This window comes from Thermodesulfobacteriota bacterium (assembly GCA_025062045.1).
GTDB lineage: Bacteria > Desulfobacterota > Syntrophorhabdia > Syntrophorhabdales > JANXAF01 > JANXAF01.
The window spans coordinates 56,224-113,894 of record JANXAF010000001.1; the positions used below are offsets into that span (position 1 = coordinate 56,224).

Annotated in this window: 46 protein-coding genes (2 of these 46 only partly in view); 29 read left to right on the forward strand and 17 right to left on the reverse strand. The window is 43.1% G+C overall.

Going from position 1 to position 57,671, the window contains the following annotated elements; translation table 11 throughout:
• Positions 1 to 459 carry the 5' end (the start) of an endonuclease Q family protein gene (locus tag NZ583_00330; GenBank protein MCS7280063.1) on the reverse strand. The gene continues 813 nt to the left of window position 1, outside the view, so the window shows 459 of its 1,272 coding nt (coding positions 1-459); it begins with the start codon at positions 457 to 459; the stop codon falls past the left edge of the window.
• Between the two features lie 81 nt (positions 460 to 540).
• Here NZ583_00330 and NZ583_00335 point away from each other — a divergent pair, with 81 nt between their 5' ends.
• Positions 541 to 1,596: a radical SAM protein gene (locus tag NZ583_00335; protein MCS7280064.1), complete on the forward strand. Its 1,056-nt coding sequence runs from the start codon at positions 541 to 543 to the stop codon at positions 1,594 to 1,596.
• A gap of 10 nt (positions 1,597 to 1,606) precedes the next feature.
• On the opposite strand, the gene lon is transcribed toward NZ583_00335, so the two are convergent.
• From lon to NZ583_00350, 3 genes are all read right to left on the reverse strand, one after another.
• Positions 1,607 to 3,955, reverse strand: a complete 2,349-nt coding sequence (gene lon / locus NZ583_00340; protein ID MCS7280065.1) for an endopeptidase La — start codon at positions 3,953 to 3,955, stop codon at positions 1,607 to 1,609.
• A gap of 9 nt (positions 3,956 to 3,964) precedes the next feature.
• Positions 3,965 to 5,875, reverse strand: a complete 1,911-nt coding sequence (gene dnaK / locus NZ583_00345; GenBank protein MCS7280066.1) for a molecular chaperone DnaK — start codon at positions 5,873 to 5,875, stop codon at positions 3,965 to 3,967.
• A gap of 101 nt (positions 5,876 to 5,976) precedes the next feature.
• Positions 5,977 to 6,864, reverse strand: coding sequence for a DMT family transporter (locus NZ583_00350; GenBank protein MCS7280067.1), 888 nt, complete (start codon positions 6,862 to 6,864; stop codon positions 5,977 to 5,979).
• A gap of 75 nt (positions 6,865 to 6,939) precedes the next feature.
• On the opposite strand from NZ583_00350, the gene NZ583_00355 reads away from it, so the two are divergent.
• From NZ583_00355 to NZ583_00370, 4 genes are read left to right on the forward strand one after another with little or no spacing between them, the layout of a single operon-like run.
• Entirely contained in the window at positions 6,940 to 8,133 is a 1,194-nt protein-coding gene (locus NZ583_00355) for an MFS transporter (protein MCS7280068.1), read from the forward strand.
• A 21-nt stretch (positions 8,134 to 8,154) separates the two neighbouring features.
• Complete coding sequence (locus tag NZ583_00360) at positions 8,155 to 8,904, forward strand: QueT transporter family protein (GenBank protein ID MCS7280069.1); 750 nt, start codon at positions 8,155 to 8,157, stop codon at positions 8,902 to 8,904.
• Positions 8,904 to 10,619 carry an energy-coupling factor transporter ATPase gene (locus tag NZ583_00365; GenBank protein MCS7280070.1) on the forward strand — a complete coding sequence of 572 codons (1,716 nt, stop codon included), beginning with the start codon at positions 8,904 to 8,906 and terminating at the stop codon, positions 10,617 to 10,619. The genes NZ583_00360 and NZ583_00365 overlap by 1 nt, the downstream gene beginning before the upstream one ends.
• Positions 10,576 to 11,370, forward strand: coding sequence for an energy-coupling factor transporter transmembrane protein EcfT (locus NZ583_00370; GenBank protein MCS7280071.1), 795 nt, complete (start codon positions 10,576 to 10,578; stop codon positions 11,368 to 11,370). Before NZ583_00365 ends, NZ583_00370 begins: the two co-directional genes overlap by 44 nt.
• Positions 11,371 to 11,377: 7 nt before the next feature.
• Here the strand turns inward: NZ583_00370 and NZ583_00375 are convergent, their stop codons facing one another.
• Together NZ583_00375 and gyrA are read right to left on the reverse strand one after the other, a co-directional pair.
• On the reverse strand, positions 11,378 to 12,379 hold the full coding sequence (locus NZ583_00375) for an NAD(P)-dependent glycerol-3-phosphate dehydrogenase (GenBank protein ID MCS7280072.1): 1,002 nt from the start codon (positions 12,377 to 12,379) through the stop codon (positions 11,378 to 11,380).
• A gap of 13 nt (positions 12,380 to 12,392) precedes the next feature.
• Positions 12,393 to 14,816, reverse strand: a complete 2,424-nt coding sequence (gyrA, locus tag NZ583_00380) for a DNA gyrase subunit A (protein MCS7280073.1) — start codon at positions 14,814 to 14,816, stop codon at positions 12,393 to 12,395.
• An 85-nt stretch (positions 14,817 to 14,901) separates the two neighbouring features.
• Here gyrA and NZ583_00385 point away from each other — a divergent pair, with 85 nt between their 5' ends.
• Both NZ583_00385 and truA read left to right on the forward strand, forming a co-directional pair.
• A complete protein-coding gene (locus NZ583_00385) occupies positions 14,902 to 15,108 on the forward strand; it encodes a hypothetical protein (protein MCS7280074.1) in 207 nt (68 codons plus the stop codon).
• The gene (gene truA / locus NZ583_00390; protein ID MCS7280075.1) at positions 15,105 to 15,884 is read left to right on the forward strand and encodes a tRNA pseudouridine(38-40) synthase TruA; all 780 of its coding nucleotides are present in this window, start codon (positions 15,105 to 15,107) and stop codon (positions 15,882 to 15,884) included. The genes NZ583_00385 and truA overlap by 4 nt, the downstream gene beginning before the upstream one ends.
• On the opposite strand, the gene NZ583_00395 is transcribed toward truA, so the two are convergent.
• Positions 15,863 to 16,969 carry a DUF362 domain-containing protein gene (locus tag NZ583_00395; protein MCS7280076.1) on the reverse strand — a complete coding sequence of 369 codons (1,107 nt, stop codon included), beginning with the start codon at positions 16,967 to 16,969 and terminating at the stop codon, positions 15,863 to 15,865. The genes truA and NZ583_00395 overlap by 22 nt on opposite strands.
• Positions 16,970 to 17,048: 79 nt before the next feature.
• On the opposite strand from NZ583_00395, the gene NZ583_00400 reads away from it, so the two are divergent.
• The gene (locus tag NZ583_00400) at positions 17,049 to 18,230 is read left to right on the forward strand and encodes an acyl-CoA dehydrogenase family protein (protein ID MCS7280077.1); all 1,182 of its coding nucleotides are present in this window, start codon (positions 17,049 to 17,051) and stop codon (positions 18,228 to 18,230) included.
• Here NZ583_00400 and NZ583_00405 read toward each other — a convergent pair.
• The 4 genes from NZ583_00405 to NZ583_00420 all read right to left on the reverse strand — a co-directional run bounded on the left by NZ583_00405 (position 18,217) and on the right by NZ583_00420 (position 21,545).
• Positions 18,217 to 19,590, reverse strand: a complete 1,374-nt coding sequence (locus NZ583_00405) for an HD domain-containing protein (GenBank protein ID MCS7280078.1) — start codon at positions 19,588 to 19,590, stop codon at positions 18,217 to 18,219. The genes NZ583_00400 and NZ583_00405 overlap by 14 nt on opposite strands.
• Positions 19,577 to 20,161: a hypothetical protein gene (locus NZ583_00410; protein ID MCS7280079.1), complete on the reverse strand. Its 585-nt coding sequence runs from the start codon at positions 20,159 to 20,161 to the stop codon at positions 19,577 to 19,579. The genes NZ583_00405 and NZ583_00410 overlap by 14 nt, the downstream gene beginning before the upstream one ends.
• 10 nt (positions 20,162 to 20,171) lie before the next feature.
• Entirely contained in the window at positions 20,172 to 20,429 is a 258-nt protein-coding gene (locus NZ583_00415) for an EF-Tu/IF-2/RF-3 family GTPase (GenBank protein MCS7280080.1), read from the reverse strand.
• A 75-nt stretch (positions 20,430 to 20,504) separates the two neighbouring features.
• A complete protein-coding gene (locus tag NZ583_00420) occupies positions 20,505 to 21,545 on the reverse strand; it encodes an NrpR regulatory domain-containing protein (protein MCS7280081.1) in 1,041 nt (346 codons plus the stop codon).
• 216 nt (positions 21,546 to 21,761) lie between these two features.
• Here NZ583_00420 and NZ583_00425 point away from each other — a divergent pair, with 216 nt between their 5' ends.
• The 8 genes from NZ583_00425 to rlmN all read left to right on the forward strand — a co-directional run bounded on the left by NZ583_00425 (position 21,762) and on the right by rlmN (position 35,966).
• On the forward strand, positions 21,762 to 23,417 hold the full coding sequence (locus NZ583_00425; GenBank protein ID MCS7280082.1) for an FMN-binding glutamate synthase family protein: 1,656 nt from the start codon (positions 21,762 to 21,764) through the stop codon (positions 23,415 to 23,417).
• A gap of 107 nt (positions 23,418 to 23,524) precedes the next feature.
• Positions 23,525 to 24,649 carry a glutamine-hydrolyzing carbamoyl-phosphate synthase small subunit gene (gene carA / locus NZ583_00430; GenBank protein MCS7280083.1) on the forward strand — a complete coding sequence of 375 codons (1,125 nt, stop codon included), beginning with the start codon at positions 23,525 to 23,527 and terminating at the stop codon, positions 24,647 to 24,649.
• Positions 24,633 to 27,836 (forward strand): carbamoyl-phosphate synthase large subunit, encoded by a 3,204-nt coding sequence (carB, locus tag NZ583_00435; protein ID MCS7280084.1) that lies wholly within the window; start codon positions 24,633 to 24,635, stop codon positions 27,834 to 27,836. Before carA ends, carB begins: the two co-directional genes overlap by 17 nt.
• Before the next feature lies 1 nt (position 27,837).
• On the forward strand, positions 27,838 to 29,700 hold the full coding sequence (gene mnmG, locus NZ583_00440) for a tRNA uridine-5-carboxymethylaminomethyl(34) synthesis enzyme MnmG (protein ID MCS7280085.1): 1,863 nt from the start codon (positions 27,838 to 27,840) through the stop codon (positions 29,698 to 29,700).
• A 137-nt stretch (positions 29,701 to 29,837) separates the two neighbouring features.
• Positions 29,838 to 30,821, forward strand: a complete 984-nt coding sequence (locus NZ583_00445; GenBank protein MCS7280086.1) for a TAXI family TRAP transporter solute-binding subunit — start codon at positions 29,838 to 29,840, stop codon at positions 30,819 to 30,821.
• A gap of 22 nt (positions 30,822 to 30,843) precedes the next feature.
• Entirely contained in the window at positions 30,844 to 32,751 is a 1,908-nt protein-coding gene (locus tag NZ583_00450) for a TRAP transporter permease (GenBank protein MCS7280087.1), read from the forward strand.
• A gap of 58 nt (positions 32,752 to 32,809) precedes the next feature.
• Positions 32,810 to 34,966 carry an ATP-dependent RecD-like DNA helicase gene (locus NZ583_00455; protein ID MCS7280088.1) on the forward strand — a complete coding sequence of 719 codons (2,157 nt, stop codon included), beginning with the start codon at positions 32,810 to 32,812 and terminating at the stop codon, positions 34,964 to 34,966.
• Positions 34,950 to 35,966, forward strand: a complete 1,017-nt coding sequence (rlmN, locus tag NZ583_00460) for a 23S rRNA (adenine(2503)-C(2))-methyltransferase RlmN (protein ID MCS7280089.1) — start codon at positions 34,950 to 34,952, stop codon at positions 35,964 to 35,966. Before NZ583_00455 ends, rlmN begins: the two co-directional genes overlap by 17 nt.
• Here rlmN and hflX read toward each other — a convergent pair.
• Both hflX and NZ583_00470 read right to left on the reverse strand, forming a co-directional pair.
• Positions 35,939 to 37,489: a GTPase HflX gene (gene hflX, locus NZ583_00465; GenBank protein MCS7280090.1), complete on the reverse strand. Its 1,551-nt coding sequence runs from the start codon at positions 37,487 to 37,489 to the stop codon at positions 35,939 to 35,941. The genes rlmN and hflX overlap by 28 nt on opposite strands.
• Before the next feature lie 129 nt (positions 37,490 to 37,618).
• On the reverse strand, positions 37,619 to 38,125 hold the full coding sequence (locus NZ583_00470; GenBank protein ID MCS7280091.1) for a transcriptional activator RfaH: 507 nt from the start codon (positions 38,123 to 38,125) through the stop codon (positions 37,619 to 37,621).
• Between the two features lie 97 nt (positions 38,126 to 38,222).
• On the opposite strand from NZ583_00470, the gene NZ583_00475 reads away from it, so the two are divergent.
• Positions 38,223 to 38,999 carry a sugar phosphate isomerase/epimerase gene (locus NZ583_00475; protein ID MCS7280092.1) on the forward strand — a complete coding sequence of 259 codons (777 nt, stop codon included), beginning with the start codon at positions 38,223 to 38,225 and terminating at the stop codon, positions 38,997 to 38,999.
• Complete coding sequence (locus NZ583_00480) at positions 38,996 to 41,977, forward strand: phosphoribosylformylglycinamidine synthase subunit PurS (protein ID MCS7280093.1); 2,982 nt, start codon at positions 38,996 to 38,998, stop codon at positions 41,975 to 41,977. Before NZ583_00475 ends, NZ583_00480 begins: the two co-directional genes overlap by 4 nt.
• A gap of 5 nt (positions 41,978 to 41,982) precedes the next feature.
• Here the strand turns inward: NZ583_00480 and NZ583_00485 are convergent, their stop codons facing one another.
• Entirely contained in the window at positions 41,983 to 42,756 is a 774-nt protein-coding gene (locus NZ583_00485; protein MCS7280094.1) for a 3',5'-cyclic-nucleotide phosphodiesterase, read from the reverse strand.
• Between the two features lie 87 nt (positions 42,757 to 42,843).
• Between NZ583_00485 and purF the strand changes: the two genes are divergently transcribed.
• The 5 genes from purF (at position 42,844) to NZ583_00510 (ending at position 50,348) form a co-directional block, all read left to right on the forward strand.
• A complete protein-coding gene (purF, locus tag NZ583_00490) occupies positions 42,844 to 44,289 on the forward strand; it encodes an amidophosphoribosyltransferase (protein ID MCS7280095.1) in 1,446 nt (481 codons plus the stop codon).
• 2 nt (positions 44,290 to 44,291) lie between these two features.
• Positions 44,292 to 45,755, forward strand: coding sequence for a transglycosylase SLT domain-containing protein (locus NZ583_00495; GenBank protein MCS7280096.1), 1,464 nt, complete (start codon positions 44,292 to 44,294; stop codon positions 45,753 to 45,755).
• A gap of 183 nt (positions 45,756 to 45,938) precedes the next feature.
• Positions 45,939 to 47,396 carry an FAD-binding oxidoreductase gene (locus NZ583_00500; GenBank protein ID MCS7280097.1) on the forward strand — a complete coding sequence of 486 codons (1,458 nt, stop codon included), beginning with the start codon at positions 45,939 to 45,941 and terminating at the stop codon, positions 47,394 to 47,396.
• A 10-nt stretch (positions 47,397 to 47,406) separates the two neighbouring features.
• Positions 47,407 to 48,720, forward strand: a complete 1,314-nt coding sequence (locus NZ583_00505; GenBank protein ID MCS7280098.1) for a (Fe-S)-binding protein — start codon at positions 47,407 to 47,409, stop codon at positions 48,718 to 48,720.
• Between the two features lie 11 nt (positions 48,721 to 48,731).
• On the forward strand, positions 48,732 to 50,348 hold the full coding sequence (locus NZ583_00510) for an FAD-binding oxidoreductase (GenBank protein MCS7280099.1): 1,617 nt from the start codon (positions 48,732 to 48,734) through the stop codon (positions 50,346 to 50,348).
• Between the two features lie 21 nt (positions 50,349 to 50,369).
• Here NZ583_00510 and NZ583_00515 read toward each other — a convergent pair whose 3' ends face one another.
• From NZ583_00515 to NZ583_00525, 3 genes are read right to left on the reverse strand one after another with little or no spacing between them, the layout of a single operon-like run.
• Entirely contained in the window at positions 50,370 to 51,701 is a 1,332-nt protein-coding gene (locus NZ583_00515) for a phenylacetate--CoA ligase family protein (protein ID MCS7280100.1), read from the reverse strand.
• Between the two features lie 15 nt (positions 51,702 to 51,716).
• A complete protein-coding gene (locus NZ583_00520) occupies positions 51,717 to 51,899 on the reverse strand; it encodes a hypothetical protein (protein ID MCS7280101.1) in 183 nt (60 codons plus the stop codon).
• Positions 51,892 to 52,671 carry an IclR family transcriptional regulator gene (locus NZ583_00525; GenBank protein ID MCS7280102.1) on the reverse strand — a complete coding sequence of 260 codons (780 nt, stop codon included), beginning with the start codon at positions 52,669 to 52,671 and terminating at the stop codon, positions 51,892 to 51,894. Before NZ583_00525 ends, NZ583_00520 begins: the two co-directional genes overlap by 8 nt.
• Before the next feature lie 86 nt (positions 52,672 to 52,757).
• On the opposite strand from NZ583_00525, the gene NZ583_00530 reads away from it, so the two are divergent.
• The 6 genes in view from NZ583_00530 to NZ583_00555 are tightly spaced (at most 36 nt apart) and all read left to right on the forward strand, a layout consistent with a single transcriptional unit that may run on beyond the window.
• Entirely contained in the window at positions 52,758 to 54,062 is a 1,305-nt protein-coding gene (locus tag NZ583_00530; protein MCS7280103.1) for a 4Fe-4S dicluster domain-containing protein, read from the forward strand.
• Positions 54,055 to 54,786 carry a heterodisulfide reductase-related iron-sulfur binding cluster gene (locus NZ583_00535; protein ID MCS7280104.1) on the forward strand — a complete coding sequence of 244 codons (732 nt, stop codon included), beginning with the start codon at positions 54,055 to 54,057 and terminating at the stop codon, positions 54,784 to 54,786. The genes NZ583_00530 and NZ583_00535 overlap by 8 nt, the downstream gene beginning before the upstream one ends.
• A 22-nt stretch (positions 54,787 to 54,808) precedes the next feature.
• Positions 54,809 to 55,066, forward strand: coding sequence for an IBR domain-containing protein (locus tag NZ583_00540; GenBank protein ID MCS7280105.1), 258 nt, complete (start codon positions 54,809 to 54,811; stop codon positions 55,064 to 55,066).
• 2 nt (positions 55,067 to 55,068) lie between these two features.
• Positions 55,069 to 57,012, forward strand: a complete 1,944-nt coding sequence (locus NZ583_00545) for an aldehyde ferredoxin oxidoreductase family protein (GenBank protein MCS7280106.1) — start codon at positions 55,069 to 55,071, stop codon at positions 57,010 to 57,012.
• A 14-nt stretch (positions 57,013 to 57,026) separates the two neighbouring features.
• On the forward strand, positions 57,027 to 57,533 hold the full coding sequence (locus NZ583_00550; GenBank protein ID MCS7280107.1) for a 4Fe-4S dicluster domain-containing protein: 507 nt from the start codon (positions 57,027 to 57,029) through the stop codon (positions 57,531 to 57,533).
• Between the two features lie 36 nt (positions 57,534 to 57,569).
• Positions 57,570 to 57,671: the beginning of a MoaD/ThiS family protein gene (locus NZ583_00555; GenBank protein ID MCS7280108.1), read on the forward strand. Its footprint extends 165 nt past the window's final position; 102 of the gene's 267 nt are visible here — the first part of the coding sequence; the start codon lies at positions 57,570 to 57,572; its stop codon lies off the right edge, out of view.

The window sequence follows — 57,671 nt, forward strand, 5'->3', positions numbered from 1 at the left end:
TTGACAGATGTCTGTTACAATCTTTAAAAGATCTTTTACATCCAATCCCAGAACAGGCCTTCCATCAACATCAAGGTTAGCCATTCTGGAAAGCGCGAGCTGGACTTTAAGCGCATGCTCTATCGTAGGTAAAAGAATGAGTGTATGGATCTTTCTCAGCTTGCCATTCTTTTTATAGATCGTGCTTATCTCACCTGAAACCATAAAATATGGCTCCGACTTTACCTTTGGAGGAACATCTTTTGGTCTAAAATCTTCTTTTAGGGTGTATAGGCCGTTTTGGGCTCTTTTTAGTTTAATTGTGAGCTCTTTAAGCCAGAGGGGGTGGGTAAAATCACCGGTTCCTATCACGTTTATACCCTTTATCTGAGCCCACATCCAAAGCTTTTCCGGTGTCATTTCCCTACTTGTGGCTCGAGAGTAACGAGAATGTACGTGCAAGTCCGCAAGAAATCTCATGGCGTGAGTATAACACATAAGTCAAAAACTTGAAATCCCAAAGTAAATGGCTATATTCAAATTAGGAATCATGGAGGGATTATGTACGAGCAAGGACCTATAAGGCCACCAAGTGAAGCAACGAGTCTCCTTGTGAGAGTCACAAGGAACTGTCCTTGGAATCAATGTATTTTTTGTCCCGCATACAAGGGTACCAAGTTTTCGAGAAGGACTGTTGAGGAAGTGAAAAGGGATATAGATGAAATGGCAGAAGAGTATGAACAGTTCTCTCGGGCCGTACTGACAGTCTTTCTTCAAGATGCAGATAGCCTCATCATAAAGACTGAAGATTTAATCGAAATACTCTCCCATATAAAGAAAAGATTCCCTACCGTACGAAGGATAACTTCGTACGCCCGGGCAACCACGCTCAGAAAAAAGAGCTTAGAGGAGCTTAGAATGCTAAGGGCGGCAGGACTAAACCGGATACATGTGGGGATGGAGAGTGGTTCAGAGGAAGTACTTAGGCTTGTAAAAAAGGGCATCACCAAAGAAGACATAATAGAGGGTGGCCTAAAGGCCAAAGATGCTGGGATGGAACTTTCAGAGTACATAATGCCTGGGCTTGGAGGTAAACTTTTAAGTGAGACACATGCAAAAGAGACTGCGGAAGTCCTAAATATCATTGAGCCCCATTTTATAAGGGTTAGAACTTTTGCAATCCACCCTCTCTCTCCTCTTGCAAGGATGGCCAAAGAAGGGACTTTTATCCCTTTAAACGACGAAGAGATAGTGAGGGAGATAAAACTTCTTTTGGAGAATTTAAAAGAGATGAGAAGTTACTTTTCTTCGGGGGACTTTAGCCTCAATCTACTTATGGAACTGGATGGTTATTTGGGCGAAAAGAAAAGAGAAATGCTTGACCTTATAGATAGGTACCTCTCTTTAGACGATACTAAAAAAAAGGTCTACTCCCTCATAAGGAGAGCTTTCCTTTTCAACTATCCACTCGATGTTTTGGAAAATGAGGAACTAGTATCGAAACTCTCAAAAGAGATTGAAAGGATCGAAAGCTCATGGAGTGAGGGATTCGACGAGTACATAAGGTACCTGATGAGCCATCAGCTTCCGCAACCTCAGAAAGCATCGTGGAACTGAAATAGACCCGTTACGTAAGGGATACCTGTATCGCCTCATCCATCTTCTCGATGAATACGAACTCCATATTCTCTTTCACGTTTTCCGGAACCTCTTCCAAGTCCTTCTCATTTAGTTTGGGTAAAATCACAGTCTTAATTCCTGCTCTTTTCGCTGCAAGGACCTTCTGCTTTATTCCGCCAACCGGAAGAACGAGCCCTCTCAAAGTTATCTCTCCAGTCATAGCCACATCATTCCTTACTGGTCTGTCGGAAAGAAGCGAGACCAATGCCACAAGCATAGTGATTCCCGCTGACGGACCATCTTTAGGGATAGCTCCCTGCGGAACATGTATGTGGATGTCATGCTTTTCGAAGAAATCTTCAGGGATATTGAATTCTTGGGATTTGCTCCTCACGTAGCTCAAGGCAGCCTGGGCAGACTCTTTCATAACATCACCTAAATGACCCGTAAGGCAGAGATTACCTTTCCCCCTCATCTTTGTTGCTTCCACAAAGATTATGTCCCCACCTGTTGGCGTCCAGGCAAGCCCTGTCGCAACTCCTGAATACTTTGTTCTTTCGGCCACTTCTGAGAAGTATTTTATGGGACCTAAAAACTGATGGATATTTTCCTCCGTAATTATCCTTTTTTCTGTCTTCCCTTCAGCCACGTCTTTTGCAACAGCTCTGCAAATTGTGGCTATTTCCCTTTCAAGATTTCTTACACCAGCCTCCCTCGTGTAGGATCTTATTATCGCCCTTATAGCGTCGTCTTCGAAATCGATGTAATCCGATGTAAGCCCGTGCTCGGCTATCTGTTTAGGAATGAGGAACTCACGGGCAATCATGAGTTTTTCCTCATCCGTGTATCCTGGAAGCTCAAGGATCTCCATCCTATCTCTCAAGGCCGGAGGAATAGGGTCAAGCATATTTGCCGTTGCGATGAACATCACCTTTGAAAGGTCAAACGGTACTTCAAGATAATGGTCACTAAATGAGAAGTTCTGCTCGGGGTCCAAAACTTCAAGAAGGGCACTGGATGGATCTCCTCTAAAGTCCATTCCTATTTTGTCAACCTCATCGAGCATAAACACAGGGTTATTAGACCCTGCCTTCTTTATTCCCTGGATTATTCTCCCAGGAAGGGCACCAACATACGTCCTTCTATGACCTCTGATCTCTGCCTCATCTCGTATTCCGCCCAAAGATATTCTTACGAATTTCCTCCCTAGTGCCCTCGCAATGGATCTTCCGAGGGATGTCTTTCCAACACCGGGTGGCCCAACAAAGCACAAAATGGGTCCTTTCATATCTGCCTTAAGCTTTCTTACGGCAAGATATTCAAGAATCCTATTTTTTACCTTGTCTAAGTTATAGTGATCCTCGTTGAGGATTTTTCTCGCCTCCGCTATATCAAGATTATCCTCGGTCTGCTTGGACCACGGAAGTTCAACGAGCCAGTCAAGATAAGTCCTTGAGACAGTGTACTCAGCGGACATAGTACTCATTCTCGATAGTCTTTCCAACTCCTTTTCTGCTACTTTTTGAACCTCAGGAGGCATTTTGGCTTCAGCTATTTTCTTTCTCAGCTCTTCTATCTCCGCAAACTTATCATCAGTTTCACCAAGTTCTTTCTGAATGGCTTTTAGCTGTTCCCTTAGGAAATACTCCCTCTGTGTCTTATCTATCCCCTCTTTTACATTCGACTGAATCCTACTACTAAGTTCAAGGGTTTCCAGCTCCCTGTTAAGAAGAATCGTGACCATCTTCAAACGGTCCTTAAGATCTATCCGTTCGAGAATGTCCTGTTTTTCAGCAACACTTATATTTATGGTCGATGCGATAAGATCTGCAAGATTCCCGGGAGATTCTATTTTTTGGGCTATCTGTGCCAGTTCACTTGAAAGGTAAGGAGCCATTTCGACAGCCTTTTTGTAAAGGCTTTTCAAGTTTATATACATCGCGTCAATCTCTATGTCTTTTTGATACTCTTCGAAGATAGGAAGGATTCTCGCTTTTATATAGGGCTCTCTGGCAGTGAACTCTATCAGTTTGAACCTGCAGATCCCCTGAATCACTATCCTCTGGCTTCCATCCACCATTTTGACCATCTTCATAACAGTAGCGACGCATCCTACCGTGTAGAGATCTTCCGCACCGGGATCTTCAATGTCAGGATTCTTCTGGGTAAGGATCCCAATTATCCTGTCTTTTGCCATCGCATCTTCAATGAGGAGGATTGATTTCTCCCTCCCGACGACTAAAGGCATGACTAGGTCCGGATAAGCCACGGTCCCCCGGAGAGGGAGAATTGGGACTTCACTTGGGATTATAAGTTTATCTTTTAAGCTTTTATCACTCCGAAATCCGATAACCATTTAGCCTCCTTATTTTTTCACATCCTCAAACTCTGCATCGAAAACCTCTCCATCACCCTTCGACCCTCCATGGGATCCTCTGCTTTCCTGTCTCTGTCCAGCATATCCAGCTGTTTCCTGTGCCCTCCTGTAAAGAGCCTCCGCTAATCTATGAGAAGCCTTTGTAAGTTCATCTAGAGATCTCCTTACCCTACTTATGTCACCACTCTTCAAAGCATCTTTGGCAGTAGACAGAGTATCCTCTATGCTCCGGATATCTTCCGTAGAGAGTTTGTCCCTATTTTCATTTAGAGTCTTCTCGGTAGTATAAATCAGATTGTCGAGCTGATTTCTAGTTTCGACCTCTTGCCTCTTCCTTCTGTCCTCCTCGGCGTACATCTCCGCTTCCTTTATCATCCTTTGGATCTCCTCTTCGGTAAGACCGGTGGAAGCGGTTATCTTTATGTTCTGTTGTTTACCTGTCGCCAAATCCTTTGCCGTGACGTGAAGAATACCGTTGGCATCTATGTCAAACGTAACTTCTATCTGAGGAACTCCCCTCGGAGCCGGCGGTATTCCCACGAGATGGAACCTGGCAAGAGTCCTATTGTCTTTCGCCATTTCCCTCTCTCCCTGCAAGACGTGTATCTCCACACTCGTCTGGTTATCCTCGGCTGTTGTGAATATCTGACTCTTCCTCGTCGGAATAGTCGTATTTCTCTCGATGATCTTCGTCATTACGCCACCTAGAGTTTCTATTCCTAAAGAGAGAGGAGTAACATCGAGCAGAAGAACATCTTTTACCTCTCCGGCGAGGACACCACCTTGAACTGCTGCACCGAGCGCGACAACTTCATCAGGGTTTACTCCTTTGTGGGGTTCTTTTCCAAAGAAATTCCTCACGAGTTCTTGTACTTTCGGGATCCTCGTAGATCCGCCAACCAAAATAACTTCATCTATTTTGTCAGGAGTCAGCTTTGCGTCCTCTAAAGCCCGCTTACAGGGTTCAAGCGTTCTTTGGATTATGTCATCGGCGAGCCTTTCAAGCTCCGCCCTTCTTAGCTTCATGTTTAGATGCTTGGGGCCAGAACTATCCGCAGTAATAAAAGGAAGGTTTATCTCCGTCTCTAACGTTGTAGAAAGCTCACATTTTGCCCTTTCAGCAGCTTCCTTTAACCTCTGAAGGGCCATTCTATCTTTTGAAAGATCTATACCGTGTTCCTTTTTGAACTCGGAGATAATCCAGTTTATGATTCTCTGGTCTATATCGTCTCCACCAAGATGTGTGTCTCCGTTTGTGGCCTTCACTTCCACCACGTTATCTCCAACTTCAAGGATCGAAATATCGAAGGTTCCGCCACCGAAGTCGTATACTGCAATTATCTGATCTTTCTTCTTATCGAGCCCGTAAGCAAGAGCTGAAGCAGTAGGCTCGTTTATTATCCTTAAAACATTAAGTCCTGCAATTCTTCCGGCATCCTTTGTGGCCTGTCTCTGAGAGTCATTGAAATAGGCAGGAACCGTAATGACAGCGTCTTCGACAGGATGGCCGAGATATGCCTCGGCAGCTCTTTTGAGTTTTTGTAGAATAAAGGCTGAAATCTCCTGTGGAGTGTACTGTTTACCCCTTACCTCAACTCTGACGTTACCATTCGCATCACTTACAACTTTGTACGGTACCATCTTTATCTCTTCCTGGACCTCGTTGTACCTTCTACCCATGAAGCGTTTTATGGAAAAGATCGTATTTTCAGGGTTAGTTATCGCCTGCCTTTTTGCGGCTTGTCCGACAAGTATTTCTCCATCTTTCGTGAAAGCCACAACACTTGGAGTTAACCTACTACCTTCTTCGTTTATGATTACTTTGGGTTCTCCCCCTTCCATAATAGCAACTACAGAGTTTGTGGTACCAAGGTCAATACCAATAACTTTCCGTGGCATAATCTATCCTCCTTTTAAATTGCTTTCTAACTTGTGGAAACTCTTGAGTTAATATAATTCCGCTCAAAATTCTTGTCAATAGAAGGGGTTTTTGGTATTTGCTATTTACCGCAGTTTGTAAGATATATCCCGGCACTTACAAGAACAAGCCCAGCAATTAGGCCCTTTGTAAGTTCTTCTCCAAGAATCACAGAGCCAAAAAAAACACCGAATACCGGAGAGAGAAAGGTAAAAACTGCAAGTTCAGAAACTGGATAGGTGTGGATCAGCCTGAACCAGCTAAGATACGACAAAAATGCCACAATAACGGACGAGTAGATCAGCGCAAGACAGGGAAGTAGACTTATCTCTTTTACCCATCGCTCCTCAAATACGAGGCTGAATCCAAATAGAATCGGCACCGAAAGTACGAGTTGGTAAAGAAAGGTGTTTATCGGATGGACCTTCTCGGCGAGATACTTTTTTATGTAGAGTGTCGTTGCACCCCAAAAAAAGGCTGCAAGTAACTCTAAGATGTCACCTATTAACATCGACCTTCCTGAATAAGATGGCTTTCCCTGAAAAACACAGAAGACTCCGAAAAACGAAAGGATAAGCCCTAAAATCTTTAGAAGAGTAAGCCTTTCTTTTAGAAAGATATACGCCCCTAAAGCAACAATTATGGGTGAAAAGTTAATAAGGATTCCAGCCCTTGTGGAGTCAGTGTATAAAAGACCGAGATAAATAAAGACAAACTCAAGTCCAAAAAGGCACCCAACCACAAACCCGTGCAAAAGTCTTCTGTCTTTGTGGAATAGAGGCTGCCGTATCTTGAGACAGTAACCGATCCCAAAAATAGAGGCGATGGAGGATCTAAGAAACGAATTGAATATGGGAGAAAAACCTGTGTTAGAAATTTTAATCGCACTGTAATTTAGACCCCAAAGTAAAGTTAAAATGAGCATGATAAAGAAACCTTTAACATCTATCTGATCTTTTTTCGAACCCATCTCCTAACCTATATAACGAAGCTTCAAAGCTGTCAACCAGTTTTCCATCTTTAGGGATCCATTTTTCCGCAATAGATGGTCTTTCAAAGATGTGATATTTTATCGAACGATTCCGAAAAGATGGAAAATAGCCTAAAGATCATACTTTTCCTCGGACTTGTGAGTCTATTTTCCGACATCACATACGAAGGCGGAAGAAGTGTTTTCGGGCCTTACCTTTTTCTTCTCGGTGCAAGCGCGGCTACAGTCGGTTTCATATCAGGTCTCGGCGAACTTATTGGTTTTGCCTTTCGATTTCTCTCTGGCTACTTAGCCGATAGAACCGGCAAACATTGGGCATTCGTTTTTGTTGGCTATTTTATAAATCTCTTTTCCGTTCCCTTAGTCGGTTTTATGCAAAAATGGGAGTCTGTATCTTTTCTCATCCTGATGGAACGCTTCGGAAAAGCGCTCAGGACCCCGGCAAGAGACGCAATAATAGCGCAATCTTTGAAACCGGAAAAGAGAGGTTTCGGCTTTGGTCTCCACGAAGCATTAGATCAGATAGGAGCCTTTTCTGGACCTTTAATTATGGCTTTTTTGGTGTATTTTTTTGGAAGTTACCAAAAAGGGTTACTATTTCTTTTTTTTCCGGCTCTTTTGGCCATTACTTTTCTTTTCTTGGCTAGGCGCTCTTCTACTGATGGACGGATCGCAAAAGAAGACACTAAATTACATCTAAGTTTTAGGCCTAAGAGAGAATTTCTTCTCTACGTATCCGGTATGTGCCTTTTTGGAGCAGGCTTTTGTGACTTTAGCCTCATCTCTTTTCACTTAAGGAAATCTGGTTTCCCCGATAGCTACATTCCGGTTCTTTATGCCTTCGCAATGGCAATAGATGGAGTCTCAGCCCCTTTTTTTGGAAAACTTTACGATCGGCTCGGGCTTAAAGTAATTTTTCCACCGTTATTCTTTTCTAGTCTTTCTCCCGTCTTCGTGTTTACTGGAGAATTATCTTCAGTTATAGCTGGGATGTTTTTTTGGGGTATTGGAATGGCAGTCCATGAATCAATAGCCAGGGCCCATGTGGCAAACCTTGCTCCGCCTAACTCAAAGGGAAGGGTGTTCGGAATCTTTAACGGAGCATTCGGTTTATCTTGGTTTCTTGGAAGTTCCTTATTGGGTATAGTCTACGAAATCTCAATTTCTTGGGTTGTCATATTTTCTTGCGGGATTCAACTTTTCTCAATCCTTTTTATCTCTCTTGCTATGGACAAAAAAACCCAATAAAATTAAGGATCGGGAGGAAAATTGAGGTACGCGATTTTAATGTGGGGAAATACGCGAATGATTGTACTTTCGGCCACATGTGCCGCGATTTACGCTGCAACCTTATTGGCTTTTAAGACCGCAATCCCCTTAATTCCCGGAATCACTGAGGTTAGAGTGGCTAACGTCTTCCCCATGGCTTTTGGGATAATGTTCGGACCGGCCGCTGCCTGGGGTTTGGCCATAGGAAACTTAATAGGAGATATATTCGGTGGCACTTTAGGACCTGGATCCATAGCTGGGTTTTTTGGGAATTTCCTTTTAGGGTACATACCTTACGTTATGTGGACTAACTTCTTTCCGTTAAGCCCTCCTTTTTACGTTTGGGATAGAAAAAAACCGAGGCACTGGGTAAACTTCATGGTAATTAACTTTGTCTCATCCGCGTGCTGTGCTATAGTAATAAGCACGTTTCTCGATTTTTTGGGACTCGTTCCTTATCCTGTCCTTTCAAAGATAATAACGATAAACGACACCATAGGCGGAATAATCAGTGTATTTTTATTGATCGCCGTGTACGAAACTGTAAAAAAGCAGTTAGGACTTATCTGGATAGACGTCATGATGCTGGAGGAAAAAAACAAAAGAAGTCCTCTTAAAACGGTTGGTTGCTACATCCTTCTTTTTGCATCAATTTTAGGAATTTTCGGACCTCACATTCTTCCTTTATCTTACTTACATGCGGGAGCTATTGCCTCGGCCTTAATAATCGTCGGGACTTTCATCCTTTGATGGATCCCACGATCGCATTCGAAGAGCTCTCCTTCAGGTACGCGAACTCTTACGATTTTGCTCTAAAAAACATAAGCGGGATTATCGACAATGGTACCTTCCTTACAGTAATGGGTAGGACAGGGGCCGGGAAATCTACACTCTGTTATTCTTTAAACGGGCTTGTTCCTCATTTTTTCAAGGGCGATTATCACGGAAAAGTACGGGTCTCGGGGGAGGAGGTAAAAAAATCCAAGGTCTATGAAATGGCTCGAAAGGTCGGACTAGTCTTTCAAGATTTCGAAACTCAGCTTTTTTCCTCAAATGCTGAGCTCGAGGTGGCCTTTGGATTAGAAAATCTCGGCTTACCAAGGGAAGAAATTGAAAAGAGAATCGATAAGTATCTGAAATTTGTGGATCTAATAGATCTAAAAAAAAGGGACATTTCGACTCTATCCGGAGGGCAAAAACAGAGGCTCGCGATAGCATCGGTTCTATCTATGGAACAGCCTGTGCTAGTACTTGACGAACCGCTTACGGATCTTGACCCCGAGGGAAGAAGAAGAATATTGGAAATTAGGGAAAAATTAAAGAGACAAAGTGGCATAGTCATCATGGTGGATAACGATCCGGAAAATTCTTTCGACTCAGATGAGATCTGGATCTTAAAGGATGCCGAAATTTTTGCGAGGGGAAATCCTAAGGAGATCTTAAAGAGAATTGAGCTACTTGAAGCCTGTGGCATCATGGTCCCTAAGCATTTTTATTTCTTTACTGAAATGGGATTAAAGGACATCCCTTTTACGTTTGAAGATTCCATGAGGATTTTGGAAAAAGAAGGGTATCTAACAAGAAGAAAAACCTTTAACCTCTCATCAATAAAATCTGATGAGCCCAAAGAAGGAATAATCGAATTTAGGGATGTCTCGTATTTTTACTTAGATTCCCAAATTATGGCTTTACGAAACATCAATCTCACTATAAAAGAAGGAGAATTCGTGGCAATTGTAGGGTCTAACGGTTCTGGAAAGACAACCCTTGCAAAACATGCAAACGGTCTCCTAATACCGTCCAAGGGTCAGGTTCTTGTAAACAAAAAGGACACGGTTAAACTTAATCGTAAAGAACTTGCCCGACAAGTGGGATACGTCTTTCAGAATCCCGACCATCAGATCTCTTGCAGAACTGTATTTGATGAGGTGAGTTTTGGACTTTTGATGCTCGGTTTTGAAAAAAAGGAAATAAAAAGAAATGTGGAGGAGGCTTTGTGGGCAACAGGACTTGAGGGGTACGAAGATCGGTCACCGTTTTTACTTTCCAAGGGGGAGAGGCAGAGGGTAGCTTGCGCCTCGGTTCTTGCCACAAAACCACAAGTTTTAATTCTTGACGAACCTACAACGGGCCTAGATTACGAACATCAGTTAAGGATGATGGAGATGTTGAAAGAGCTCAGAAAGAAAGGCCACACCATAGTTATTATCACTCACTCAGTCTGGGTAGTTGAAAACTACGCAGATCGTTGTATTGTTATGAAGGACGGAGAGATAATAAAGGACGATGTAACAAGGAAAGTATTCTTTGACGAAGATAAGTTAAAGGAGGCGGGAGTCTATCCGTCCATTCTCACAAGGATCGCAAATAGACTGGGGACAGAATCCTTGGAACCAAAAAAAATGATTGAGGAACTGAAAGATGAGAGTTTCTCTTTACCAGGAGAAAGATACTCCAATCCATAGGCTCGACCCAAGAACGAAGATAATATCTTCCATTTTTCTTTTTTTGTGCGCTCTTACATTCAATCACCCTCTCTACCTTTTATGGCTCTTTCTACTCTTACTCGTCTTTGCTTACATTGCCAAATCTTTCTATGCCATTTATAAACTCAGGTACGTGATCCTAGTTCTATTTTCCTTCAGTTTACTTCTTTGGCCTTTTTTTGTTGAAGGTGAAAGAATAGTTTTTCACCTTTTTTCCCGTCCGATACACTTGGAGTCGATTTTGTATGCTTTTACTGTTGGTTTGAGACTTGTCTCGTTCGTGATAATTGGGCTTATCTACGTCTCAACCACTAAAAATGAGGAGACATCGTACGGTCTTTTAGCGCTTGGGCTCCCCTATCCTTTTTCTTTCGCGATATCGACCGCCCTTAGGCTTGTTCCCACATTTGTAGATAGTGCATTTACTATTCTTGAGGCTCAGATATCGAGAGGGCTAGACCTTCAAACGAAAAACCCAATAACTAGACTTAAAAGGCTTTTGGTTCTGGCTATTCCCATGTTCGTTACTGCCATCCGCGCAACAAACATGTTAGGGTGCGCTCTCGAATCGCGCGGTTTTAGCCCCTCATCTAGAAGGACTTTTTATCTTGTGCTTAAGATGGGAAAGTGGGATTATTTAACAATCCTTTCTATTTCTACACTTTTTCTTTTGTGCCTCTATGCTCGTTTTTTTCTAAATCTCGGAATTTTAATAAAAGGAAGGATATGAGTAGGCCCTACTCTTCCTCTTTCATTTCTCTTTCCTTAATGTGCTTTATCGAGTCCTCAATGCTCTTTCCCTCGTATACAATCTGATAAAGTTCGGAGGTTATAGGCATCTCTATCTTCATCCTCTGGGATAGATTGTACACAGCAAAAAGGGTGTAGTATCCTTCTATCACTCCTTTTTGAGATTCGAGAACTTCTTTTGGACTTTTACCTTTCGCTATTTCCATCCCAAAGTATCTGTTTCTACTTAAAGGTCCAAAAGATGTAAGAATGAGGTCCCCTACCCCTGAGAGCCCCATAAAGGTACTCTCTTTCGCTCCAAAAGCTTTTCCAAACCTTTTCATTTCTGCAAGGGCTCTCGTTATGTAAGCGGAAAGAGTGTTAGTCCCTAAAGAGAGGCCCTGTATTATTCCTGCTCCTATCGCCATAACGTTTTTGAGGGCACCGCCAAGCTCAACACCAACTACATCATCACTTGTGTATACCCTCAAATTAAGCCCATGCGCCAGTCTCTGAAAGTATTTTGCGCAATCCTTATTTTGGGACGCAATGACTACCGATGTAAAAACCCCGGATGCCACTTCTCTCGCAAAGGAAGGACCGGAAAGGACAGCAATTCTTTCGCCTGAATCCATAAGAATCTCCTCTGCCACCTCGCTCATCCTTTTACACGTCTCTGCCTCGAGGCCCTTTGTGAGTATAAGTATGTTTTTATCTTTAAGTGCTTCTTTTCCCATTTTTTCCATTACCTTCCTTAAGGCATATGAGGGAACGGCAAAAACGATGTTTTCTGAATAGTTCGCCGCATAGTCGAGTTCGTATGTTAGCTTTACATCATCAGGTAAAATAAAGCCTGGAAGATAAAACGTATTTTCCCTTTTTATCCCAATAATCTCAAAGAGGTCTCTTTCGTAAATCCAAAGGCAAACTTCTTTTTTCAGTTTCGCTAAATGGATCGAAAATGCTGTACCCCAAGCTCCAGCGCCTATCACTGATATTTTTTGGGACATACTTTTCCCCTTATCATTCTTCTGAAACCTTTGCAACCCCCTTAATTTTTTCATCCTCGTTCACTTTTAAAAGCTTGACCCCAATCCTTCCCCTTTTAGTCACAGGAACGTCTCTAACTCTGAACCTGGCAGTTCTTCCCTTGTCTGTAATTAGAATGACATCGCAAGAAGGTGTGACATTTTTCACACATATAACGAAACCATTTTTGTCAGTCACTTTCACATTTTTTAAACCGTATCCCCCTCTGGCCTGTGGCCTATACTCTTTTGCCTCCACACATTTTCCAAAACCCTTCTCAGTGACTGTGAAAATAAAACTTTCGTCCTTTACCGAGTCACAGGAACACACCTCATCACCTTCTTTGAGTTTTATGCACTTTACTCCGTATGAAGCTCTTCCGCTGATTCTTATATTTTCCTCCTTTATCCTGATACACATCCCTTTTTTCGTTGCGATGAAGATGTCAGATTTCCCATCAGTTTCGATAACGTTTACAAGTCTGTCATCTTTGGGAATGTTCATAACTTTAGTTCCCTTAAGCCTTGCAAAAGAAAGATCCGAAACCTTTAACCTCTTTACGTATCCTTTTTTTGTCACAAAAAACAGGAATCTTCTTTCATTCGACTCAGAAACAGGTGTTACGGCAACTATCTCTTCTCCCTGGCCGATATTTAAAAGGCTCGCCACCGGTTTACCCTTGGCATTAAGTGGTGCCTCTGGGATTGTGTAAACTTTTAGTCCGTAAACTTTTCCTGAATTAGTAAAGAAGAGTACGTAAGAGTGGGTCGATGCGATGTATATATGCTCTACTACGTCTTCCTCCCTCACCGCTATACCTATTTTGCCCTTCCCTCCCCTAGACTGGTGTTTATACTGGTCGAGCGGGGTTCTTTTTATGTAACCCTTCTGGGTTATTGTTACGACAACCTCTTCCTCCTTTATCATGTCCTCGGCAGATATCTCTGGTAACTCATCGACTATTTCCGTCATCCTATGGTCCCCGTATTTTTCCTTTATCTCCAACAGTTCTTCTTTGATTATGTTAAGTATTTTTCTCTCATCATTTAATATGGATGTTAGTCTTTGAATCTCTACACTCGTTTCGGTATAGTCTTTAAAGATCTTTTCCCGCTCAAGGGAGGTAAGTCTTTGAAGTCGCATCTCAAGGATAGTTTGTGTCTGTTTTTCTGAAAGTCCGTATGCCTTGATTAGTCCTTCTTTCGCCTCTTGAACGCTTTTTGATCTTTTAATTAGCGCAATTACCTCATCTATGTGTGAAAGGGCGACCTTTAACCCCTCAAGTATGTGTAGCTTCTCTTTGGCTCTGTTTAACTCGAATGTAGTTCTCCTTTTAACTATCTCCTTTCTAAACTGGATGAATTCCTCCATGAGCGCTTTGAAGTTTAGAGTCTTGGGCTCATTGTTCTTTATCGTAAGAAAGGTTATTCCGAATGTAGTTTGGAGAGAAGTGTGTTTATAGAGCTTATTTAAAATAGGTGTTGGATTTTCGCCTCGTTTAAGCTCGATTACGATCCTCATTCCTTCTTTGCTAGACTCGTCCCTAATGCCTGAGATACCATCAATCTTTCGCGCGTTCACAAGCTCAACAATATCTTCGATCAGTCTCGCCTTATTTTCCTGATAGGGAATCTCGGTTATGACGATCGAAGTTCTTCCATCTTTCTTGCTTTGCTCTATATGGGCTCGAGCCCTTAAAACTATATGACCTTTTCCCGTCTCGTAAGCCTCACGGATGTTTCGTTTTCCATATATTATTCCCCTCGTCGGAAAATCAGGCCCGGGTACTATTTTCAAAATCTCATCGATCGTCATATCAGGGTTGTCGATCAACTTAACAAGCGCATCGACCACTTCCCTCAAGTTATGAGGAGGGATGTTAGTTGCCATTCCAACAGCGATACCTGAAGAACCGTTTATGAGGAGATTCGGTATCCTTGAAGGAAGAACTTCAGGTTCCATAAGCGACTCATCGTAGTTCGGTCTAAAATCGACAGTATCTTTCTCGATGTCCTTTAGGAGCTCCTCTGACAACCTAGAGAGCCTAATTTCCGTGTACCTCATGGCAGCAGGCTCGTCGCCGTCTATAGAGCCAAAATTCCCCTGCCCATCTATGAGGGGGTACCGAAGTGAAAAATCTTGAACCATCCTCGCTATTGCATCGTAGACGGCCTGGTCTCCGTGGGGATGGTATTTACCTATCACATCACCTACAACCCTTGCCGATTTTTTGTAAGGTTTATCATGGAAATTTCCAAGCTCATACATGGCGTAAAGTATCCTTCGATGAACCGGTTTTAGCCCGTCTCTTACGTCAGGAAGAGCCCTTCCGATGATCGTGCTCATGGCATAATCGAGGTAAGATCTTTTCATTTCCTCTTCTATAGGAACGACAACAACGTTTTCTTTAAGCAAAATTGCCCTCCTTTGAGTTTTTGACTAAATCTATCACAAAGGCTCTCATATTGACAAACAAGGATTCTCCGTGGAATCATAAATATCCGTGACGCCCAAGAAGGCGCTATTTCTCGTCCTTACCATTTTCAGTCTCTATTCCTGCTGTGGAAAAGAAGTGAAAAGTTTGGAAGAGGAGGTAAAAATCCTCAAAGAGGAGAACGCCTACCTCAAGGCAGAAAATAAGAGTCTAAAACGGGAAATCGACGAACTGTACAAAAAACTCGAAGAGATAAGGTCAACGTGTAAAAGATGAGAAACGTAGCCATGGTTGTGGCTTATGACGGGACCGAATACCACGGTTGGCAGATACAGCCAGGTCTGAAAACTGTTGAGATGGTGCTTAAAGAAGCCATAGAGAAGGTTGTGGACCATAAAGTAACAATTGTTGCGGCGGCCCGTACTGACGCAGGAGTACACGCTTTAGGTCAAGTTGTGAATTTCAGGACTCAAACCTCTATCTCGCCCGAAAATATCTTAAAAGGCGTAAACACGTATTTGCCTCACGACATCAGAGTTATTAACTGCGTTGACGTGGAGACTAGTTTTAACGCCAGGAGGTCTGCAAAGAGCAAAACCTACATTTACGTCATATCCAACTCGCCAGTTATCTCTCCCTTTTTTTTCAGGTACAGCTGGCACGTTCCTTACGAACTTGATGTTCCTTTTATGGATAGGCTGTGTGTCCATCTTGTGGGAAGGAAGGATTTTTCGGCGTTTAAAAAGAAAGACGAAATTTACAAAAAAACAGAGAGGGAGATTTTAAGGGCAAAGGTAAAAAAAAGAGGACAATTCATTTACTTTTTATTCGAGGGAACCGGTTTTATGCGCTACATGGTTAGAACTATGGTCGGTACTCTCTTACTTGGGGGCCTCCGAAAGATCACCGAGGATGATTTTATTGGGATAATAGAGTCCAAGGACAGGGATCGGGCAGGACCCACGGCACCTGCAAAGGGTCTATTTTTAAAAAAAATAACTTATGATAGGTATTCTCTTTGCGGAAAGAATCAGATCTTGACCAAAGTATAGGTCCTATTACCCATTCCAAGCTTCTCAGCGTAAGCGAGCTGAATCTCCCAGTCCACATTTGGGTATAGATCCTTCCATTTGTCTGTCTTTGGCTCATGGGCTTTTTTTATTGCGGTTTTTGGAAAGGAGACCTCTTCATTCACAAGATCACATGAGGCTTTATCCAGTGCAACAGGATCAGTGGATGCCAAAATACCAATATCTCTAACTATGGGAGAATCGCTATTTGGATAACAATCGCATGCCGGACTTACCTGCAAAACAAAGTTCACAAAGAAAATCTTTCCTTTCTTTTGTGACCAGACCCCATAGGCGTGTTCCACCATCTTTTTCTGGAACACTTCCGGTGGTTCGTTAAAATCTATCTTTATCGCCTTACTTTCGCAAACGATTACGCATTCTGCGCACCCTATGCATTTTTTCGAATCGATCTTCGCTTTTTTCTCAACTATCTCTATTGCATCTTCTGGACAGTAGGATACGCAGACTCTACATCCTTTGCACGCCTGTACATCTACGTAGGGAGACACACTCGAATGCTGTACGAGTTTACCTTCCCGTGATGCGCAGCCCATACCCAGATTCTTAAGAGCACCTCCAAAGCCTGTGAGTTCGTGTCCTTTGAAATGGGTGACAACAAAAAGGCCATCGGCTTCGCAGATTCCGTAAGCTATGCTCACCTCTTTTAGGATCTCACCATTTATGATTATCTTTTTTCCGCTTCTTCCTTTTAGCCCATCTGCGATGATTATTGGGCAACCCGTCGACGAGTAATCGAAACCGTTGTAAATCGCTGTAAGAACGTGGGATACCGCATCGCTTCTCGATCCCTTATAAAGGGTATTCGTATCAGTGAGAAAAGGTTTCACTTTGTATTCCAGAAGCTTTTCAATGATAGGTCTTAAAAGGAGTGGCCTTATAAAGGCTGTGTTTCCTCTTTCGCCGAAATGCACTTTTATCCCGATGAGTTCTCCAGGCCTAAATGCTTTTTTCACGTTCAGTCTCTCCACCATATTACCGATCTTATCGAGAAGACTCCTTTTGGGCTCCGTCCTTAGATCAGTAAAGAATACTTTGGACATCACTTAGGCCTTTGAGTTTAATTTGATGCAAAATTATGTTAAATGATTCTCTGTTTGTCAACACCAAAGGAGGAAAGTGCGTATGATCGATTTTTCGGAAAAACACATTATAATACGCCAAATAGCAGAAAAAGTAGCAAAAGAAAAGATCCTTCCAAGGGCTAAAGAAATAGATGAGACCGGTGCTTTCCCATGGGATATTGTGGAGGTTTACAAAAAACAAGGCTTTTTGAATCTTATGCTTCCAGAGAAGTTCGGCGGTCTAGACGGAGACATAACATCACTTTGCCTTGTTATCGAAGAGCTTGCCAAGGTTTCGGGTGCTTGCTCTTTGATACTTCTCGCTCACTGTGTGGGGCTCATGCCTGTGATGATAGCAGCCAATGAGGAACAGAAGGAGTATCTTTACAGTAAGATATCCCATCCGGAGGAAACCCATCTTTTCGCCTTTTGTCTCACTGAGGCTGAAGCCGGATCCGACGCGTCCCATATAAGGACAAGAGTTACAAAGGAGGGAAACTATTACTATCTCAACGGAAAGAAGACAATGATAACAAACGGTGCCGTAGCCTCAGTGTACACCGTATTTGCAACCTCCAATCCACAACTCCGAACAAAAGGAATTTCAGCTTTCTTTGTGGAGAGGGACTATCCAGGAGTCATCATAGGAAAAAGTGAAAAAAAGATGGGAATGAACGGATCCGACATTACGGAAATAATATTCGACAATGTGAGGCTTTCTAAAGATAACCTTCTTGGAAAAGAGGGAGGGGGCTGGGATATAGCGATGTCGACCCTTAATTTATCCAGACCTGCCGTTGGAGCCCAGGCTGTAGGAATAGCTCAAGGGGCTTTGGATTTTGCCGCGGAATACGCTTGGAAGAGAGTTCAGTTTGGTCAAAAGCTCGCTGATTTTCAGGGTATACAATTTATGATAGCTGATATGGCAACTCAGGTTGAGGCCGCAAGGGCTCTCGTTTACGATGCAGCCCAGCTTCTAGATATGAAGGTTTATGAAAGGGACAAGATGAGTGCCATAGGTGTGGATAAACTTTCTGCTATGGCTAAGATGTATTCCGCAGATGTGGCCATGAAGGTAACGACTGATGCTGTCCAGATTTTAGGAGGTTACGGTTACACAAAGGAGTATCCTGTGGAAAGGATGATGAGGGACGCAAAAGCAACCCAGATCTATGAAGGAACGAACCAGATCCAAAGAATAGTGATAGCAAGAGATATCTTTAGGAAATTTATCCGGACTTAAGCTTTATGAGGCATTTTTTTGCGTATTCGAGAGCTTCATCCCGGCTTTTTATTTCCATTGAAATTTGTTTTTCTCTTATTTCCTTTAAAACCTTTCCAAGGTATGGTCCCTCTTCGTAACCTAAAGATAAAAGGTCATAACCATCGACGAGCTTCGGAGGGGGTTCTTTTTTGAGTTCCCTATAGTTCTCCATGATAAGTTTTGCGTACGCCATTATCCTTCGTGTTGTTTCGTTCCGCCTTCCCTCCGTCGTCCCAAACATGTCACAGAGGGTTAAAAGGACCAAAGAAGGCGTGAGATCCCCCATCCTCAGAATCAGTCTCCGCGTAGCCTTATCTGTGGGTGATTCCTTGCTAAGGAGGAATATCCACATGTGACTTTTGACCAAAGTTAGGATAGTTTTAATCTCTGAATTACTGAATCTTAGCCTTTCCATAATCTTTCTTGCCATCTCCTGTGAGATTTTTTCGTGGCCAAAGAAATGGACAATCCCTTTTTTTTCGTCAAGACTGAACGTTACCGGCTTTCCTAAATCATGGAAAAGCAGAGCGTAGGCAACATTTAACATCTCCGTCTCGTCAAGGCCCGTTATCCTTTTCAAAGGTTTTAAAAACTTGAGACCATAGAGAGTGTGGTTGAGCACTTTCAGTCTAAGGTTGTACTGTTTATCGAAGTCTCTTAATGGGATGAACTCCGGAAAAATATCGAATAAAAGTCCTGTCTCTTCCATAAGTTTTAGGCCTTCATATGCCATATCCGATCTTAATATTAAATCGAGCTCGTATTTTATCCTTTCCCCCGCCACATGTCTTATCATTTTTCTGTTTCTTGATATCATCTCCCTCGAGAGAGAATTTATCGAAAAGCCTTTCAAAGTCGCATAATGCCGTATCCCTTTCAGCATCCGTAGGGGATCTGAAATTAATGCGACTTCATCACTAAACCTTATAATTTTTGAGATAAGATCTTCGAATCCTCCCAAAGGATCGAGAAGAATTTCATCGAATACATCATAACCCATGGCGTTTATCGTGAGATCCCTTCTTTTTAAATCGTCTTCTATGTCTTTGTCCGCAATTGTGATATCAATTGTGTAATCAGTACATATCCTATGTATGTGCAGAGGTTTCTTTCCAAGAACGATGGCTTTTCTTTCAAAGATCTCTTCAACCTTCTCCAAATCCTCAGCGTCCGTAAGCACAAGATCGAAATCGTTCGGGATCTTTCCCAAAGCCAAATCTCTCACAGCTCCTCCAACGAGGTAGACTTTGCCTTTTAAGGTTCTGGATTTGAGTCTGTCAATTATGGCCAGATTTTTAAGCCTTAGGATTAATCCGTTCCGAGACTTACATCTTTTCAACAAAATTTCTCATTTCCCTTGAGACTTTCCTTATGGAATCGGTCATCTCTAAAAAAAGGTACGACGCCTTTGGCATGCAGATACCCGTAATGAGACGCCTCTGATGGGTCGTGTCAAACTCGTGGGCCATCTCTATAATCTTTTGGGTTTTCTCCGACAGAATCCTTTTTAGGTCCGGGTTCCGAGTGATGAGAAAGTCTTTGAGATCCCTTAAAGCTTCCTCCACCTCCCCCACCAGCTCCTCAATTTCGCCTTTTGCCCTTTCGCTGAAGATCACATCTCCTTCGACCTTAGAAATCATCTTTTTCGTTAAATTCTCAATCCCTGAAGCTATAAGCTGAGCCGTAATTAGAAGATCGATTGCCTTCTTTTCTACTTCGTTCTTTTCTTTTTTCTTTACGATCTCCTCGAAGAACGGCAGGCTCGATTTTATCGTATCCCCGAACGCCCTAGCCTGCTCTTTAAGAACGGTCGAGCTTTCTTTCCTAAAACCTTCTTTTATGTTTCTCAAAATTGGTAATGCCTTCTCAAACATATCGTAAAAAACTCTAATTACCTCTTTTTCTTCCATGGCCACTCCTTTATTCTTTCAAAAGATATACGGTATCACCCTCTCTCACCTTCTCTTTTACTTTTATGCCGACATTTTCTCCTTTTACCGCTTTATCTACTGGAGTATGCTCAATCTGCATCGATTCGATCTTCTGCTCGAAGTCTGTTGTGTGACCTTTTATCCTGATCGTATCCCCTATCTTCAGCTCTCCCTCTACTATCCTTATTGCCGCAACCCCTATCTTTGAGAAGAACTTTTCAACCTTTCCCACTGCTATTTCCTCCATTTTGAAACCCCCTTTTCTTTTTTATAGTCTTAGTTTATAGAGAATAGCACGAGGCTTCGCATTTTTGAAACACTTTTACGATTCTAACTTTCGCTTACGAGGTCTCCATTTTCTAAAGTCCTTTATCATCTCTCTCATCTTTTCGTATCTAAAAAGGCGACTGTACTCGATAAGTCCTGCAAGGGCTCTAGATTTCGTTTTAATTCCGGTCTCTTCAAGTATAGATACCGCATTGAGACCACCAACCACAATGGCCCCTACCCTTCCCTCATAGACAGGAATTTCCAAAAGACTGTGTCCCGGTAAACCCATCTCCAAAAGACCGCCCAAACCTATCTTGCGCATTTTTTCTGAGATCCGGAGTACCTCTTCTCTGCTCCCCACTGGGAACTCCCTAAAACTCGCACCTATTTTTCCATTTCCGTAACGGATAGCACCTAGATAGTCTGTCATTCCGCTTTTTACGAAGATCTCTAGTGGATCGACGCTTGTACCGTCGTACATAATGATCTCCACAAATCGGTACGGTCTGCCATTTCTCAATTCTAAAAGACCGCCGAACCGTGAGACTGTAGGTATTCCGTGTTTTAGTAAAACCCCGTTTAACGTTATTGAGCAGACAGTGGCAACTCCTATCTTACCCTCGGGCACAAAAATATGATTCAATCTCTCACCAGGCGGTAGAAAGGTAACAAGTTCTCCCATTGTATAGCCTTTTTCGAACACCTTCTCTATGAGAGGAATCTTTTTTTCGAATCTCTCAGGCTCCACTATAGTCAAATTAACAACCACTTTTCCCTTAAGTGTATTGATATCGAAGTCCATCGCGTAAGCCATCTGGTCGATTTTCGATGAGAGAAACCCAACTTTTTCTATAACCCTTGAAGATTCGATCTCTTCCATCCCCTTCTCGGTTATGGTGTATCCTCTCTTTTTTTCGAGTTTTGCGAGCCCTTCTTCCTCCATTTTTTTAAGATAAAACCTCACCGTTCTCTCACTCATCCTATACCCAGCGTGTAGAAGAGACTCCGAGATCTTCCTGCTACTTACCGGCCTATTTAAGCCTTTCAAAAATTCAAGGATAAGAAGTTCTTTCCGTTTCGCTTCTTCCTTCATTGCTCCTCCCTCTGGCACGGAGTTATTTTGGCAAAAATGCCAAGTTTCATTCTACCCTTTCAACCGCTTTTTGGCAAATGATTTCGACTCTGATCGAGATTTTCTTTAAGTTTCTTGACTTCCGTTCCTTTTCGTGTTAACTTTCGAACGGTTTAATTTATGAATTGGCAATTTATTGCCCAATACCACTTTCAAAAATGCTAATAGGAGGTAAACATGATAGAGTGGCCAAAATCGAATGACGTTTTGGGTACCGTAAACAGGGGGAATCCTGCTGAATCTGGACTATGCACGTTATGCAGAGCAGACTGCAGAGGAAGATGCGAAACTTGGCTTTCAAGTTTGAAGGGCAGAAAGATGCTCTATCCTAGGGATTTCGGAATGATTACTGCTGGAAGCAGTAATACCTGCCACATAGGGGTCTCTTATAACTCTTTGAGAATACTTGGTTACAACTACGGTGCAAAAGGTCTTCCAAAGGGTCTCACTTCTTCCCCTGACGATTGTATCTTTCCTAATGTGGACATTCAAACTGAATTTGGAAGCGACATAAAGACAAAATGCCGGATACCGATAATGACCGGAGCCTTAGGTTCAACTTTTATAGCTCAGAAGTACTGGGAACCCCTCGCAATAGGCGCGGCTCTTTGCGGATTTCCAATAGTTGTCGGAGAAAACGTGGTTGGTGTAGATAGGCAGGCTGTAATAAGAAACGGAAGGGTTGAGAAGGCCCCAGAGCTAGAAAGAAGAATAGATACTTACCTTAGGTACTTTGATGGGTATGGAGGAATCTTTGTCCAACTTAACGTGGAAGACACAAGAAACGGAGTGGCGGAATATGTAATAGAGAAGTATGGGGACAAAGTGATAATAGAGCTCAAATGGGGACAGGGCGCAAAAAGCATAGGTGGTGAGATCCAGGTAGAAAGTATAGAATATGCGATTTTCTTGAAAGAGAGGGGATATGTGATCGACCCAGATCCCACAAAACCGGAGGTCCAAAAGGCTTTCGAGTCAGGCGCCATTAAGAGCTTCGCAAGACATAGTAGGCTTGGGTATACCGATCTTTCAACGGTGGAGGAAGTTTATGAAGCGTTCATGAAATTTGTGAGCTATCTAAGAAGCATAGGCTACAAAAGAATATCACTTAAAACCGGCGCTTACGGAATGGAAGGTCTCGCGATGGCCATAAGGTTCGCATCGGATGCCAAGCTCGACCTTTTGACCATAGATGGATCTGGCGGCGGAACTGGAATGAGTCCGTGGAATATGATGGAGACATGGGGTGTACCTTCTATTCTTCTGCACGCAAAGGCATACGAGTACGCTGAAATCCTTGCGAAGAAAGGCCAAAAAGTGGTCGATATGGCATTCGCAGGAGGCTTTGCACGGGAGGATCACATATTTAAGGCTTTGGCTCTTGGTGCTCCATATGTAAAGGTAATCTGCATGGGAAGGGCTTTAATGATACCAGCTTTTGTTGGTTCAAACATAGAAGGCGTCCTTAGACCTGAAAGGAAAAGTCAAGTAAATGGCAACTGGGACGAACTTCCTCCTTCTGTCAGAGAGCTAGGCACAAAGCCAGAAGAAATTTTTGCTGGCTACTTCGAGGTTCAGAAAAAAGTTGGAGCAAATGAGATGAAGAACATTCCTTTTGGAGCTATTGCCGTATGGACGCTCGTTGATAAACTCTCGGCTGGGCTCCAGCAGCTTATGGCAGGTGCAAGAAAGTTCACGCTTTCCGAAATCTCGAGAGAGGACATAGCTTCAGCCAATAGGGAAACAGAAAGAGAAACGAAGATACCCTTTATAACCGATATTCAGGACGAGAGGGCAAAAGAGATACTGGTGTCCGGGCTTAGGGCTTCCTAAGAAACTCATTTGGGGAAGACAAAAAGTCTTCCCCTCTTCTTGTCACATAAAGTGCTCTAATGTTATACTAAGTGCCGATTGCCAATAGACCTATGAAAGATTTACCGATCAAAGCATACATTGCGTTAGAAGATGGGACCGTCTTTCAAGGTAAAAGTCTATACTTTCACGGAGAGAAAGATGGCGAAATAGTATTTAACACAAGCATGACCGGTTACCAGGAGATAATGACGGATCCTTCATATAAGGGCCAAATAGTGACCATGACTTATCCTCACATTGGCAATTACGGGGTAAACGAATATGACGTTGAGTCCTCATCTCCAAAGATCGAAGGTTTCATAGTCAAAGAAGTAAGTAGACTCACAAGCAACCATAGGGCACAGGATGATCTGCTCAATTATTGCAAAAAGCACAACGTCTTTCTGATCGAGGATGTCGATACCCGAGCTCTTACAAAGCACATAAGGGTTAAGGGAGCCATGAAGGGTGTAATATCGACAATCGATTCGGACTTCGAGAGCTTAGTTAGAAAAGCTAAAAATGCGAAAGGGATCGTAGGTGTAGATTTAGTTAGAGAAGTAACTTGCCAGACCCCCTACCTTTGGGAGAACGGAAATCGCAAAGATTTAAAAGAGTTTAAAAGGGATTTAGCCAAGCCTTTGTGTGTGGTTTTCGATTTCGGAGTAAAACTCAACATCTTGAGACTGCTTGAGAGTGTCGGATGCCAAATACTAGTTGTGCCAGCCTTTACGTCTGCGGAAGAGATCATGGATTTTAAGCCGAATGGAGTTATGCTGTCCAATGGCCCTGGAGATCCAGAGGCAGTCCCTTACGCGATCTCTGAAATAAAAAAACTCATTGGAAGGGTTCCAATCTTTGGAATATGCCTCGGTCAGCAGCTTATTGGTCTTGCCCTAGGAGGAAAAACATACAAGCTTAAGTTTGGCCACAGGGGGGCCAACCAGCCAATAAAAGAGCTGTCTTCCGGAAGGGTTTATATAGCTTCAGAAAATCATGGCTTTGCTGTGGATGTAGATTCTATTGCCGACAAAAGGTTGAAAGTAACACACATAAACCTAAATGATATGACGGTGGAGGGGCTGGAACATGAAGAATATCCTCTATTTTCAGTGCAGTTCCACCCTGAAGCTTCACCTGGTCCACATGATTCTTACGGTTTATTCGAAAAATTTAGAAAGTTGATGGATAACTATGCCAAAAAGGGATGATTTAAGAAGCGTTCTAATCATAGGCTCTGGGCCTATAGTCATAGGACAGGCTTGCGAGTTTGACTATTCTGGAAGTCAAGCATGTAAAGCCTTAAAGGAGGAGGGCATAAAAGTTATTCTCGTAAATAGCAATCCAGCAACGATTATGACCGATCCTGACATGGCTGATCGAGTTTATATAGAGCCTCTCACCCCAGAAATACTCGAATCAATAATTGAGATAGAGAGACCTTCAGCCCTTCTGCCGACACTAGGTGGACAGACAGGACTTAACCTTGCCACTATTCTCTACGAGAGGGGGGTTCTTGAGAAATACGGAGTGGAACTTATAGGTGCAAACTACGAGGCCATAAAAAAGGCCGAAGACAGGCTTGAATTTAAAAAAGCCATGGAAAGGATAGGCCTTGATATTCCGAGAAGTGCTTTAGCTTACTCGGTTGAAGAAGCAAAAAGGGTTGTCAAGGAAATAGGCTTTCCTGTGATTATAAGGCCTAGTTACACTCTGGGCGGAACTGGCGCATCGTGTGCTTACAACATAGAGGAGTTTGAGATCCTTGCTCAGAGAGGGATAGAAAGCAGTCTTATCAATGAGATACTGATTGAGGAGTCGGTTCTTGGTTGGAAAGAGTTTGAGCTTGAAGTGATGAGGGACAAAAATGACAACGTTGTAATAATCTGCTCCATTGAAAATCTGGACCCTATGGGCATCCATACAGGCGATAGTATAACCGTTGCGCCAGCCCAGACCCTGACGGATAAAGAGTATCAGAAGATGCGGGACTGGGCAATAATGGTTATAAGAGAGATAGGGGTCGAAACCGGCGGTTCCAACATCCAGTTTGCGGTAAATCCTGAAAACGGAAGAATGGTAGTAATCGAAATGAATCCCAGGGTTTCTAGGAGTTCGGCCCTCGCTTCAAAAGCTACGGGTTTCCCGATAGCCAAAATTGCGGCTAAGCTTGCCATAGGTTATACCCTCGACGAGATTAGAAACGACATTACGAAAAAGACCCCTGCATCGTTTGAGCCTACAATAGATTACTGTGTCGTGAAGATACCCAGATTCGCCTTCGAAAAATTCCCGGGTGCCGATGAGACTCTCACCGTTCAGATGAAGTCGGTCGGTGAAACTATGGCAATTGGGAGGACATTTAAGGAAGCACTCCAGAAAGGTTTCAGGTCTTTAGAGATAGGGGTCGACGGAGTGATAAACCACAAATTAAAGAACGTTGACAAAGAGATCTTAAGGCAGAAGCTAATGGTGCCCACAAGGGAGCGGCTCTTTTACGTTGTTTACGCGCTAAAAGAAGGATACTCCATCGATGAAATCTACTCTCTCACAAAAATCGACAGATGGTTCCTGAATCAAATAGCAGAAATAGTTGAATGTGAGAAAGAGATACTTGAAGAAGGGCCTGCACTTTCAAAAGACCTTTTAAGTAAAGCGAAAAAATATGGTTTTTCTGACAGATACTTGGGCCATTTACTGGGAACTGATGAGCTGGAAGTCCGTAAAAGGAGAAAGGAGTTGGGTATCGAAAGCGTATTTAAGCTCGTTGACACATGTGCTGCCGAATTTGAGGCAGAGACCCCTTATTACTACTCCACTTACGAGTGCGAAGACGAATCTAGAGTTTCTGAGAGAAGAAAGATTATGATCATAGGTGGCGGGCCCAATAGAATAGGCCAAGGGATAGAGTTCGACTACTGCTGTGTCCATGGTGTCTTCGCTCTAAAGGAACTGGGATACGAAACTATAATGGTCAACAGTAACCCCGAAACGGTAAGTACGGACTATGACACTTCCGACAAACTCTATTTTGAGCCGTTAACCTTCGAAAATGTTATGGACATTATAGAAAAGGAAAAGCCGGAAGGAGTGATCGTCCAGTTTGGTGGGCAGACGCCTCTCAACCTTGCTCTTCCGCTATCTAGAGCGGGAGTAAAGATCCTCGGTACGCCTTCTTCAAGTATAGACATAGCAGAGGATAGGGAGAAGTTCAAAACTCTAATAGCTAAGCTAAACCTTAAGCAGCCAGAAAGTGATGTGGCTTTTTCTTTCGAAGAGGCGAAAAGAGCAGCAAAGAAAATTGGCTATCCAGTAATAGTAAGACCTTCCTACGTGCTTGGCGGAAGGGCTATGGAGATCGTTTACAACGATGATGACCTTTTGGACTTCATTGCCAAGGCTGTTGAGGCGTCACCAGATAAGCCTATTTTAATAGATAAATTTTTGGAGGATGCGATAGAGTTAGATGTGGATGCCGTATGCGACGGAGAGAAATGCGTTATAGCTGGTATTATGGAACATATCGAGGAGGCAGGGATACATTCCGGGGACAGTGCCTGTGTTTTACCGCCTTTTTCGCTTTCAGACGAGATATTATCCAAAATAAGGAAGTACACCGAAATTATCGCGCTCGAGCTTAAAGTTCAAGGACTAATAAACATTCAGTACGCTGTAAAGGATGACGAGGTGTACGTTCTGGAAGTGAATCCTAGAGCTAGTAGAACGGTCCCATTTGTCAGTAAAGCGACCGGTGTACAGTGGGCAAAAGTGGCAGCCAAAGTCATGACAGGTGTAAAACTTAAGGATCTTGGGATAGAAAAGGAGGTCGAACTCAAGCATTTCGCCGTAAAGGAGGCGGTATTCCCTTTTAACAAGTTTTTTGGAGTAGATCCAATTTTGGGGCCTGAGATGAAATCTACGGGTGAAGTGATGGGTATAGATTACAGCTTTGGTGCAGCATTCCTTAAATCGCAACTTGCCGCAGGAATGCAGCTTCCTTCTGAGGGCAACGTTCTTGTGAGTGTAAAGAATAAAGATAAGAGACATATCGTCCTTATCGCGAAAAAATTGGAAGATTTGGGTTTTAAGATCTTCGCAACAAAAGGCACCGGCAGGGTCTTAGAAAACGGGGGAATTAAAGTTACGTACGTGAACAAGGTCTCAGAAGGTAGACCCCACATAGTCGACATGATAAAAAATAGGGAGCTCCACTTCATAATAAACACACCCAGTGGGAGACATCCAAAATTAGACGAGGTCATGATCAGAACGAATGCTGTCCAGTACAAAATACCATATACCACGACACTGTCCGGTGCTCAGGCTGTCACGTATGCTATTGAATATTTAAAAAGCGGAAAAATAAGTGTAAAGGCCTTACAAGACTACTTCGTCTAAAATGGAAATTTTCGACGTCATCGTTGTTGGTGCCGGCCATGCAGGATGCGAAGCTGCGCTAGCATCCGCAAGGATGGGCATGGCCACTCTTTTACTTACCGTAAACCTCGATCACATAGCTTATATGTCCTGTAATCCCGCTGTTGGGGGCTTAGGAAAGAGCCATCTTGTAAAAGAAATAGATGCCCTTGACGGGGAAATGGCATTAAATACCGACAGAGCCGGTATCCAGTTCAGGGTCCTTAATATGAGGAAGGGACCGGCTGTCCACTCAACAAGGGTGCAGGCGGATAAAGCAAAGTACTCTCTTTTTATGAAGAGAAGGCTCGAGAACCAGAAAAATCTCTATCTCAGACAGGCAACAGTGGAAAGATTGCTTGTCCAAGACAGAGTTGTAAAGGGGGTCGAGACCACTTACGGGGAAAGATTCTTTGGCAAGGCTGTCATTCTTACAACGGGCACCTTTTTAGGAGGACTCATACACATAGGACTTATGAGTTTTGAGGGGGGGAGGTTAGGAGATCCTGCATCCTACGGACTCTCCCAAGATCTAAAAAAGCTCGGTTTTAAAATGGGGAGGTTAAAGACCGGAACATGTCCTAGACTTGATGGGAGAACGATAGACTTTTCGAAAATGGAGATACAGCCAAGTGATTACCCTCCGAAGCCTTTCTCATACATGACTGAGAGGATAGAAAACCCTCTCGTACCTTGCTATCTTACGTACACGACGGAAAGTACCCACGAAATAATAAGATCCGGCCTGGATAGATCCCCTCTCTATACTGGAAAGATAAAAGGCACAGGTGTTAGGTACTGTCCCTCCATTGAGGACAAGGTTGTGAGATTCGCAGATAAGGAAAGACACAGGGTTTTTATCGAACCTGAAGGTTTGGATACTCTGGAATACTACCCGAATGGGCTCTCCACAAGTCTTCCCTTGGACGTGCAGATAAAAATGCTAAGAACTATTCCAGGACTGGAAAATGTGAGAATCACAAGACCAGGCTATGCAATTGAGTACGATTTCGTCTTTCCAACCCAACTTTATCCTACCCTTGAAACCAAGCTCATCTCTAATCTATTTTTTGCAGGCCAGATAAATGGTACAACTGGCTACGAGGAGGCTGCAGCTCAAGGGATAATTGCAGGAATAAACGCTGCACTCAAAGTAAGGGGAGAGGAACCGTTTGTACTTTCAAGGGATGAAGCGTACATAGCGGTTATGATCGATGATCTCGTAACTAAAGGTACTGACGAGCCCTATAGGATGTTTACATCGAGAGCGGAATATAGACTCCTTTTAAGGGAAGACAACGCCGATTTGCGACTTACAGAGAAGGGTTTTAAAAGGGGGCTTGTTAGTGAGGAAAGGTATAAAAGGTACGAGAGAAAAAAAAGAGAGATAGAGGAAGTAAAAGAGATTCTAAGATCGGTTGTTATAAGGCCACAAGGGACAGCGAGAGAAATTCTCGAAAAAAGTCTCATCCACCCACAAACTAAGCCAACAACTCTTGAGGAACTATTAAAGAAACCGGAAGTGAGTCTGGAATTACTTAAAGAACTGGAGCCACGCCTACGGGATTTCGAGGATGACGTTCTTACAAACGTTGAGCTCGACATAAAGTATGAAGGATACCTGAAGAGGCAAGCCGAGATGATGGAGAAGTTCAAAAAGTTGGAGGAGAGAAGGATTCCTGAAAATCTAGACTATTCTTCTGTTCCAGGACTTTCAAGGGAAGTTGTGGAAAAACTATCAAAAATTAGGCCTTTGACATTGGGACAGGCATCGCGGATTCCAGGAGTTACGCCTTCTGCCCTGAGTGCACTAATCATCCATTTCAAGAAGACAGGTATCCTATAGCTTGAAAGAGATAAGAGAGCCAAATTCCGTTGGTGAGTGTCTCTGATTTATTTCACTTGTACAAAAGTGCTTTTTTGTTGACAGGAAAAAATAACCATACTATTTATGTAAAAAATGGGGAAAGGAGGAGAAAAATCATGAAACGTTTGACCTCGATTCTAATCCTTAAACTACTCTTGATTACCCTTGCCGTTGGAGCTCACGCTCAGGAAAGAAAAGGCTGGCCAACAAAAGGTGTGACGATCGGGGCAGCACCAGTTGGAGGAGTCTACTACATATGGGCAGGGGGACCCGCCAAAGTCCTGACTGAAAAGATGGGTATTCCCGCCTCCATCGAATCAACTGGCGGTCCTGTCCATAACACCCAGCTCGTCGATAATAAAGAGCTAGACTTTGGAATGGTAACCAGTGCTCCCGTGTATGAGGGATGGACTGGAACTGGGTGGGCAAAAGGAAAAAAACACCAAAATGTGAGGGCCGTATTCCCAATGTACACGACCTATTTCCACATGTACGCCCTGAAAAAGAGTGGTATCAAAACTTTAAAGGATCTAGATGGAAAAATAGTAGGTACCGGACCTGTCGGTGGAACACCTGCAACTTATTGGCCGCTTATATTCGAAGAGGCCGGAGTTAAACCAAAAAGGATCGTCAATGCTTCATCTTCGGATCTCGACAATCAGCTAAAAGACGGGTTAATCCACGCTAACGCACAGGCACTCGGCTTGCCGTGGGGTCTGATACTATCTGCAGAAACGACGCATGAGATAGTTGTTTTGGGAGTTGAAGACGATGTGGCAACTAGATTTATGAGAAAGCATCCGTATTTCTCCAAAGGTGTCATTCCCAAGGGGACCTACAAGAGTGCTCCATACGATATTCCAACACTCACACTTTGGAACTTCATGATAACTCATAAAGATATGCCTGCCGACTTTATCTATGAATTTACAAAACAGATATTTAGGAATAAGGACATCCTTGTAAGTGTACATAAGTCCGCAGTTGAGGTTGAACCGAAAAATATACTTTACTCTCCTATTCCTCTCCATCCTGGCGCAATCAAGTATTACGAAGAGATAGGGATAAGGATCCCGAAGGAGTTGAGGCCCGAAAGTTAGTTTAAAAAAAGAGGAGGGATGAGTGGCAGACAGGGCCGTAGATTTGTCTAAAATAAGGGATGCGGAGCTTTTAAGGACAAGGGAATTCGGAAAGTTCGGTTCTGCTGTAGTGTATGTGGTCGGAGCAGCTTGTTCCCTCCTCCATTTATACTTTCTCCTTATAAGTCCCATAGACCCCTGGTTTTTCAGAGGGATGCACATCGTTTTTTTGTCTTTTTTGTGCTTCTTACTCTTTCCAGGCTGGGAAAAGGCAAGACATAAGGTCCACCCTTTGGACTATGTCTTTATGGCTATGACGATAATTCCTTATATCTATGTTATCGTGAATTTTGACCAATGGATCTACAGAGTAGGAGTGGCGCCCACAAAGTGGGATACAATAGTATCGCTTATGTTTGTTCTAGCCATACTCGAGATGACCCGAAGAACAACCGGTCTTGCCTTATCTATAATAGCAGGGCTTTTCATACTTTACGGTTACTTCGGAAAGTATTTACCTGGTCTCCTATACCATAAAGGCTATAGCTGGCCAAGAATACTTACTTATCTATTTAGCCTCGATGGCATCTTGGGTCTCCCCATATTCGTATCCGCAACTTACGTTTATATTTTCGTAATATTCGGTTCCTTCCTTAAAAGCTCGGGTGTCGGCGACTATTTTATAAAATTTGCAAATGCTTTGGTGGGATGGGCAAGGGGCGGTCCTGCCAAAGTTGCGGTTATATCCAGTTCTCTTTTTGGAACTGTATCCGGGAGTTCGGCCGCGAACGTCGTTGGCACAGGAAGCTTCACAATTCCCATGATGAAAAACATGGGATATAAACCCCATTTTGCGGCGGCTGTGGAAGCCGTGGCTTCAACGGGCGGACAAATTATGCCTCCAGTCATGGGAGCTGGGGCTTTTCTTATGGCTGAGATCTTAGGTATCCCCTACGTAAAAGTTCTTGTTGCCGCAATTCTTCCTGCTGTGCTCTATTACATTGCGGTCTATTTTATGGTCGACTTCGAAGCTGCCAAAACGGGATTGAAAGGGTTACCAAAGGAGAAGCTTCCAAGCAAAAGGGAGACCCTTAAGGAACTATACATGTTTACCCCCCTTGCTGTCCTCATTTACTTTTTGGCCATTCAGCTTGCTTCAATAATTAAGGCCGGAACGATGGCTTTGGCCTCATGCGTTGTAATAAGCTGGGTGAACAAAGAAAGGAGGATGGGGATAAAAAAGATCATAGATTCGCTTGCTGGAGGGGCCAGAGGAGCAATAGAGATAGCGGGAACATGCGCAGCCGCGGGGATAGTGATTGGGGTCATTTCGCAGACAGGCGTTGGACTCAAATTCGCAACAATCCTTCTTAGCCTTTCGGAAAATTCTTTGGCTTTAGCTTTGGTTCTTTCAATGGTTGTAGCAATAATACTCGGTATGGGTATGCCTACGACAGCAGCATATGCAATCTGCGCGGCAGTTATAACAACGGGGCTTATGAAACTAGGGGCGATTCCTATTGCAGCTCATCTTTTCGTCTTTTACTTCGCCTGCATATCGGCGATTACGCCCCCTGTCGCACTTGCGGCTTATGCGGGAGCAGCAATAGCGAAAGCTCATCCAAACCAGGTCGGCTTTACTGCCATGAAGCTTGGTTCAGCTGCATTTATTGTACCTTTCATGTTCGTGTACAATCCGGCATTACTCTTTCAAGGTCAAGTCGCTGAAATAGTGCTTGCTTCCCTTACGGCAATCATAGGTGCTTTCTCTTTAGCCTGTGGTATGCAGGGCTACTTTTGGGGAAAGGTTGTACCTTTCTATTTGAGGATCCCTCTTCTCGCATCAGCAGTACTTCTTATTAAACCCGGGTTGTACACTGATTTTATGGGTCTTGCGCTTTTGGGACTCGTAGCAATCTTTTCCAGATTCAAGGGTACAAAAATCGAATAATCATCTACCCCAAAATAAGATTCGCTCAAATTTGTGTTAAAATGATTCCGAAGATCCCATGGTAGTGATCGAAGGACAGGTGGAAAGAATAACATACAGAAACGAATCAGACGGTTACACGGTTGCCAAAATCAAAATAAAAGGTGAAAATTCGCTAGTAACAATTGTGGGTTACATCTCAAGCCTCGCCTGTGGTGAAATCCTAAGAGTAAAAGGCTACTGGGAAAACAACAAAAGGTTCGGGACTCAGTTCCACGTCGTCTCCTACGAGTCTATTCCTCCAGGAACGGTTCAGGCGATTGAGAAGTATCTTGGCTCAGGAATGATAAAGGGAATAGGCCCGGAGCTAGCAAAGAGAATCGTCTCTACCTTTGGAAAGGACACCTTAAAGATCATATCTTCCGATGTAGAAAGATTAAGGGAAGTACCGAGTATAAAGGAGAAGAGAATTCAAATGATAAAAGAGGGCTGGCAGAAAACAAGCGAATTTGTCGATGTAATCATCTCCCTTCAGTCTTTGGGGATTACTCAGAGTATGGCACTAAAGATTTTCAAACATTACGGCCGCGATGCAGTAAAGATAGTAAAAACAAATCCATATAGGCTTGCCCAAGACATATATGGAATCGGCTTTCTAACTGCGGACAGAATTGCAAAGACGTTGAACATTGAGAAAGATTCAAATTTGAGAATAGAATCGGCTATAGAGTACGTTTTAAAAAAAGCCGAAGAGGAAGGACACGTTTACTATCCGTTGGAGAAACTAGTCAATGACTGTTCGGCACTACTTGAAATTGACGAATCAAAAGTGAGGGATGTCCTTCCCAAAGTCCTCGATTCAGGAAAAATTGTCATTGAAGAGTCATATCCGGAGAGGCCAGTTTATCTCAAAGGCCTCTACATTGCGGAAGTTGTGACATCTGAAAGACTAAAAAAAATAGCTTCTGGCGCAAAAAGGCTAGGACTCGGATATCCTGAAGGAGCTATTGAAAAAGTTGAGAAAAAACTCTCCCTAAACTTGACGGAAGCTCAAAGACTCGCAATAAGGACGTCATTGGAAAATAAGATCACTATCATAACCGGGGGTCCTGGAACGGGCAAGACAACCGTTGTAAAGGGAATATTGGAAGCTTACAAAGAGCTAGGGGCAAAGGTTTTTCTCTGCGCACCTACTGGAAGAGCAGCAAAAAAGATGGAAGAGGCAACAGGGTACGAGGCTCAAACTATTCATCGGCTTCTTGAATATAATCCCAACACAAAGGCTTTCAGAAGGAACGAAAAATATCCTCTCGACTGTGATCTCATAGTGGTAGATGAATCCTCTATGGTTGACATCGTTCTCATGCACCATCTAATAAAGGCTTTACCGCTTCACGCATCGATCGTTTTTGTAGGAGATGTGGACCAGCTTCCATCTGTAGGTCCAGGTACTGTATTTAAAGACATGATCGAATCCCAATTTGCGAAAACAGTAAGACTAAAAGAAGTGTTTAGGCAGTCAAAAGAAAGCCTTATTGTTACGAATGCCCATAGAATAAACAGAGGGATAATGCCAATCCTCGATGGAAAAAAGGATTTTTTATTCTACCACAGGGACGAACCTGAATCTGTAATAAAGACGATAATCGATCTTGTCTTTTCGCATATTCCTTCAAAATACGGAATACCTAAAGAGGAGATCCAGGTCCTTACCCCGATGTACAAAGGGGAGATTGGAGTTTCGAATTTGAATTCCGTACTTAAAGATGTGATAAACCCTGCTGGTGAAGAATTACAAAGAGGGGGAAAGAGTTTTAGAGTGGGCGACAAGGTCATTCAGATGAGGAACAATTATGAAAAGGACGTCTATAACGGCGATATAGGGAAAATAACAGCAATCGACAAAGATAACGGGGAAATAAGGGTGCTTTACGACCTAAAAGAAGTGAGTTACGATCTCTCAGAGCTAGATGAGATAATGCCTGCATATGCCATATCAATTCATAAATCCCAAGGAAGCGAGTACGAGGCAGTAATAGTTCCTGTTATGACTCATCATTACGTCCTTTTACAGAGAAACCTTATCTACACTGCCCTTACAAGAGCAAAGAAATTGGCGGTATTTATAGGCACAAAAAAAGCCCTTGCTATTGCCATAAAAAACAATAAACCCACACTTCGTTACAGTCTCCTAAAAGAGAGGCTCAAACTGAATACAGATGGAATCCTTTTTTGATCTCACACAGAAAGAACTCGAAGATCTTCTCGTTAGATGCAAAAATGAGAAATACAGGGCAAAACAGCTCTTGAGATGGGTTTATAATAAAGGCATTTTCGATTTTGACTCCATGACAGACATATCTAAGAATCTAAGATCGTTATTCCGGGAAATGTTCTTTTTCGATTTTATGGAGCCAGAAAGTATAGAGAAGTCAAAGGACGGGTCAACAAAATTTGCTTTCAGAACCAAAGATGGCCACATCGTTGAGACGGTGCTCATGCCGGAAGTTAAAAGGACGACGCTTTGTGTATCGACGCAGATAGGTTGCAAGATGGGGTGTAAGTTCTGTGTCACAGGCCAGGTCGGCTTTATAAGGAATCTAAGGACTTCGGAAATAATCTCCCAAATTATGACTGTAAGAAGACTTATTTCTGTACAAATAACAAACGTGGTTCTCATGGGGATGGGAGAACCCCTAGACAACCTCGAAAACGTCAAAAAGGCTATAGAGATAATGGGAAACCCGTACGGAATGAATCTGTCAAAAAGAAAGATCACCCTCTCGACAGTTGGCCTTCTTGACGGCTTAAAACATATCCCACCTCAGTCCTGTGTTATCGCAATATCGCTTAATGCAGCGGATGAAGAAAAAAGGACTTACCTTATGCCCATAAATAGAGTCTATCCTCTCACCGAAATTTTAAATTTCGCAAAAAACTTGAAGCTAAAAAAAAGGGAGAGGATAACTTTCGAATACGTTCTCATAAAGGACATTAACGATTCAAAAGAAGACGCTGAGAAACTTGCAGATATACTGTCAGGTATCAAGTGTAAGATAAATCTGATCCCCTATAATGAATCGCCATACCTGCCTTTTAAGTCCCCAAGAGAAAACGATGTTTACGCGTTTCAGAGGATCCTTCTAAAAAACAGATACACGGCAACAGTAAGAAAATCAAAAGGTCAAGATGTTTTTGCTGCCTGCGGTCAACTCGGGTCTCGATACCTTATGTGATGATTTTCGTTTAAAAGGAGCTCTTCTATTCTCTTAACAAGAATGTCAATATTCGTCTGGTCCATGCAAGAAATTGAAATGGCATTGTACCTTTTTTCCATGTTTTTCAAATAGTCTTTATGCAGGTCTGAAAGTTTATCTATCTTGTTAAAGACGATCAGTCTTTTCTTTTCTTTTAGTCCCAACCTCTCCAAGATCTTCTCCACAGAACTAATCTTCTCTTCCACATCCTCGTCCGATATGTCCACAAGGTGGATAAGTAGATCCGAGTACTTGAGTTCTTCAAATGTAGAGAGAAAGGCATCGAAGAGTGTTTCGGGAAGGTTGCGAATAAGCCCCACAGTATCGCTTATTATGATATTTTTCCTCTCAGGGTACTTTACTGTTCTCGTTGTGGGTGAGAGTGTGCTGAAAGGCCTTCGGTCCACATCTACTTTACTTTTTGTTAAAAGGTTAAGAAGACTCGATTTTCCAGAATTAGCATAGCCCACTATAGAAATGGAAGGTATCGGAGATTCCATCCTCCTTACCCTTTTAGTCTCTCTTACCCTCTTTATCTCCTCCAACTTCCTCTCCAGTAAAACTATTCTGTCCCTTATCCTTCTTCTGTCGATTTCGAGTTTTGTTTCGCCAGGACCTCTACCACCTATACCACCTGTGAGTCTCGAAAAAGCCGTGTTTTTTTCTGAAAGCCTAGGAAAGATATACCTTAGCTGGGCTAGCTCCACTTGAATCTTTGCCTCTTTTGTTTTCGCCTTTGTTGCGAAAATATCAAGGATAAGCTGATTTCTGTCGATTACCTTAAGGTCAGTCAGCGCAGATATATTCTTTAGCTGGACAGGGCTTAGCTCCTCATCGAATACAAGCATATCCGCGCCCATGCTTGTAGATCTCATAATGATCTCTTCCATTTTTCCCTTTCCGACGATATACCCAGGGTGAATCTTTCTAGGCTTCTGGATGAAAGTGTCAAGAACTGTGAGTCCAGCCGCTTCGCATAAAGATTTCATCTCACTTAGATGCTCTTCAATGTCCTTTTTGAACTTGGGGATGGCGATGGAAACAATAACGCACGTTTCTAGTTGCGTTCTTACCGGTCTTGCAACACCTTCGGCTTTTAGAAATTCGTTTTCAAGTTCAGTTATAAATTCAAGAAAATCTAGCTCTATCTCGTCTTGGGGTGATGGACCTATAAAATCGAAAATCTTTCCTGTCTTCGCGTTTGGAATCAGATATCCCGCATGAAGTATTTCGCTTTCACTCCCCTTTTTCTCAGTGATACAAACAACAAGATCGAGTCTTTCCAAGGCGAGAGTGTTTAGGTCTTCCTTTGAAAGGAGCTCTCCGTCTAAGTGAGTGTGTATAAACCGGAGACCGCTAAATTTTGACCTCGTTCCTGTTTCTTTTACGATTTCGGGAATCCTTATTCCCCTCCTTTCTCCTACTATGACACGCTCAATATTCCCCCTTCTGTTTACGAGGATTCCCACTTCCCTTTCTATCTCTTTCGAAATTCCAAGCATCGTTTTTGCTACATCCGGACTGACGATAGAGCGTGGATCTATTCTTTTTTTGTAAATCTTGATCAGTCTCCGTTTTATTCTTGGATTAAGACCGGCCGTATTTCCGTAGATTTCTATAAGAGACCCTCCCTACGATCCACTAGATCCGGTGTATGGAGTAATAAGTTCTCTGTGGATTATCATTCTGGCGTAGTAATTTAGACCTTCCAAAAGTATTGAGACTCTCTCTGCGGGTTTAAGTTCTTTCTCGAAGATACCAACTATGCCTTTGAATGGACCCTCAGTTATTATCACCCTATCTCCAGAGTTTATAGGTCTCCTTTCTACTTCTGCAATCCCGTTTTTCAATCTCCTCTTTATAAACTCGATTACATTCTCTTCAACTGGCACTATTTTATTCCCAAACCGGACCACATCTTTGACACCTCTCGTGTATTTGACTTTCCTATAATCGGAAATGGAAAAAAACCGTACAAATATATAACCGGGAAACATCTCTTCGATCACTTCCTTTATCGTCCCATCCTTCAACTTTCTGTACCTAATTTTAGGGGCCAAAACTTCAAATCCGCCATTTTCTAAGTTTCTTTTAGCCCTTTCCTCGTTCTTAGGCTTCGTCCTCACAACAAACCACATAAAGGTTCAGTATAATTATCCACCTTTTGGCCCCCTTTATCAAATCTTTTTCGTTGAAGAGCTTTAACTGGTGTATAATTAATCGGTTGGCCCTTCTATGTCTCGAAAAAACGTTCTCATAAATGTACCATACGATTTGATTGAGGCTAATATCAAAAGGATCGTCGATTTGAATCTCGGAATTGAGGTCTACTTTGAGAATAATCTTATAGACGAGCTTAAGGAGAACCAAATAAAGGAGCTTTCGAAGAAACTGAAAGAAAACGGGATTATTTGCACATGCCATGCCCCTTATTTCGACTTAAGCCCAGGTGGAATCGACAGAAGAGTAAGGAGCATAACCATCGAAAAGCTAAAAAAAACGTTCTTTTTTGCTCAGCTACTTGAAGCGAGGGTCGTAATCTGCCATCCTGGTTACAGTAAATGGTACTTTGATGGGAATGAGGAGATTTGGTTTGAAAATAGCATTCTCACATGGAACGAGGTTCTGAAAGAGAAAGACAAGAATGTCACAGCGGCTCTCGAAAATGTCTTTGAGGAGACTCCGGAAACTCTGATTGAGCTGATCAAGTATTTTAAAGGTCAGATTTTTTTCTGTTTCGACACCGGGCATTTTAATCTTTTTTCAAAAACGAATATGGAAGCCTGGCTTTTGCCTCTTAAAGACTGGCTCGTTGAGTTTCATCTCCATGACAATTACGGAACAAATGACGACCATATGCCTATTGGCTACGGCAATTTTCCTTTTCGTGAACTTAAGGCTTTTATAAAGGCTCTCTACCGGAGCGAACTATTCTTTGTTGCAGAACCACATGATGAGGCATCTGCTTTGGAAAGCATAAAAAGTATCAGAGATTTCTTATCTTCGCTATGATATGGAGAATTGAAGTCGCCTATAAGGAGTGGGTAGAGGACCCGGCAGGAAAGAGGATAAAAAGAAGGCTTGTGCGGGACTTACATGTCGATGTGACAAACGTTAGGATAGTAGACGTTTATACAGTAGTGGGAGAGCTAGAGGATAGTGTAATTGAACTTTTAAGGCGGGACGGATTCTGCGACCCTATCGTGCAGGAAGCCTATATAAACGAACCATGTCCGTACATTGGGGACTGGGTGATAGAAGTGGGGTTTAAGCCCGGTGTTACAGATAACGTGGGAAGAACGGCAAAAGAAGTAATTGAGGCTATCTCCGGCTACTGCTTTAGAGAAGGAGAAGGTGTTTACACATCTCGTATGTACATGATATGGGGAAAAATGAGTGAGGAGGAAGTTGTAAAAATAGCTGAAGGTGTTTTGGCCAACGTACTGATTCAGAACTACAGGTACAAGAATAGAAACGATTATTTGAGAGACCGTGGTATGGGGATCTACGTTCCCAGGTTAACATTCAAAACACCCCCAAAAGTGGAGATATTCGATATTGATATGGGCATCGATAACTGGCTTAAAATGAGCCGAGAAAGAACTTGGGCTTTATCGGAAAAGGAAATAGAGGCCATAATCGAGTACTACCGAAAAGAGGACACAAAAAGAAGAAGAAAAGAGATGGGAATCTCCGAGAACCCTTCTGATGTGGAAATAGAGGCTATTGCCCAGACCTGGTCTGAGCACTGCAAGCATAAGATCTTCAATGCCACAATTGAGTACGAAGAAGACGGAAAGCGAACGAGTATAAAAAGTATATTTAGGACCTTCATCGTAAAGGCTACGGAGGAGATAAGAAAGAGAAAAAGAAGAGATTTCTGCCTTTCCGTTTTTACCGACAACGCAGGGGTTATAAGTTTTAACAGGAAATATAATCTGGCCTTCAAGGTAGAAACCCATAATACACCCTCCGCTCTTGACCCTTATGGAGGTGCTTTAACTGGCATAGTGGGGGTCAATAGGGACCCCTTTGGAACGGGAAAGGGTGCGGAACTAATATTCAATACGGATGTTTTTTGTTTCGCTCCTCCAGACTACGAAGGAAGCATTCCTCCGAGACTCTTCCATCCGAAAAGGGTATTAGAAGGGGTAAGGGAGGGTGTTGAACATGGTGGAAATAAAAGTGGAATTCCCACGATCAACGGCTCAATAACCTTCCATCAAAATTTTTTAGGAAAACCGCTTGTCTTTTGCGGTACATGCGGAATAATGCCAAAAAAGATAAAGGGGGAGCCTTCCTACGAAAAAAAAGCAAAAAATGGTGACCTCATCGTCATGGTTGGAGGAAGGATAGGCAAAGACGGTATCCATGGAGCAACTTTCTCTTCGGAGGAGCTTTCCGAGAGTTCCCCAACAAGCGCTGTTCAGATTGGGGATCCCATAACTCAGAAAAGGATGACAGATTTCCTATTGGTTGCCCGAGATAGAGGGCTTTTCAACTCCATAACCGACTGCGGTGCCGGTGGGCTTTCATCTTCAGTGGGGGAGATGGCAAAAGACACGAATGGCTGTGTAATATATTTAGATAAACCACCGCTCAAGTATGAAGGACTTTCTCCCTGGGAGATTCTGCTTTCCGAGGCCCAAGAGAGGATGACACTCGCGGTCCCAAAAGAAAACATAGAGGAGTTTTTAAGCCTGAGCACGAGAATGGGTGTAGAATCTACAGTTATTGGAGAATTTCAGGACACTGGAATCTTCCACTGTCTCTACGAAGGTAAAACCGTTGCTTACCTTCATATGGATTTTTTACACAACGGCCTTCCGGAAATGAAACTTAAAGCGAAATGGGAAAGAAAATTAACGGATGAGGAAGTCCCACCGGAGACGATAGATCTAAACGAAGCAGTCCTTTCTGTTCTGAAAAGATGGAACGTTTGTAGCAAAGAGTACGTGGTCAGGCAGTATGACCATGAAGTTAAGGGCCAAACGGTAATAAAGCCACTAGTTGGAAAACAGGATGACGGTCCAAGCGATGGGTCCGTTATAAGACCTGATCCGAAAAGTAAGGAGGCAATTGTCGTAAGCCACGGAATATGTCCGAAGTTTTCTGAGTTCGACACATACCATATGGCTGCCTGCGCTTTAGCTGAGGCCTTGGCGAACAATCTCGCAGTTGGCGGAACCCTAAAGAAAATGGCCCTTCTCGATAATTTTTGCTGGCCAGATCCGGTGGAATCGGAAAAGAATCCCGACGGCGCATATAAGCTTGGCCAGCTTGTGAGAGCAGCTAAAGCATTGTACGAGTACGCGACGTTTTTCGGCACTCCTTTTATCTCTGGAAAAGACAGTATGAAAAACGACTACATATATGGAAATATAAAGATATCGATTCCGCCTACTGTGCTCATATCTGCCATATCAATAATAGACGATATTGAAAAATGCGTGACAATGGATTTTAAAGAACCTGGAAGTCTTATAATCGTCGTAGGTTTGACGTTTCCAGAGATGGCAGGAACAGAATATTTTAGTATGCGTAAGGTGCGGGGAAATATCTGTCCCAAAGTTAGAAAAAGGTTGGCAAAAAAGGTGTTTTTAAGCATTGACAGGGCAACGAAGATGAAACTTCTCCTTTCTTGCCATGATGTCTCTGATGGAGGTCTTGCCTCCGCTTTTTGTGAATCTGCGATTGCGGGATGCCTGGGTGCTGAGATTGATCTTTCAAAGTTACCTAGTGTATCCATTTTCAGAGACGATTACGCTCTTTTTTCGGAGTCTCCAAGTCGCTTCGTTGTGACTGTAAGAGAAGACGATTTAGACTCAGTGGTCAAAGTCTTTAGTGGAATCCCCCACGCTATCGTTGGCAAAGTACGAAGTGATGAAAGACTTATAATAAAAGGTCTCACAGGGAGAGTGATTGTGGATCTAGATACGGAGACTTTAAGACAGGCGTGGAAATCACCCTTCAACGTCCATTTTGAGTAAAAAAGTTAAATTTCTATAACCATTCCCTGTCTAAGAAAACGGAGATTTTTTCTTTTTGAGTCCAAAACCTCTTTTTTTATGGCCTTTATGAAGTAAGGTTTCATGTGGTAAATGTAGGTAGGCTTTTTTGTGAGTCCGTACCTGTCAAGAACAGAAAGAAGCATCGACAACGTCATGTGGCAAGAAAGCTCCGCCACTTTTCTTTCACTTTCTGGGAAGGAAACGTCAGCTATTACGAATTCGATTTCATCATCCTTTGCGACTTCCCAGATCCTTTCTGTATCTTTTGTGTCCGATGTGAACATGAACCCTTTTTTTTCCTTTTCCTTTACAACGAAGCCTGTCGTGTAAACGGTATGGGAAACTGGTATCGCCTTAATCATAAGCCCCTCAAATTCGAATTCACTATCGATAGGGATCTCCTGGAATCTTATTAAAGCGTCTTCGGCCGATGGGATACTCGTAAAGTCGGGCCAAATAAGATCATTGAAACCGTTTTTCGTTATAACTTCGATCGTTGGTTTGGCCGAAAATACACTAATCCCCTTAGCTTTTAGGGCGGCCAACTCATCGACAAGTGGAAATAAACCCTTTATATGGTCCAGGTGGGCATGTGAGATGAAAACAGCCTTTAGTTTCTTTATCCTTTCGTAACTTAGGACCTCAGTTATAGTCCCTGCGTCTATAAGAATTGCATCGTTTATCAAAAAGGATGTAGTCCGATAGCGTCCTACAACACCTCCGTAACATCCTAGTATCTCGATTTTCACAACGATCATAGTAAAAAGAGTAAGATATTCTGTCAAGATTTTTTTGATTTTCGGGTTACTTGTCTATACGAAAAAAAATTGCTATAAGTAACTCGCATGTGCGGAATATTCGGGATTTTTAACCATAAGTATGCATCCAATATGGTCTATCTTGGTCTACATGCCCTCCAGCACCGGGGACAGGAAAGCTCAGGTATCGCAGCGTCGAATGGAACAGGCATGACATATCATAAGGCGATGGGGCTTGTCTCGGATGCGTACACAGGGGAGATAATAAAAAAGCTCTCAGGACATTCCGCTATCGGACATGTGAGATACTCTACAGCCGGAACAACAAGTCTTTCTAATGCCCAACCGCTTGTTATCGAATACTCTTATGGTTCACTCGCCATTGCCCACAACGGAAACCTAATAAACGCATCTATCCTGAGACAGAAGCTTGAACTTAGAGGTTCCATATTCCAATCTACGACCGACTCAGAGGTGATCATCCATCTCATGGCTATATCCAGAAAGAAAACAACAGTGGAAAGACTGATCGATGCTTTAAAAAAGGTAAACGGATCATACTCTCTTCTTTTGCTCACAAACTCCGAACTCATAGCCGCAAGGGATCCTTATGGCATAAGGCCCCTTGTTATGGGAAGACTCAAAGATTCATACGTTTTTGCAAGCGAAAGTTGCGCCTTCGACTTAATAGGTGCCAGGTACGAGAGGGAGGTAAACCCGGGGGAGATAATCCTTGTTACGCAAAACGAGGTCCGCTCATTTTACCCTTTCAAAAAGGTCAAACCCAGAAACTGCATATTTGAGTACATATACTTCGCAAGGCCTGATAGTACCGTCTTTGGAAGGTCCGTATACGTTGTAAGGAAGTCTTTAGGCAAACAGCTCGCAAAAGAGACGCATGTGGACGTGGATATGGTTATTCCTATTCCGGATTCCGGAATCGGTGCCGCAATAGGCTACGCCCATGAGGTCAATCTTCCGTTCGAGCTTGGGCTTATAAGGAACCACTACGTTGGGAGAACCTTCATAGAGCCTGAAGAAAGGATTAGACATTTCGGGGTAAGGCTGAAACTTAACCCTGTTTATCAGGCGGTTAAAGGAAAGAGGATCGTTGTCATAGACGATTCTATAGTCAGGGCAACAACTGGAAGAAAAGTAATAAGAATGCTGCGGGACTGTGGGGCTAAGGAGATTCATTTCCGAGTGAGTTCACCTCCAGTTACCCATCCTTGTTTTTACGGAATAGACACACCGTCAAGAAAAGAGCTTATAGCTTCATCCCACGATTTGGAAGAGATAAGGAAGTACATGGGGACCGACACTCTCGAGTATTTGAGTGTGGAGGGCATGAAGAAGGCTGTAACCGAGACAGGAGATTCAAAGGAATACACATTCTGTGATGCTTGCTTTACTGGGAGGTATCCTATTAAATTTCCGTGTCAAATGACTCTCGAAGACGTAGAAGCACTGGCTGGAAAAAGGCGGCAACTAAACAATAAAAAGGCTTTATCTTTAGTTTCCGCGAGAGGGTAAAGATGTTTGTTCCCCCTTTTATCCTTCCTCTTCTTCTTTTTACTTTTTTCTTTACTACCAATGTTACAGAGGCCCAAGGACACAAGGCATTAGCTTCCCTGGGATCGCTGGCTTCCGAAAGGAAAGATCAAGAAGAACGGCTATCGACATTGGGAGAAAGCCAAAACACTTCTTACCTTACTTTGAGCGACCCCCAGCAATCGGATGTCGTGGCAACCCCGGAAGAAGGTGACATACGAAGTCTTCTTGAAGAAAAACTACCGGAAGAGTTCGATATTCCTATTGTCTTCAACGAAGCCGTAGAGTATTTCATAAACTATTTCACCACTGTAAAACGTAAGGTATTTGCCAATTGGCTAAAAAGATCGGAAAAGTACGTTCCTTTCATGAGACAGATTCTCAAGGAGGAGGGCCTTCCAGAAGATCTCGTTTATCTTGCGATGATCGAGAGCGGGTTTAATCCCAAGGCCTACTCCCCTGCCAAAGCCTGCGGTCCTTGGCAGTTTATATATAAAACTGGCGAAAGGTACGGTCTCAAAGTAAATTACTGGATCGATGAAAGAAGGGACCCTGAAAAATCCACTGTTGCCGCCGCTAGATACCTCAAGGACCTTTTCAATCAGTTCGGTTGCTGGTATCTTGCAGCAGCATCGTACAATGTTGGGGAAAAAAAGGTAGAAAGGATTTTAGAACAGCATAACACAAAAGACATCTGGGAGATAATAAAATATAACAGTTTGCCAAAAGAGACTAGAGAATACATACCTAAGCTTATAGCGGCCGCCATCATAGCCAAAAACCCCGAAGCTTTTGGGTTCGAAAAGGTAAATTATGGAAACCCTGTAAATTTCGCTAAATTCGTCGTACCCCGCGCAACCCCGCTAAAAAATATAGCTAGGGCTGCGGGTGTGAGTCTCGAGACCGTAAAATCCTTAAACCCCGAAATTCTGCGCGGTATCACCCCCCCTGACAGAGAGTTCGTGATTAAATTACCAAAGGAAGTGGATGAGCAGACGTTTTATGAAAAAATATCCGAGCTTGCCTCTCGAGAGAAAAAGGTGAAAGGGTATTTCGCATACAGGGTAAAAAAGACAGATACGCTCCATAAGATATCAACAACATATGGGGTACCAAAAGAGACATTGTGTCTTTGGAATAGCGACAGGGAAAGTATGAGGATAAAACCGGGAAATATCATATATATCCCTAGGTTCGCAGCCGAGAAGGAGATTGCGCATCTTGGAAAAGAAAGACCTGGTACGAAGCTCGCCCATTACAGAAAAAAAGGAAAGCCTGGTGCGACTTCCAAAAGGATCATCTATTACAGAGTAAAAAAGGGCGATACTCTCTCTCTGATCTCAAAACGTCACGGTGTGGCTTTACATTCAATAAAATCTTTTAATAATCTTAGAGGTGACAGGATCGTTCCCGGTATGATTATCAAAATACCGGTCGAGAAAGGATAGCTGGAAACTCTTTACTCTTTCTCACGAATGTCCCTTTCGTGAACCGATTTTTCATAGTTTCGCGTAGGAAATTGAACGATTGTCTAGAAGAAAACTGGTCGTACAGGATCTTTTTATGTTGACTTATCCTAATCCTTCTGATAAGTGAGTCATATATGCAAATTCGAAAAGAGGAGAGAAAAGATGAAGATTAAGGAGGAACTGTCAAAAATTGTGGGTGAAGAGAATGTAAATTGTTCAATGGAAGAAAGGCTTAAATACTCCAAAGATTATAGCCTTACCCCCCCTTGCGTTCCAGAAGCTGTCGCTTATCCAAAAGATGCCAATGAGGTAAGCGAAATAGTAAAATGGTGTAACAAGAACGGGATTCCAATTGTTCCTGTAAGCTCGAAGATCCACTTTTACGGGGCTACTGTCCCGACTCTCGGAGGTATCGTCGTTGATCTCTCCAGAATGTCTAAGATCCACGAGATAGATACGGAAAACAGGTTTGTACGGTTTGAGCCAGGTGTTAGTTGGGGGGTGCTCGTTCATGAGTTAAAAAAGAAAGGCATGAGGGTTATTATGCCTCTTACCCCGCCTGCCGAGAGATCTCCCCTTACCGATTGTCTTGAGCGGGAAATTCCAACAAACGTAGTTTATGATTATGGCGAGCCTATGCAGTCAGTGGAGGTCGTCTGGCCACAGGGTCATATCTTTAGATGTGGTTCTGCAAGCGTTGAAGGCTTTCCAAATTCAAAATCAAGGGGTGTCAATCCCTCCGGACCTGGTATCGATTTTTATCGGTTTATTCAGGGAGCACAAGGCACATTCGGGATAGTTACCTGGATGAGTATGAAGATCGAATCGATTCCAAAGATCGATAAGGTCTATTTTGGACCCACGAAAGATTTGCCGTACACGATAGAGTTTCTTTATAGGATTCTTCCGCGGAGAATAGGACAGGAATGCCTTTTACTTAACAACGTCAGTTTTTCCCTGATCCTTTCTGAGAGAATACCGGAGGATTTTGAAAATTTAAGAAAGGAGTTACCACCCTGGACGCTTATTCTCACGATAAGCGGACTTTTGCGCAGGCCAGAAGAAAAGATAGCTTACGAGGAAAAATTCTTAAATGAGGTCTTAAGGAACGAGTTTCCTAAAATGGAACTCAAAGAGGTTTTGGGAGGTTTTCCGAATTTAGGAGAGAGGATGCTTAAGATCCTAAGGGAGCCATATCCGGCTCAGAAGAAACACTGGAAGATTGCGCTAAAAGGGGGTTGCCAAAGTTTATTTTTCATAACGAAACCGTATAAGGCGCCGATGTTTATCGATATCGTCGATTCCGTGGCCATGAAATTCGAATATCCCCCTTCCATGATTGGAAAATACATCCAGCCCATTGAGCACAACAGAGCCTGTCACGTGGAGTTCAACTTTTTCTTCAACCCTGAAGATGAAGAAGAAAAACAAACTGTGAAAAAGATTTTCCTTGAGGCTTCAAGAATAATCATGGACAACGGTGGCTTTTTCACAAGACCTTACGGAGATCTGAGTAAAATTGTCTACGAAAGAGCGGCAAGCTATACAATGACCCTCAAAAGGCTAAAGAAGATATTCGACCCGAATAACATAATGAATCCTGGTAAGCTCTGTTTTTAAGGAGGAAGAGATGATAAAAAAGGAAGAGATGTTTGATACCCCGAAAAAAGAGGTGAGCTTAGATGTAACAGACCTTAGGAATTTCGTATACGACATGTCAAGGTGCATAAAATGTAAAGGCTGCTACTGGGTCGATCACATATACATGCCTGGAATAGATTTTATGGTCAGATGTCCAAGTAACCTTTGGAAGGACTTCGATTCATACGGCGCATTCGGAAAGATGAGAATAGGAATAGCTCTTTTTGAAGGAAGATTGAGCTGGTCTGAAAAGCTCCTTGAGATCCTTTACGCATGTACACTTTGCGGGGCCTGTGATGTGGGATGTAAAAGGAACCTTGATCTTGAAATAGGATTAACTCTTGAGGCATTACGCATAAAAGCGGTAAAAGATAGGGTTGCTCCCCTACCGGCCCATAAAAAGATAATTGAGAACATTCAGAAAACACACAATAAGTTCGGGGTAGATAATAAGGGGAGAAGAGCCTGGGCAGAAAAAGTACCCTTAGATGACACTTCCGATCTCATATACTTTGTCGGATGTTCAAGTTCCTTCGTAAATCGAGAGATTCCTCTAGCTGTATCAGAGGTCCTTTCGAAAACAAATAAAAAATTTGCGCTTTTTGATAATGAATGGTGTTGTGGAAACGTCCCATACTCTGTCGGAGCCTATGAAGAAGCAAAAGCTATAGCTCGACGGAACGTAGAGTACGTGAGATCAAAGGGGTGTAAAACTGTGCTTCTAAGCTGTGCTGAATGTTATAGGATGTGGAAGGTTGACTATCCAAAGCTGCTTGGTATATCCACGGATGATCTTGGTTTTGAGGTTATACATTTCATAGAGTACGTTGAGAAGGCCAAAAAAGAAGGGTTACTCAAGCTTACAAAACCAATCAAAAAAAGGCTCACTTACCATGATTCTTGCGGAGTTAGCAGGCTTTGCGATCCGTGGATAAACTGGAAAGGGACAAGGGGATGGATGGGAATTGTGGAACCGAAGTTAAAGAGGAGAAGAGGTACTTATGGTCTATACTTTCAGGCGAGAGAGATCTTAAGTAGCATTCCCGGTCTCAAATTCGTTGAGATGCCGAGAACTAGAGAGAATTCACTCTGCTGTGGAGCAGGGAGAGGAACAAAAGAGGCATTTCCCCAATTTACTGAATTTATTGTGAATGAGAGGATGAGAGAGGTAAAACACGTAGGGGCTGAGCTTCTTGTCTCCGCATGTCCTTGGTGTAAGACTAATTTCAAACGCGCAATAAAGGATGGAGATGGTATAGAGGTCCTTGACATATCAGAACTCGTCGCTTTATCCATGGAGTGAGGAGGCGTAAAATGGCTATAAACAGAGAAGCTTATAATGTTTTGAAGTCCATAGTTGGAGACGATTACATATCCGACGACCCTGTAATATGTGAGGGGTATAGGGCAGGTCCAGGAGGGTACGAATGCGGTCTAGGGTATGAGAGAGTGATGAGTAAGGTTCCGGGCGCTGTAATCCTCCCGAAAACTACAGAAGAGGTGCAAAGGATTGTAAAGGTTTGCAATAGGTACAGAGTACCCTTTGTACCTTACAGTACAGGTTTTTACGGTCCCCGCTCCCACTGCCATGTGGAAGGAGAACTTCTCATAGATTTAAAGCGCATGAGGCATTTCGAAATAGATGAGAAACACTTTTACGTCGTTGTTGGTCCGGGCGTCATATATTCACCTATCCAGCAGGAAGCATTAAACAGAGGAGCCTACGTTGTTATAGGTGGCGGTGGGGCTCAGGCTTCAGCGATCGCAAATCTCATAGGGGATGGATGGTCACCGCTCAGCCACAGAATAGGCCTACCCCACAGACGGATCTTAGGGACTGAGCTTGTACTTCCGGACGGGGAGCTAGTCAAACTAGGTTCTTATGCTATAAGTGACGATCCTTTCTGGGGAGAGGGAATCGGTCCAGATTTGAGAGGTTTACTAAGAGGTTATACAGGTCTTAGAGGGTGCCTTGGAATAGTCACTAAAATGGCGATAAAAACGCTTCCGTTTCAGCCGGAGCCGCTTATTCCGACTGGCGTATCCCCCAATACGGCACTAAAACTTCCACTCAATAGAGTTAAGTGGATAAATTACCAGCTACCTTCCAAAGAGTCTCAAATAAAGGCCATGTTTGAGATAGCTAAGGCGGAGATCGCAGGGGCGGTTACAAAGGTTCCGCTCTTCTGGAGGGCTATAGCAAAGGCTGAATCGAAAGAGGAATTTTGGGAACTGTGGGGAAAGGAAAGTGAAGAAACGATAAAGAACTTCTTTATAATCCGTGTGCTACTTATAGGTTACACATCAGAAGAGCAGATGAGGTACGATGAAAACGTTTTAAACGATATAATGCAGGAATTGGGCGGAGTTCCTAGACCGACAAAGCCGACTGACGAATCGTGGATAAAAAATGCGGATTCAGCTGGCATGTGGCTTATGTGTGGATCTTACGTTTCAGTCGACTATGTCATTGAGTCTCTGTCTCAAGCCGTCGTTCACGGTGAATACTACGCCGAGCTTAAAAGGAAATACACACCACCGCTTATGCCGGATCACGGAGATCCAGGATGGTTTCAGAGCTTTGAACTAGGACATCAAGGCTACTCTGAATTCTTAATATACTGGGATCAGGATGAGGACACAACCGGTGTGGATCACTTCTACGTCGAAACTTCTAAAATGAACATAAGGGAACGTTTTTACACCGCATTACTCGGTCCCCATCAGCCCCTTTACCTTACTGGACCAAAGTACGGTCCAAATTACCACGAATGGCTCCTCAAAATTAAGAATGAATTCGACCCACTTTGGGTATGCCATCCTCCCGTGCCACTGGCCCATGACGTATTCGTAAACCGGGCTGAATGGATGAAACCAATAAAAGATTGGGAATCTCCTGAAAGTCTACCTATCCCCGAGTGGTGGAAATAAAAGGGAGGGCTACCCTCCCTTTTATTTCTGCTTTCTTAAGTCTTTGAATCTTTTGGCCTTCACATCGTATCTTGGAAGGCTACCAAAAGGGTGGACTTCAATGTTGTACCCTATGTTTGTTTTGAGTCTCAGCTCGTTTTGGAGTCTTTGGAGAATCTCTTTTTCCTTAGACTCATAACCGGGTCTTATCTCTATCTTTAGCGTTATGTCGTCTATGTCTCCCTTTTTCGTGACAATTACTTCGTATTCGTCTGAAAGTTCTTTGAAAGACCTCACCACCTCTTCTATGGCCGTGGGAGCAAGTAAAACTCCTTTTACCTTCGTTATATCATCTGCCCTACCTATAACCCCTCCATCTATGAGCCTAAAGGTTCTGCCGCATTCGCATACGTGATCGGCCCATTTAATCACATCTTTTGAATCGAATCTAATGCAAGGTTTTGCAATTCTGTCGAACGTGGTTACGACCATCTTGCCTTGCCTATTCGGTTCTTCTATTATTTCCCCTGTCTCCATGTCCTCTATCTCCACTAGGAAAAATGCCTCGTTTACATGGAGCATAAGGGGAGAATGGGTACACTCAAAGCTCCATGCCCCTATCTCTGTCGCACCTATGTGATCGAATACTCTTGCACCCCATACCTCTTCTATCCTTTTTCTAGTCGATGGAATACTCGCACCAGGCTCACCGGCGCATGTTATCTTTTCGATGTGGAGGTCTTTTTTGGGATCTATACCCATCTTTAGGGCTGTTTCTCCCATCCCTAAAACGTAAGTGGGAGTGGCGAGAAAGGCGTTACATTTAAGTTCCTTCATTTTTAAGATCCGTGCCTCCGTGTTTAGAACCCCACCGGGGATCACCTCACACCCTATCTTTTCTGCCGCGTAATGAGCATTCCAGAAAGCTGTAAAGACGTTGTATCCGAAGGGAAAGAAAACCCTGTCTTTGGGTCTATAGGTCTGGGCGTAAAGAATGTAAGACCAACACTCAGCCTGCCATTCCCAGTCCTGCCAAGTATCGCCCTGGTAGACCGGAACTCCCGTTGTACCGCTCGTTTGCCTAAAGGCAACAACCTCTTCCAAAGGGACCGCCAGAATGTCCCCGTAAGGGAATGGCTCCCGTGTCTGTACCTCCCTGAGCATATCTTTCTCTATCTTTGGCACCTTCTTTATGTCGTCAAACGTCTTTACATCTTCCGGATGAAACCCCAAAGAATCATAGTATCTTTTATAGAAGGGTGAATTTTCATACGCCCATCTGAGTATCCTTTTAAACTTTTTAAACTGTAAGAGTCTGAGTTTCTCCCTAGGAAGGGTCTCAATGTAAGGGTTCCAGTAAAGATCTGCCTTCATTTCAGTCCCTCCTTTCTACTTCTCTCTTTCTAGCTCTACTAAATCTGTAATGTTAAGCTCGAGCATCTTGATGTTGGCGAGGATCTTCTTCAAATTCTTATTCACCGTCTGGATGTGACCACCAATCTTGAGCATCTCCTCAGAAGTACTCCTAAGATCCCTTATCTTTTCTGAAAGTTTAAGTAAGGTTTCATCCATGATCGTTCCCCTCCTTTCTCCAAAAGGTCTCATAAGCGAGAGCAATTAGCTCAGCCGTCCTTTTTACCTCCTTTATAATCTCCTCTTTCATCTCCTCTCTGAAAAAGCTTGTAAATCCCACTATCCATATGACACCAAGAGACCTTCTTTCCGAAAAAATGGGAGCAGCGCATGCCCACACACCTCTCATGTATTCTTCAACCTCCATCGAATAACCAAGCATTCTTGCCCTGCGAACCTCCTCCAAAAATTCAGTTTCATCAGATACACTCCTCTCTGTGTACTTTTTGAGGCCTTTCTTCCTTATTATGGCTCTTACTTCCTCATCAGTGGAGAAGGACAGAACTACCTTTCCTGTAGCACCCGCCGTAAGCGGAAGTTTTGTCCCAGGAGGGGAGCTTATTTTATAAGGTTTTAAAGGCTCAACTGCATCAAGTATCTCAATATAATCTCCGTTTCTCACACCCAAAAACACCGTTTCATCAAATTTCTTAGACAATCTCTCTAGAAAAGGACGAGCAATGCCAGAAAGATTCGATTTTCGTAAGATTTTCTTTGCAAGATCAACAAGACGCGCAGATATGTGGTAGGTTTTCCTCTCTTTATCCTTTCTTATATACCCTTTGTCTTCGAGGGCTAAAAGAATGCCGTAGAGTGTTCCCCTATTTAAGCCTGTCTTTTTCGCAAGGTAACTGAGTCTCAAATCATTATTGTCCTCTAACAGGACTTCAAGAACGTCAAAGACTTTTCTGACGAGAGGAGCGCGATACATGTCTATTATAAAAAACAAATTTTAAAACATGTCAAGGACAAATTGCTTGACATTTTTAGAAATCGTGGCATATTATAACATTGTTTATGATAGTTAACGGACGGATCCCAAGGGTTTACGTTTTTGAGCCTTCATCCGATGAGAAAAGAAAGCATGTGGCTTCCATCCATGCGGGGAAAAAATCCGAACGTAAAGACCTCTCAGAGATAAAGAGTCAATTAAGGGAAGTAAGGCTAAGAAACAGAGAGCTTCTCGACAAAAATGTAGAGAGGTTTAAAGAGGTTTTAACCGAAAACTCTTTTTTTAAACTCCATTTTGCGCAAGATGCTAAGACGTTTCTCGGACTACTACGGAAGAGTACAGATAAAACAAAAGTAGTCTCATTAAACAAATCGAATGTTCTCATAAACGAGGTAAGACCATTCCTTAGGCGCTACGGATATAGATCATTTGTGAGGTATTTTTCAGAGTTCAACGATTTTACCCCCGAAAAAAAATTTTTCACGGATTATTGGATGCTTCCAGGTCTTCACGAAAAAAATCTAATTGAAACGTTTGGGCTTAAATCCATAATAGATCTCTCCATACCAAAAAACGGAAAAGACTATGTTACGGTTTTAGGCGTAAATGCCGCATCGGCTAAAACAGGAAATCTCTATTTTCTTCAGCACATGTCGAATATCACCAAGGATTTGGAAGAGGCAAAGACCATCTTTGTCCTCGTTCCATTGGAAAAGATAGTGGAGTATGACGGTGATGCGAAATTGCACGTGCAATCGATGGGAATATTTGGGCTCGAATCTGTTATCCTCGATCTAAAACCCAAACGCGAAGAGGTCTTCGAGTTTGAGCGTATTCCTTTCTCGGATGGTAAGAAGGAAGTCCACATTGTTATTTTCGATAATGGGAGAAAAAGGCTCCTATCCACAGCTTATTCTGATCTTCTCCTCTGTATCGATTGTAGAGCTTGCGCAAGACAATGTCCGGTAGGACAGCATATAAAAAGTGTAAAAGAGTTAGTTTATAGCCCAAAAAATCTTCTCTTCCTTTACCTCATTGGAAGGCGTAAACCTTTCGAATTCTGTCTCCATTGCGGAAGATGTGAGGTTGAATGTCCGGTCGGCATTCCAATCCCTGAGTTACTCTGGAAGTCACAGATAGACTACTCACAGAAAAAAGGAAGATCAATATTCAAGGTCATGTTCGACAATCCTGAGCTTTTCGCGAAGGTCGGAACTTTACTTTCTCCAGTTTCGAACTGGCTGCTAGAAATCCCGATCGTTCGAACGTTGATAAGCATAATTCCTGGGATTCACGCAAAGGCAAAATTGCCCAAATTTTCGAGGACCACATTTAGAGAGTGGTACGAGGAAAGGAAGAAACGTGGATAAAGTCGTTTATTTTACAGGGTGTTTCTCAAACTATTACGATCCGGAAATAGCAAAATCGTTCGTTACTGTCATGGAAATAAACGAAATAGAGGTCCTTGTCCCTGAGCAGGTATGTTGTGGAATGCCGATTATGGCAAACGCAAATTACAAGGGAGCAAAAAGGAACTTTGAGAAAATCGTGAGGTCTCTATTTAAAGCTTCTGAGGGAAAATACCCCATAGTTACGACATGTCCAAGTTGTAACATGATGCTAAAAAAGGAAGGAAAGACTTTTTTCCCATCCGCCGAGGCGAATTATGTATCGAGTATGATATACGATTCTTCCGAGTTCGTTATGAACTTAGACTTAAAAAGGAAACTCAATAGGTTTTTTGGAAGGCTTGAACTAAAGGTTCTTTATCACAATCCGTGCCACCTCAAAGTACAAAATATAGATGCCACCATATACGTTCTGAAGCTCATTCCCGGAATCGAAGTCATAGGCATAAATAGGGATTGCTGCGGTCTTGGAGGTTCTTTCGGTATGAAAAGGAAAAACTATCCCATCTCTTATGCTATCGGAACAAAAATCTGGAGAATGGTTGAAGAACTAAAACCAGATGCCGTTGTCACTGAGTGCGGTGGTTGCGGACTTCAGATAAGTTCAAAAAGACCAGTAAAGATCTACCATCCGATGGTGCTTCTCAACATGGCATACTCGGCTGCCTCGCATGAGGCTGCATGATTTTTAAAATAAGGAGGGAACCATGTTCAAGGATACATCTACCGCTGAGACATTGAAGTCCACAAGGACTTACGGTCAGGTGAGATGTCCAAACCCCACTTGCCTTGACAGGCTTGTCCCTAAACCGGGAGATAAGACGATAAAATGTCCAAAATGTGGGACCGAGTGGAGGGTTGTGTGGCTAAAGCCAGATCTTCCAAGGATCCGCGGCCCGGTTTGGGAGACAAATATTGAGATTGCAAAAAAGAAGTTAGAAGAAATTGAGAAAAAAGGAGGCTAAATATGGCACTGAGCAGAAGAATCGCTTACATCGATCTTTCAACCGGTAAGATTGAAACAAAACCAATACCTATCGAAATGAGACGTAAATTCTTGGGTGGGAGGGGATTAGACGCCTATTTACTCTACAACCACTGTGAAAAAGGCATAGATCCATTCTCCCCGGAGAATCCCTTGATTGTAAGTGCGGGATTACTTGTTGGAACGCTTGCCTCGGCCACTTCCAGGACCCATGTTATGGCAAAATCGCCTCTTACTGGGATGCTAGGAAGCTGTAACATGGGAGGGTTTTTCGCTCCGGAGTTGAGGTGGGCCGGGTTTGACCACTTGGTCATAAAGGGAAAAGCTGACAAACCCGTCTACATTTGGATACACAACGGAGAAATAGAGATAAGGGATGCAAAAAACCTTTGGGGTAAGTCAGTGACCGAAGCCCAGTGGGCAGTAAGGGAAGAGCTTGGTGATCCCGATGTTAAGTGCCTTGTGTGCGGCCCTGCTGGAGAAAAGCTCGTAAGATTCGCAAACGTTATGACAGGTATTAAAAACGCGGGTGGAAGGACAGGGATGGGGGCCGTTATGGGCTCTAAAAACTTGAAGCTCATAGCGGTCAGAGGAACGATGGATATAAAGATCGCTTATCCGAAGGAGGCCCTGGAATTCAATAAGAGATTCATCGAACAGATAACCACGGCTAAGGTAAACCAGACAATGGGAATCTTGGGCACTCCTTTTATCTGGGGTGCGACTAACTCATGGGGTGGAGTAAGGGTTAACAACTTCCAGTATAACCAGCTACTTTACGCCGACGATGTAGAACCAGAAAGGTTCCACGAGATAGCCAACGAGACCTTTGGTAAGTACCACATGGCCGGGTGTTTTGCTTGCCAAGTTCACTGTAGGGCCAGATACAGAATTCCCGATGGGCCTTACAAGGGTTGTTACGACGAGGGGCCCGAATACACAACACAGGGTGCTTTTGCAAGTGAGGTCGGTTGTACAAGCGCGCTTACCGTCCTTACAGGAAACTATCTCTGCAACCAGTACGGCGTCGATTGGCTTGAGCTTGGAAGTTTAATTGCATGGGCAATGGAACTTTACGAAAAAGGCATTCTTACCATAAGAGACACAGGTGGAATAGATCTGAGATTTGGTAATGACGAGGCCGTAATCGAAATGATAAAGCACGTTTGTGAGAGAGACACATGGTTAGGAGATGTTCTCGCAGAGGGAGGGCTAAAAGCGGCTGAAATTATAGGCAGGGATTCTATAAAATACTTGATCCACGTAAAAGGAATGCAGAATTTACATTCAGATGAGAGACCAACCCCTGCCCTTGCATTAAATATAGCGACCGCATCCAGAGGGTCTGACCATCTAAGAAGCAGACCGGCCATAGATTTATACCATTTACCTGAGCCTGTTCTTAGAAAGATATACTCTAACCCCGTCCCATACGATGGACCTCTAAGCTCCGATTTCAGATCATATGAGGGTAAAGCTTGGCAGGTATTTTGGCAGGAACAGTGTTTCATGGCTGTGGATAGTCTAGGTATCTGTAAGTACCACACCACATTTTTGGGTGCGACTCTTCCCAATTTTGAAGATTGGACAAAGGTCATCTACTACAATACTGGTCTAGAGTTTACTCCTCAGGAGCTGTGGACTATCGCCGAGAGGTGCAATAACATGGAAAGGCTCTTTAACATCAGGGAAGGGTTGACCCCTGACGATCCTTTTAAAGGAGACATTCTTGTAGATAGATACTTTACTGAACCGACTAAGAGAGGCGCTCCGGATGTAATTGGTACTTGCATAGATAGGGAGAAGTTTTTGAAAATGAGGGAAGAATTCTATAGGTATCACGGATGGGACGAAAAGACGGGTGCTCCAACTGAAGAGACTCTTATAAGACTCGGCATAGATAACGAACCATCCCATCTTCTGTAGTTAAGGAGGTAGCCATGCACGCAAATCCTAAAGCTCTCGTTATAAACTATGAAAAATGCACAGGCTGCAGACTCTGTGAACTTGTCTGCTCCGTCCATCATCACGGGGTCTCAAACCCCGCCAAATCTAGAATCAAAGTTGAGAAATGGGAATGGGAAGGACTTTACATCCCTATGTCATGTAAGCAGTGCATAGATGCGCCTTGTATGAACGTTTGTCCTGTTAAAGCCATCTCTAGAGATGAAATCCTCTCTAGAGTCGTTGTCGATCACAATCTTTGTATAGGTTGCAGATCGTGCGTTGCTGTTTGTCCCTTCGGCGCCATGGGATTCGACCCTGTAGAAAAGAAGGTTTTTAAGTGCGATCTTTGCGACGGCGACCCTAAATGTGTCTATTTCTGCGATGAAAAGGCGGTAGATTACGTTGAAGTCTCAAGAGAAGCGCTTCTAAGAAAAAGGGAAGCGGCAGAAAAGATAGCCCAGGCCCATAGAAGAGCAGTAGAGCTCATGTCGGAGATTTAAAAAAGGGGCGGTAAAACCGCCCCTTTGGAGGTACAAATGGCAGTAAAAATAGTCGTTCATCCATTTTTAAACAACGGAAAAGAATTAGAGGTTTTAACAACCGGAGCCACTGTTGGAGAATGTATAAAAGAGCTCATA

Coding starts and splice junctions, on each gene's coding strand:
- NZ583_00335 (MCS7280064.1), top strand. CDS start 541: ATGTACGAGCAAGGACCTATAAGGCCACCAAGTGAAGCAACGAGTCTC.
- lon (MCS7280065.1), bottom strand. CDS start 3,955: ATGGTTATCGGATTTCGGAGTGATAAAAGCTTAAAAGATAAACTTATA.
- dnaK (MCS7280066.1), bottom strand. CDS start 5,875: ATGCCACGGAAAGTTATTGGTATTGACCTTGGTACCACAAACTCTGTA.
- NZ583_00350 (MCS7280067.1), bottom strand. CDS start 6,864: ATGGGTTCGAAAAAAGATCAGATAGATGTTAAAGGTTTCTTTATCATG.
- NZ583_00355 (MCS7280068.1), top strand. CDS start 6,940: ATGGTCTTTCAAAGATGTGATATTTTATCGAACGATTCCGAAAAGATG.
- NZ583_00365 (MCS7280070.1), top strand. CDS start 8,904: ATGGATCCCACGATCGCATTCGAAGAGCTCTCCTTCAGGTACGCGAAC.
- NZ583_00370 (MCS7280071.1), top strand. CDS start 10,576: ATGAGAGTTTCTCTTTACCAGGAGAAAGATACTCCAATCCATAGGCTC.
- NZ583_00375 (MCS7280072.1), bottom strand. CDS start 12,379: ATGTCCCAAAAAATATCAGTGATAGGCGCTGGAGCTTGGGGTACAGCA.
- truA (MCS7280075.1), top strand. CDS start 15,105: ATGAGAAACGTAGCCATGGTTGTGGCTTATGACGGGACCGAATACCAC.
- NZ583_00400 (MCS7280077.1), top strand. CDS start 17,049: ATGATCGATTTTTCGGAAAAACACATTATAATACGCCAAATAGCAGAA.
- NZ583_00410 (MCS7280079.1), bottom strand. CDS start 20,161: ATGGAAGAAAAAGAGGTAATTAGAGTTTTTTACGATATGTTTGAGAAG.
- NZ583_00415 (MCS7280080.1), bottom strand. CDS start 20,429: ATGGAGGAAATAGCAGTGGGAAAGGTTGAAAAGTTCTTCTCAAAGATA.
- NZ583_00420 (MCS7280081.1), bottom strand. CDS start 21,545: ATGAAGGAAGAAGCGAAACGGAAAGAACTTCTTATCCTTGAATTTTTG.
- NZ583_00425 (MCS7280082.1), top strand. CDS start 21,762: ATGATAGAGTGGCCAAAATCGAATGACGTTTTGGGTACCGTAAACAGG.
- carB (MCS7280084.1), top strand. CDS start 24,633: ATGCCAAAAAGGGATGATTTAAGAAGCGTTCTAATCATAGGCTCTGGG.
- mnmG (MCS7280085.1), top strand. CDS start 27,838: ATGGAAATTTTCGACGTCATCGTTGTTGGTGCCGGCCATGCAGGATGC.
- NZ583_00445 (MCS7280086.1), top strand. CDS start 29,838: ATGAAACGTTTGACCTCGATTCTAATCCTTAAACTACTCTTGATTACC.
- NZ583_00455 (MCS7280088.1), top strand. CDS start 32,810: ATGGTAGTGATCGAAGGACAGGTGGAAAGAATAACATACAGAAACGAA.
- rlmN (MCS7280089.1), top strand. CDS start 34,950: ATGGAATCCTTTTTTGATCTCACACAGAAAGAACTCGAAGATCTTCTC.
- hflX (MCS7280090.1), bottom strand. CDS start 37,489: ATGCTTGGAATTTCGAAAGAGATAGAAAGGGAAGTGGGAATCCTCGTA.
- NZ583_00470 (MCS7280091.1), bottom strand. CDS start 38,125: ATGTGGTTTGTTGTGAGGACGAAGCCTAAGAACGAGGAAAGGGCTAAA.
- NZ583_00475 (MCS7280092.1), top strand. CDS start 38,223: ATGTCTCGAAAAAACGTTCTCATAAATGTACCATACGATTTGATTGAG.
- NZ583_00480 (MCS7280093.1), top strand. CDS start 38,996: ATGATATGGAGAATTGAAGTCGCCTATAAGGAGTGGGTAGAGGACCCG.
- NZ583_00485 (MCS7280094.1), bottom strand. CDS start 42,756: ATGATCGTTGTGAAAATCGAGATACTAGGATGTTACGGAGGTGTTGTA.
- purF (MCS7280095.1), top strand. CDS start 42,844: ATGTGCGGAATATTCGGGATTTTTAACCATAAGTATGCATCCAATATG.
- NZ583_00495 (MCS7280096.1), top strand. CDS start 44,292: ATGTTTGTTCCCCCTTTTATCCTTCCTCTTCTTCTTTTTACTTTTTTC.
- NZ583_00500 (MCS7280097.1), top strand. CDS start 45,939: ATGAAGATTAAGGAGGAACTGTCAAAAATTGTGGGTGAAGAGAATGTA.
- NZ583_00505 (MCS7280098.1), top strand. CDS start 47,407: ATGATAAAAAAGGAAGAGATGTTTGATACCCCGAAAAAAGAGGTGAGC.
- NZ583_00510 (MCS7280099.1), top strand. CDS start 48,732: ATGGCTATAAACAGAGAAGCTTATAATGTTTTGAAGTCCATAGTTGGA.
- NZ583_00515 (MCS7280100.1), bottom strand. CDS start 51,701: ATGAAGGCAGATCTTTACTGGAACCCTTACATTGAGACCCTTCCTAGG.
- NZ583_00520 (MCS7280101.1), bottom strand. CDS start 51,899: ATGGATGAAACCTTACTTAAACTTTCAGAAAAGATAAGGGATCTTAGG.
- NZ583_00525 (MCS7280102.1), bottom strand. CDS start 52,671: ATGTATCGCGCTCCTCTCGTCAGAAAAGTCTTTGACGTTCTTGAAGTC.
- NZ583_00530 (MCS7280103.1), top strand. CDS start 52,758: ATGATAGTTAACGGACGGATCCCAAGGGTTTACGTTTTTGAGCCTTCA.
- NZ583_00540 (MCS7280105.1), top strand. CDS start 54,809: ATGTTCAAGGATACATCTACCGCTGAGACATTGAAGTCCACAAGGACT.
- NZ583_00545 (MCS7280106.1), top strand. CDS start 55,069: ATGGCACTGAGCAGAAGAATCGCTTACATCGATCTTTCAACCGGTAAG.
- NZ583_00550 (MCS7280107.1), top strand. CDS start 57,027: ATGCACGCAAATCCTAAAGCTCTCGTTATAAACTATGAAAAATGCACA.